This is a genomic window from Myxococcus sp. CA051A, from assembly GCF_013336705.1.
GTDB lineage: Bacteria > Myxococcota > Myxococcia > Myxococcales > Myxococcaceae > Myxococcus > Myxococcus llanfairpwllgwyngyllgogerychwyrndrobwllllantysiliogogogochensis.
On the sequence record NZ_JABUMS010000001.1, the window covers coordinates 1,034,853 to 1,092,360 of the forward strand.

Below are 57,508 nucleotides of genomic sequence, written 5' to 3' on the forward strand. Positions count from 1 at the left end.
ACGCGCCTGGTGGCCTTCATCCTCGCGGGACTGGTCCTCAACCTCACGCCAGGGCCGGACACGATGTATGTGCTGGCCCGGAGCATGGGACAGGGCCGCGCCGCGGGCTTCGTCTCCGCGCTGGGCATCTGCGTCGGGTGCCTGTTCCACATCGCGGCTGCGGCCCTGGGACTGTCGGCGCTGCTGGCGACCTCCGCCATGGCCTTCCTGGTGGTGAAGTGGGTGGGCGCGCTCTACCTCGTGTGGATGGGCGTGCGGATGCTGCGCAGCAAGCAGGGGCCCGAGGCGGTGCGGGAACTCCAGCCCGCGAGCCTGTGGCGAATCTTCCGCGACGGTGTCGTCACCAACGTGCTGAACCCGAAGGTGGCCTTGTTCTTCCTGGCCTTCCTGCCGCAGTTCGTGGACCCGTCGCGAGGCTCCCCGGGCCTGCAGTTCGTCCTGCTCGGGCTCTTGTTCGACGTGACGGGGACTCTGTGGCTCGCGTTCCTCGCGGGCGTGGCGGGCGCGTTCGGCGGCTGGCTGCGGCGCAACCCGCGCTTCGCGGCGTGGCAGCAGCGGGTGACGGGAGGCGTCTTCGTCGCGCTGGGCGCGCGGCTGGCGCTCCAGGAGCGCTCCTAGCCGTCGCGATGTCCCCGCCTTCAGCGGAAGATGGCCGCGCCGAAAAGGTACAGGGCGTAGCCGGCCCAGGGCAGGAGGATGAGCAGCGTCACGAGATTCAGGCCCGCCGCCCACACCGGGAGCCGCTCGCGCTGCTTACGCCAGGGGAGCGCCAGCAGCGAGCCACCCGCGAGGATGGGCATGGGCAGCAGGTTGATGGCGGCCACCTTGGCGCTCGCCAGCCCCCAGGCCTGCAACAGCTCGCCGTGGCGCAGCAGGGCGACGAAGCGCTCGATGCGGTCCGGCAGCCGTGAGTACTGGAATGGGACGGTGAAGCCGGTGAGGAACTGGCTCAGTCCCTCGCCGGCGCCGAGGCATGCCATGGCGACGACGACGAGCAGCGCCCAGGGCAGGATGATGGTGGCCGCGTGCAGGACCAGCGGGAGCTGGTGGAGGCGGTTGTCGGCGGGGGCTTCCGTGGGTGCGTCTTCCGGAGGCCCGTTGAAGCGCACCGTGCTGCCCAGGGGGATGAGTGGGTGCAAGGCCCACTGGATGCCGCCCAGAGACAGCGTGACGAGGTTGGGGCCGTAGCCCAGCTTCACGAGGGTGGGTCTGACGCCGAACGAGCTGGCCACGGCCGCCTGACTCAACGCCCAGAGGGCGGTGACGGCGAAGGCGAGCATCCAGAGCCAGAAGAGCAGGGCAGCACGTTCCATGGGTGTGCCCCCTGTTTATCACGCGGAACCGTCGGCCTTCACCGGGCCCCGCTCAAGGGCACGGTCTGGTGACGTCCTCCGTCCCGCGAGGCACGTCCAGGGTGATGGACTTGGAGCCGGGCCCCAGGTTGAACCACGAGATTTGATGGTGCCCGTTGCCCGTCCCGGTGGGGTTGGCGAAGGCCGCGAGCAGATGGGCCGCGCCAGAGCCGTCCACGTGGCTCAGGTCGGCCTTGCCCACGTCCGAAAGGCCCGGCGCGACGGTGGAGTCACCGCCGCGACGAAGGCGGGCCACCGGGACACCTTCGCGTGGAACCGAAGGGCGCTCCCCGCATCGACCATCAATCGTCCCGTGCTGTCTGCCATTGTCTGCTTCCTGTGCCGCGTGGCTGAAACCGACACGGTAGCGGCGCGTGCTGGGATTGAGTGGGGCCAGGACTCTCGACGAGGCCGGTCTTTTCCCAGACATGAGTGCACGGGGTTCGTCCGTCGGAGGTGACGAGCCCGGAGTGGGGTGGTGTCTGGTTTGGGGAGTGGAGGAGGGGCAGGCCAGGGATGCGCGCGGGAGGTGCCGCCCTCGGGGGAAGGCCCTAGCTTGAGAAGGAGGAGAGACGCATGCCCACTCGCAGGACTTCACGCGGGAGTGCTGCTTCAGAGCGGAGTGTGACTCGGCGTTCGACGGCGAAGCCTCGCTCGTCCGTGGCGCCCTCGGGACGGTTCACCACGCACGAGGTGGATGCGGAGCGCTGGCGCGACTTCGCGCGGCTGTTCGAGAGCCAGGGCGGGCCCAAGTACTGCTGGTGCATGGTGTGGCGGGCGGAGGGCGCGGAAGCCCGGCTCGCGGACAACGCACACCGCAAGGCGGCGATGCATCGGCGGGTGAAGCAGGGGACTCCGGTGGGGCTCCTGGGCTATCTCGGGGACGAGCCCGTGGCCTGGTGCTCCATCGCGCCTCGGGAGACGTACCGGAAGGGGCTCGGGGGGCTGGAGGCTCCGGATGAAGCGCCGGGCAGCGTGTGGTCCCTGGCGTGTTTCTTCGTCACCCGTGAAGCGCGAGGGCAGGGAGTGTCGCGGCGACTCATCAAGGCCGCCATCACCCATGCTCGCAAGCGGGGCGGCAAGGTCCTGGAGGCATACCCCGTGGACCCCGACTCACCGAGCTACCGTTTCATGGGTTTCGTGGAGACGTTCGAACAGCTCGGCTTCCAGGGCGTGGGGCGAGAGGGAAGTCGCCGCCACGTCTACCGGTACGATTTGTCCGCGTGACACGGGAGGCGGGCCCGGGAAGGGGCCCGCCCGGGAGCATCAGAACGTGGCGTCGAGCACCACGTCGTTGGCGGCGCCCACGCCCACGGCGACTTGGTAGGCGGACACGCGACGCTCGAAGAAGTTGGTGAGCTCCTGCACGTCCTGCAGGTCCATGAAGGACAGCGGGTTCTTCGTGCGGAACACCGGCGTCAACCCCAGCATCTGGAGCCGCTGGTCCGCTGTGTACTCCAGGTAGCCGCGCATCTCCTGCACCGACAGGCCCGCGACACCGCCGCTCAGAAGGTCCTGGGCGAACTGCGTCTCGCACTCCACCGCCTCGCGCAGCATCGCCTCCACGTCGCGCTCCATCTTCGCGTCGAAGAGGTCCGGCTCTTCCTTTCGAGCCACCTGGATGCACTCGTAGGCGAAGGCCATGTGCGCGCTCTCGTCGCGGAACACCCAGTTCGTCCCGGCGGCGAGCCCGTTGAGCAGGCCCTTGCTGCGCAGGAAGTAGACGTAGGCGAAGGCCGCGAAGAAGAAGAGGCCCTCGATGCAGCCCGCGAAGCAGATGAGGTTGAGCAGGAAGGCGCGACGGTCCTCCTTCGTCTTCAGCTCGTTCAGCCCGTTGACGCTGTCCATCCACTTCATGCAGAAGCGCGCCTTGCGCTGGATGGAGGGGATGTTGTCGATGGCGGCGAACGCCTTGGCGCGCTCGGCCTGGTCCGGCACGTACGTGTCCAGCAGCGTCAGGTAGAACTGGACGTGCAGCGCCTCCTCGTAGAGCTGCCGCGACAGGTACATCCGCGCCTCGGGGGCGTTGATGTGCTTGTAGAGGTTCAGCACCAGGTTGTTGCCGACGATGCTGTCGCCCGTCGCGAAGAAGGCCACCAGGCGGTGGATGAGATGTCTTTCCGCATCCGTCATCTTCGAGCGGAGGTCCACGAGGTCCGTGGAGAAGTCGACCTCTTCGACAGTCCAGGTGTTCTTGATGGCGTTCCGATACATCTCGAAGAAGACCGGGTATGCCATCGGGCGCAGCGTCAGGTTCAGTCCGGGTTCCAGCAGCATGGGCGCGATCCATACCACGCTCGCGAACCCGTCAAGGTGACTCGCGCGGCGATACGCTTTTACGTTCGCTCACGTCTCAACAGCCCGGAAAAAAAGCAAAGCGAGCACGCGTTTTCACGCGTGCTCGCCAGGACGAAAAAATCAGTGAAACAGGAGTTCTTTACTGACAGGCCTCGCACGCTTCCGGGTTTTCCAGCGAGCACGCCACGGCCTCGGCGTCCGTCACCGCGGAGGCGGACGCGACGGGGGCGGGAGCGGACTGCGCGGGGGCCGTCGCGGTGCTGTTGCCCACCGTCGCCTTGGCGATGCGCGTGGCCGGACGTGAGCGCATGTAATACGTCGTCTTCAGCCCCTTCTGCCATGCGTAGAAGTACATTGAGGAGAGCTTGCCGATGTTCGGCGTCTCCACGAAGAGGTTGAGCGACTGGCTCTGGTCGATGAAGGCGCCGCGGTCGGCCGCCATGTCGATGAGCGAACGCATGGGCAGCTCCCACGCGGTCCGGTAGATGGCGCGCAGGTTCTCCGGCAGCTCGGTCAGGTCCTGGATGCTGCCTTCCGCCATCTTGATGCGATTGCGCACGCCCTCGTTCCAGATGCCAATCGCCTGGAGGTCTCTCACCAGGTAGCGGTTCACCTGGAGGAAGTCACCCGACAGCGTCTCGCGCTTGAACAGGTTGGACACCTGCGGCTCGATGCACTCGTAGCAGCCGGCGATGGACGCAATCGTCGCGGTGGGCGCAATCGCAATCATCAGCGAGTTGCGCAGGCCGTGCTTCACGATGCGAGCGCGCAGCGCGTCCCAACGCGCCGTGTCCTCCGGCGTCACGCCCCAGCTTTCGAACTGGAGCTCGCCCTTCGCCGCCCGCGTCTCCGGGAAGGAGGGATGCGCGCCGAACTGCTCGGCCATCTCGCACGACGTGGTCAGCGCCGCGAAGTAGATCTCCTCCGAAATCTTCCGCGACAGCGCGCGGGCCTCGGGCGCGTCGAACGGCAGCCGGAGCTGGAAGAAGACATCCTGCAGGCCCATCAGGCCCAGGCCCACCGGACGCCAGCGGCGGTTGGAGTCCGCCGCCGTGGGGATGGGGTAGAAGTTGAGGTCGATGACCCGGTCCAACTGCTTCATCGCGAGCTGGGCGTTGGCGCGCAGGCGGTCGAAGTCGAACTTCCCGTCCGCCACCATGCGGCCCAGGTTCAGCGAGCCCAGGTTGCACACCGCCGTCTCACCCTGGCTCGTCACCTCCAGGATTTCGGTGCACAGGTTGGACAGGTGGATGACGTTGCCGGGCAGGCCCGTCTGGTTGCTCTTGCGGTTGCTGATGTCCTTGAAGGTCATCCAGCCGTTGCCCGTCTGCGCCAGCGTCTTCATCATCTTGGCGTAGAGGTCACGCGCCTTCACCTTGCGCATGGCCAGGCCGGCGCCTTCCGCCTCGACGTAGGCCTTCTCGAACGCGTCGCCGAACAAGTCGGTCAGGTGCGGCACCGTCTTCGGGTCGAACAGGCTCCAGTCGCCCTCCGACTCCACGCGCTTCATGAACAGGTCCGGCACCCAGTTGGCCAGGTTCAGGTTGTGGGTGCGGCGCGCATCGTCACCGGTGTTCTCGCGCAGCTCGAGGAAGTCCTCGATGTCCGCGTGCCACGTCTCCAGGTACACGCAGCACGCGCCCTTGCGCTTGCCGCCCTGGTTCACCGCGGCGACGGACGCGTCCAGCGTCTTCAGCCAGGGGACGATGCCGTTGGAGTGGCCGTTGGTGGAGCGGATGAGCGAGCCGCGCGCACGAACGCGGTGGTAGCCCACGCCGATGCCACCGGAGAACTTGGACAGCATCGCGATGTCCGAATACTTCCGGTAGATGGCGTCCAGCTCGTCCGTCGGCGAGTCCAGCAGGAAGCAGCTGGAGAGCTGCTCGTGGCGGGTGCCCGAGTTGAAGAGGGTGGGGGAGCTGGGCAGGTACTCCAGGGAGCTGAACAGCCGGTACAGCTCGATGGCCTCCTTCGCGTTGTCGCCGCTCAGGGCGCACGCGACGCGGAGGAAGAACTCCTGCGGCGTCTCCAGCACTTCGCGCGTCTGCGGGTTCTTCAGCAGATAGCGGTCATAGACGGTGCGCAGGCCGAAGTACTCGAACAGGTCATTGCGCGACGGGTCGATGGCCGCGTTGAGCTTGCGCGCGTTGGCCTGGACGAACTGGAGCAGCCGGTCCGCGATGAGGCCGTGTTTATGGCCGGCGGCGACCGACTGGCTGAAGGAGTGGATGTCCTGGTTGCTGACCTCCTTCTGGATGAAGGTGGCAAGGAGGCGCGCGGACAGGCGGGCGTACTCGGGCTCCTCGACAATGAGGGCGGCGGCGGTCTGGATGGAGAGGCTGTCCAACTCGCGCGTCGTCGCGCCGTCGTAGAGGCCGGAGATGGTCTTCGTGGCCACGCGCATGACGTCCACGCGGGACAGGCCCATGCAGCTCTTACCCACCGCGCGGACAATCTTGTTCAGGTCCACCGGCTCGGCCGTGCCGTTGCGCTTGCGCACGCGCATGGTGGTGGGGGCGAACTCGCTCTGCGTGGGCTCGGCCACGGGCGTCACGCTCGCTGTCGTCGGCCCGGGTTGGGCGTGGGTGGCGGGCGGGACATGCATGGGCGCGGGGGCGGGCTTCACGGGCGTTTCGAAGTTCACGAGCGGCTCACTCCAAACGAGGGCAATGGCGTGGCCACGAGGGCAAGCGGAGAGCTTGCCCTGGGATGGGTTCCCGGGCCACAAGAATACTGAACTTTTGGGCAGGTATCAGGCTCTCGCGGATACGCGCGAGGTGGGTCTCAAGGAGAGCCCGAGGCACAGGGGGCAAGCGTGGCTTAACAATGTACGTATGTCTGCCACAACCCCTCCTGCACCTCTGGATGGCGCCTCACCGGACGGTGGGGCGTCGTCGACCGGGCACAAGGTATTGGGGGCTCCCGTTGGTGTCAACGCGAGATCTAGTGCCTGAGTAGGTCCGTCCTTTGCAATCTATGATCGATCTCCAACGCCCCACGTCACGTTCTGCTCACAACACTGCGTGACAGAATGGACGACACTCCGTACGTGGGGGCTGGAATCGAACCTGGGAGGATGGACGAGCCGGACCCTGCTCAGGGAGTCGTGCCCGAATCCATCCCCGAATCCACCGGGGGCGTCGGCGTGGCACCCTCCGTGGGGGCCTCCGGTGAGGTCGGTGTAGGGGCAGGTGGGGGCGACTGGACGGGGGGCGCGGGAGGCGTCTCCTGAGGTCCACTCAAGGTGTGGACGGCGCGGCGGAGGGCCTCCTCGAGCTCGCGGGCGGGGGGCGAGACGGTGGAGAGCATCTGGTTAGCGCTGCGCGCGTGGCGGCTCTGGCTCTCCGCGGCGAGCTTGAGCTGGACCAGGGCGTCGCTGACCAGCCTCCGGGCATCCTCGAGCTTCTGGCGGGCCTGGAAGTAGGCCACCTCGGTCATGAGCTTCTGGAGGGTGAGGCGCTGCTCCTCGGTGACTCCGGCGAGCTTCTCCGCGCGGCGCAGGTAGTACAGGCCCTGCTCCACCTTGGGGGGCTCCTCGGAGGCGATGCGGGGACGGGCCATGGACTCCAGGAGGGGGAACAGGGCCCGGTCCAGCTCGTCACGCTCGGTGAAGCTGCGCAGGATGAGGGAGCCGACGTCCTGGCCCTCCAGGGGGATGGGGGCGTAGGCGTCCGCCAGCCGGGGGTCTCCGGGCCGGTAGGGGACGGCGCCCATGGGGGCCATGCGGCCCTTCATCACCACGAGCTGGCCGTCCACGGGGGCCAGGGTGAAGGTGCGCGAGTTGAGCTGGGACAGGAGGAAGACGACTCCGCCGCCCAGTCCGAGAATGAGGAAGAAGACGAGCAGCCTGATGAAGGTCCGCCGTGCCCGATAGCCAAAGCCCTGCTGTGCCGATCCGTTCATGTCGCCTGCTCTCCTGACGTCCGGGCGCCGGGCTGATTTCGGTCCCTGGCGCTTTCCTTGGGGCGCGGAGGCCCACGGCTATACTCCCACCCCCGAACACACCCATGCATCACACATTCCGTCGCATGGGGCCCAGTGAACTGCTGCCCCGCTACATTTTCGCCGAGAGCCTCTTCGCGCGCCGCCGCGTTCTGGAGGTCGACGCGGTGGCCTCCACCGGTGGAGAGAGCGCGCGTTTCCTGCTGGAGCGGGGAGCGCGGGCTGTCGTCGCCTGTGACGAGGACCTCAAGGCGGTCCAGGCCGCGCAGAAGGCGCACGGTGGGCCCACGCTGCGTTTCCGCGCCAACATCTACGACGACTTCGAGCCGGGAAGCTTCGATGTCGTGCTCGTGGCGGACCTGGCGCCGTACGTCCGGGCCCCGGAGCTGCTGGCGGAGCTGGCGCGGCTGGTCGCGAAGCAGGGCTTCCTGGTGGGAGGGCTGCGCAACGTCGCGGGGCTCGCGCTGCCGCAGCTCATGGAGGCGGAGGAGGGTGGCGCGCCGCCCACGTATGGGCTGCTGCTGGATGCGCTCAACGTGCACTTCCCGCACGTGGAGGTGGCCACGCAGTCGCCGGTGCTGGGCTACCAGCTCGCCTTCGAGCGTGGCGAGGGGCTCCAGGTGGACGGCTCGCTCGTGCAGAACGGCGAGGCGGCGTACTTCCTGGTCGTCGCCGGACAGGAGCCCTCGCGTTCGGTGGACCCCACGTGGGTGCAGCTGCCGCCGGAGCCGCTCGCCTTCACCCGGGGCAAGCTGGACGAAGTCGTGGCGCGCGCGAAGTCCTGGGAGGAGCGCAGCACGCGGCTGAAGGAATCGCTGACGCGGCTGCGCACGGAGCTGACGGACCGGGAGGCGGAGGTCGCCGCGCTCAAGCCCGTGTTGGAGGTGACTCGGGACGAGGTGGCGCGGCTCACCGCGCAGCTCGAGCAGGCGCGGGGCACGCCGGAATCGCAGCGCGAGCGCGACGACCTGACGGGACGGCTGCGACGGCGTGAGCTGGAGCTCCAGGTCGCGCACGAGCGGCTGGGAGATGCGGACCGCCGGTTGACGGCGCAGCGCCTGGAGGTCGAGGCCGCGCAGCGCGTGCAGGCGGAGGCCGGAGTCCAGGTGCTCGCGGGCCAGGAGACGCTCCGGCTGGAGCGTGCGCGCCGCGAGGAGCTGGCCACGTCCCTGGAGGAAGCCCGGGAACGGCTGACGCAAACCTATACCCAGGTGCGCGAGCTGCAAGATGAGTTGACCACGCTGCGCATCGACCGGGAGAAGGACCGGTTGTTGGCGGAGCGCGCCGGGGAGCAGTCCGAGGACCGGCGTCGCGCGGCGGATGCGGCCCGCGAGCGGGAGCTGCGCATCGCCGAGCAGTACTCGGCGGCCCTGGCGGCGGTGGAGCATCTGAAGGGCGGGACGACGCGCGCGGAGGAGTTCGCGCGTGAGGCCGCGGCGGCCCTGTCCCTGAAGGAAGCGGAGCTGGCGCGCGCGGCTCGCGAGCTGACGGAGGCGTCCCTGCGAGTGGCGTCGGCCGAGGGTGCTCGACGCGACGCGGAGGAACAGCTGGCGGCGCTCCAGGCCGAGGGACGCGGTCAGGAGACGGAGCTGGTCGCCGCGCGTGAGCGTGAAGCTCGGTTGCGGAGCGAACTGGAGGCGCTCACCGAAGGTGAGGCGTCCGCTCGCGCCACCGCGCGGAAGCTGGAGGAGTCACTCCACGAGGCCAGCCAGCGCATCACGGAGCTGGAGGCGGAACGTGCTCGCGTCGAAGCGGGGCTGACGGGGGCTCTGGAGACAGAGCGCTCCGGGCTCCAGTCCCGGCTGACGGCGCTCGAGGGCGTGCTCGCGTCGGAGCGTGTGCGGGCGGAGGCGCTCGCGGAGGAGGCTCGCACCGAGGCCGCCATTCGCGCGGAGACGGAGGCGCGCAAGCTCGAGTTGGAGGAGGAGCGTCAGGCGCTGGTCCGGCGCGTGGTGGAGCTGGAGGCGGAGGTCTCCACGCTGAGTCGCTCCCGTCGAGAGGAGTCGGCGCGCGCGGAGGAACTGGAACTCACGCTCCAGTCCGTGCAGTCGGACCTGGAGACGGCGCATCAGGAGCGGGACTCCACGGCGGCCCTGGCCTCTCGCGTGGGCGGAGAGCTGGACCAGGAGCGGGAGTCGCGCGCCGCTGTCGAGGATGCTCTGCGGATATCGCGGGGCAAGCTGGAGAGCGCGGCTCAGCGGCTCGTCGATGCCGAGGCCATGCTGGCGCGGACTCGCGAGGCGGTGGACGCGGAGGTGGCGCGCCGTGCCGCGCTGGAGACTTCGCTGGCGGAGGTCCAGGCCACGCTGGAGGCCGAGCGCGATGGTCGCGTGAAGTCGGGCTCCGCGCTGGAGACCCTGCGCGCGGAGCTGGAGACGGAGCAGGCGCGTCGGGAGTCCACGGAGTCGGCGCTCGCGGAGGCCCAGTCGGGACTGGCCGAGGCACGACAGGCGCTCACCCAGTCGAAGGAGGCACTGGACGCGGAGACGGAGCGACGTGCTCGCTGGGAAGCGGTGCTCGCGGACGTGCAGGTCCAGCTCCAGGAGGAACTCCAGCGACGCACGCGCGCCGAGGAGGCGCTGGCGGAGGCGCGAGGACAGCTTCATGGCGAAGGTCAGCAGCGGACCCATGTCGAAGGCACCCTGGCTGAAGCCCAGGCTCGCCTCCAGGCCGAGGCCGAGCGGCGGGGCCGCGCAGAAGCGACGCTGACGGAGGCGCAGGAGCGCTTCGAGGTTGCACTGGCCACTGCCCAGGCCCGTATCCAGGAAGAGACCGAGGCGAAGGCGCGCGTCGAAGCGACGCTGGCTGAAGCCGAGGCTCGCATCCAGCAAGAGGCCGAGGCGAAGGCTCGCGTCGAGAAGGCATTGGCGGAGGTCCAGGCTCGGAGCGCGTCTGAGGCCGAGGCGAGGGCGCGTCTCGAGTCGGCGCTGGCCGAGGCCCAGGCTCGGAGCGAGTCTGAAGCCGAGGTGAAGGCGCGTGTCGAGTCGGCATGGGCCGAGGCCCAGGCTCGGAACGAGTCGGAAGCCGAGGCGAGGGAGCGTGTCGAGTCTGCGCTGGCCGAGGCGCAAGCCCGGAGCGAGTCGGAGACCGAAGCGAGGGCGCGTCTCGAGACGGCGCTGGTCGAGGCCCAGGGACTCCTCCAGGAAGAGACCCAGGCACGGGCGCGCGTCGAGACGGCGCTGACCGAGGCTCGGAGCCGTGGTCACGAGGACGGCGAGGAGAAGGCTCGCGTCGAGACGGCGCTGGCCGAGGCCCGGACCCAGCTTCAGCGTGAGGCCGAACAGCGGTCTGTCGCCGACGCGGCAGTGGCCGAGGCCGAGGCACGCCTGTTGGCGGAGACCGAGGCGAAGGCGCGTGTCGAAGCCGCACTGAGCGAGGCTCGAGCACGCCTCGCGGAAATCGAGGCGCTGCGGACACTCGCCGATGAGGCACTGTCGGAGACCCAGCTTCGACTCCAGTCGGAATCGGAGCACCGCGCGAGGACTGACGCAGCCCTGGCGGAGGCCTGCGAGGCGCTGGCCACGGAGCGCGAGTCCTGGGGGCAGGGTGAGGTTCAGGCCCAGGCCTCGTTGGCGGAAGCACGCCAGTCCCTCGCTTCCGAGCGTGCGGCGCGTGAAGCACTGGCCGCGGAGCTGACCGACGCCCGAGCGCGAGTCTCCGACGCGGACGAGGTCGTCACCCGACTCCAGTCGGAGCTTGTCTCGGAGCGCGACGGTCGGGCTCGAGTCGAGACCTCGCTGACGGCGGAGCGAGAGGCGCTGAGTGCGGCTCGCGCGGAGCTGGAGACCGAACGTCAGGAACGCAGCGATGGCCAGGCCGGGCTCGCACGTGTTCATGAGCGATTGGAGGGAGAGCAGCGCGCGCGTGCCGAGGTCGAAGCCTCGTTGGCTCAGACCCGAGACGCGCTGGCGACGGAACAGCAGGGCGCGGAAGCGGCTCGTGCCGAGCTGGCCCGTGAGCGCGAGGCCCTGGCGCAGGTGCGTGCCGAGCTGGCGGCCCGAGAGCAGGCCCTGACAGAAGTGCGCGAGACCTCCGAGTCCCGCGAGCAGGCGCTGCGCGCCAGCGTGGAGCGACTGGAGGGAGAACGCGCCCAGGCCGAGGACTCGGCGCGGGAGCTGAAGTCGACCCTGGATGCGCGGCTGTCCGAAGCGGAGTCCATGGGGGCGAGACTGGCGTCCGTGGAGCAGTCGCTGAGCGAGGCGGAGTCGGCGAAGCGCACGGTGGACGCGACACTCTCCGAGCGGGAGTGGGCCCTGCAAGAGCTCCAGGCCCAGGCCACTCGACTCACCGAGACCGCCACGGCGCGCGAGGTGGAGTTGGGTGAGCTTCGCGAACAGCTTGGGGCGCTAGAGGCCACGGAGACCGCGCTGGAGGCCACGCGCCAGGAAGTGCTGGACCTGCGAGGCGAGCTGACCCATCTGATGGCGGCGCGGCAGGAAGTGATGCGCCTGGGGATGGAACTCCAGCGCGCCATGGCCGCGCTGCACGACCGGGGAATGCACCTCTCCCGGCTCGACGCGGAGCTGGTGGACGCACGGGAACGGCTGGTTGCCCAGCGCGAGAACGCCGAGCTGCTCATGGTGCAGCTCGAGACGGCGCGGCGCTTCGCGGGGAAGGCCACCGCGATGGAGAACTCGCTCGAAAGCGAGCGCGCTTCGCTGGAGAGCACGCGCGCCGATTTGGAGGCCGCGCGGTCGGAGCTGGCGCGAGTCACCGAGTCGGCGCGGGCCGAACAGGAGCGGTCCACGACCCTGGATGCGCGACTGACGGAGGCCACCGAAGCACTGGGACAGGCCCGGGCGGACTGGGAGGTCCGGCTCGCCGACTTCACCGCGCAGCTTGAACTTCAGCGCTCGGAGCTGGAGTCCAATCGCGCGGAGAAGTCCGAGCTGGAAGCTCGCCTCTCGGAGACCCTGTCGCAGTTGGAGGCGCAGCGGTCGGCGCTGGTCGCGCTGGAGGCCCGGCTCACCGAGTCGGACTCGCTGCTCCAGGCACACCGTGCGGACCAGTCCGCGCTGGAAGCCAGGCTCACGGAGTTCAGCACCCGGCTCGAGGCGCAGCGTGTCGAGCGTGCGGACCTGGAGTCGAAGCTCACGGAGACGGTGGCGCAGCTCGAGGCCCAGCACTCCGTGCGCACGGACCTGGAGTCGAAGCTCACCGAGAGCGTGTCGCGACTCGACGCACAGCGCGCCGAACATGCGGACCTGGAATCGAAGCTCACGGAGACGGTGGCCCTGCTGGACGCTCAGCGCACGGACAGCGCCGACCTGGAGTCGCGGCTCGCGGACTCGGTGGCCCTGCTCGACGCCGAGCGCACGGACAAGACCGAGCTGGAGTCTCGGCTCACCGACGCCGAGGCACGCCGCTCCGAGCTGGAAGCCCAGTTCTCCGACCTCCAGGCTCGCGCTCAATCCATGCGCGAGGAGCACGGCGCCAGGCTCGTCGAGGCCACCACGGACTTCGAGGCCCGGCGCACCGAACTCGAAGCCCGCCTGTCCCACCTGGAATCCTCCACGACGGAGAGCGCCACCGCGCTCCAGTCCTTGCAGGACCGCCTGACTCGCGCCGAGTCGGAGCGTGAGCGACTCCAGTCGGACCTGACCGTCGCTCGGGCCGCCCGGGTCCGGCTGGAAGGCCGCATCACCGCCCTGGAGACAGCTTCCACGGATGCGGTGCGCCTGCTCGACACCGAGCGCGCCGAGCGCACCCGCGTCTCCGAGTCGTTGGAAGAAGCCCGACGCCAGCTCGCGCAGCGTGACGGCACCACGTCCGACCGTCTCACCACGCTGCGGACCGAGCTGACGCGCCTCCAGGAGCAGGCGCAGGCCCTGACGACGGAGAAGCAGGACCTCCTGAAGGATCGCTTCGAGCGGGAGCGCCTGGAGCCGCTCGTGAAGGAGCAGCAGGCCCGACTCACCGCCCTGGAGGCCGAGCGCAACGAACTGCTCAAGGCCACCGAGGAGCTCAAGGCCGCCTCGCAGACGGACGCCGTCCTGGAGATGGCCGCGGAGATGGAGCAGCTCCAGTCGGAGGTCGACTCGCTCCAGGAGAAGCTCCAGGCCCAGGAGACGGAGCTGGGCACCCTGCGCCGTCAGGTGGCCCGCGCCGGGGCCAACCCCGTTCAGGACATCTACGAGCGCGCCAACGCGGAGCTCAACGCGGTGAAGAGCGAGCTGTCCCGGCGCACGGGCGTGGCGCTGACCCCGCCCGGTGGCACGCCCGTCCGGGCCCCCACCATCCCTCAGGCCAAGCCCCCGCGCACCGCCGTGCCCGCGCTCGACATGCCCGACCCGCCCCCTCCGACGAAGAAGGCGGACGAGCGCGAGTGACGTTCCACGGCTAGGATTGCCACCGTGGACGTTCGCGAGCGCATCTTCAAGTACCAGGGGCTGGGCAACGACTTCGTGGTCCTGGACCGTCGCCGGTCCGGCGTGGACATCGACGCGGAGACCTCGCGTTGGATGTGCGACCGCCGGCTCGGCATCGGCGCCGACGGAGTCCTCGCGCTGCTCCCCTCCGAGCACGGCCTGGCCCGGATGGTCGTCCACAACGCCGATGGCAGCATCGCGGAGATGTGCGGCAACGGCCTGCGCTGCGCGGTGAAGTACCTGGTCGACCAGTCCGGGGACAATCCGGGCCGCATCGACGTGGAGACAGGCGCCGGAGTGCTCACCTGCATGCCCGGCTACGGTGACGGCGGGGTGGTCGCGGTGGACATTTCCATGGGGCCAGCACGGCTCGTGGCCCCCAACCTTCCGTCGGGTGTCACCGGGCGTGCGTTCCTGGACACGCCGCTGCCGGGGCACCCCGAGCTTCGCGCGTCCGCGGTGAGCATGGGCAATCCCCACCTGGTCCTCCTGGACCAGCCGTTGGAGGACGCGCCTCGACTGGGGCCGGTGCTGGAGCGGCACCCCGACTTCCAGGACCGTACCAACGTCGAGTTCGTCCGGGTGGAGGAGGACGGCCTCACCGTCGTCGTGTGGGAGCGGGGCTGTGGGCTGACCCAGGCGTGTGGCACGGGAGCCTGTGCCTCGGCGGTGGCGGCGGTGCTGGCGGGGCGGTTGCCCTCGGACACCTGGCTGCGCGTCACCCTTCCGGGAGGCAACCTGCGCATCCGCGTGCCCGCCGACCTGTCCGACATCCGCCTCCGTGGACCTGTCGCCTTCGTCTTCGAGGGCGTTGTCGCGCTTGCTGGGGGCCGGTAACCTCCGACCTCCCCCTTCGCACCCGGGTCAGACAGCGCGTGGCCGGTCCCATTCTCGTCGTCGACGACGACCTGTTCTTCCGCCAGCTCGCCAGCGACATGCTGTCCCGTCATGGGCACCGCGTAGTCTCTGTGGAGAACGGCACGCTGGCGCTCGAGGAGGCGGCTCGCACGCCCTTCGACCTGGTCATCACCGACGTGGTGATGCCGGGCGTCGACGGCTTCGCACTCACCGCGCGCCTTCGCGAGAGAGACCCGGACCAGGAGGTCATCCTGGTCAGCCATCGCACCGACGTGAAGGGCTCGGAGATGGCCCTGCGCTCGGGCGCGGCGGACTGTCTGGCCAAGCCCGTGGAGGAGGCGGACCTGGTGCTCGCGGTGGACCGCGCCCTGGAGCGCGCCGCCCTGCGCCGCGAGCGCACCCAGCTGCGCGACGAGAACATCGAGTTCGCCCGCTTCCACAACCTGCACCAGCGCTGCCTGGAACTCATCTCCCAGTCTGATTTGGAGTGGCTCCAGGAGCGCATCATCTCGGAGCTGTCCGCGGTGTGCGACGCGCAGAGCGCCGCGCTGTGGGTGCTGGACGACCGGGGAGACCTGGTGCTGCGTGCGTACCGGGGGCTGCTCGACAAGCAGTTCCTCGCGGAGAAGATGAGCCCGGAAGGGCCGCTGGCGGGGCGCCTGCGGGACGCGCAGCCGTGGTTCGCGCGGGATGAGCGCTCCGCGGTGCTGTACGTGCCGCTGATGGTCTCCGGCGAAATCGTCGGCCTCGCGCAGCTGTCGGACCCGCTGGCCGGTGACTTCCGCGCCGAGCATTCGAGGGACGCCCGCGTGCTCGCGGACTTCGCCGCCGTGGGCGTGAAGAACGGCCGGCGGATGATGGCGCTCCAGCGCCTGGGCCTGAGAGACCGCGAGACGGCGGCCTACAACCTCAGCTACTTCACCGACTACGCGTCGAAGGAAATCTACAAGGCGCGGCGGTATGGGCGGACGTTCTCGCTGCTGACCTTCTCCATCGACAACCTGCCGCTGGTGCGCGTGCGCCAGGGCGCGGCGGACGCGAAGAAGGCGGTGCGCGGCATCATCCGCGCGCTGAGCAAGATCATCCGCGACTCGGACGTCATCGCGAAGGCGAGCGACCAGGAGTTCTATCTCCTGTTGCCGGAGACGGACTTCTTCGGCGCGATGATGTTCGTGCGTCGCGCGGTGGCGGCGGTGCGCGAGGAGCCTGAAGTCCAGGACGTGGAGTCCCGCCTGCCGCTGGCCCTCGTGGGCGGAGCCAGCACCTTCCCCAAGGACGGGGAGGACTTCGACGAGCTGGTGCACCGCTGCCGTCGCCGCATGGACGAGCGCCGCGCGTCGCTCCAGCGGCGGCTGATGCTGGACGGGCTGCCGTTCTGGGACGAGGTGGACCTGCTCTTGGGCACGCCCAACAGTCCCAGACTGCCCGTGGACGAGCGCGCCGAGCCGAGCCGCCGGGGCAAGGTCGCGGATGTCCTCTTCGACGAACTCCAGGCGGAAATCGCGCGCGAGCTCACCCGAGACCCGGGCACGCGCGGCCTCCTGTACGTGGGCGGGCCGGAGATTCGCGCGGACCTGCCCATCGCGGCCGGGCTGGAGTCGGCGCCGCCGGACCTGTCCTCTCGCATCTACCTGCTGGGGCGCCGGGTGGACCTCGAGTCGCATCCCGCGCTGACGCCCGTGTTCCTGGAGGGCGACGAGCGCGTGTCCCGGCATGAGTTCATCCTCTGGCTGTCGGAGAGCGCGGCCTACGCGCTCATCCAGCGGCGGGGGCGGGGCGCGACGTGGGGCTTCCACACCTCGGACACCGCCGTGGTGGACGGGCTCATCTCCAAGCTGCAGGCCGAATACGACCTGCAGCCCTACTGACACGAAGCGGAGCGACCCATGGCCCAGGTCCGGAAGATCCTCATCGCCGACCCCGACCTTGAGTCCGTGCGCGCGCTGTCCCGCGAGCTGCGCACCAAGGGCTATCAGGTTCACTACGCGCCGGATGGCTCCCGGGCGCTGGAGGTGGCGGTGCTGCGCCACCCGGACCTCACGCTGTTCGATGAGAACTGCCGGCTGCTGGAGGCGCGCACCTTCATCCAGATTCTGCGCACCAACCCGCGCACCGAGGACATCCCGGTGGTGCTCACCACGTCGAGCTTCGACGGGGACCGGTATCGCGGCCTGCGGGATGGCTACCTGCGCAAGCCCTTCAACCTGGACGAAGTGCTCAGCCGCATCGAGCACATCTTCCGGCGCAACGAGGCGGCCAAGGACCTCAAGGTCGAGCAGCAGGAAATCGAAGGCTCCCTCAGCCAGCTCAGCATCCCGGACCTGATGCAGTTGCTCGGGATGAACCGGCGCAGCGGGAAGCTCTCGCTGGAGCGGGGCAACGAGCGCGGCGAAATCCACGTGGTGGAGGGCCGCCCGGTGAATTCGAAGCTGGGGCGGGTGGAAGGTGAGAAGGCGCTGTTCCGCCTGCTGGCCTGGGGCGATGGGACCTTCACGTTCTCCCCAGGCGCCAGCGCGGCGAAGGCTCGCATCAACCGCGCCATGGACGACGCGCTGCTGGAAGGCATGCGCCAGTCGGACGAGGTGAATCGCCTGATGCCGGGCCTGCCGCCGCGCCACACGCGGCTGATGCTGGCGCCGGACGTGGAGCTGCAACAGGACCAGCACCCGGTGACGGCGCAGGTGGTGGACCTGCTGCGCCAGCCGCGCGCGCTGGGCGAGGTGCTGGACCTGGCGCCCGCCACGGACCTGGAAGTGCTGGGGGTGCTGTCCACCCTGATGCAGCGGGGCGTGGCGAGGCCGGCGGACGTACACGGCATGGACGCGAACGCCAACGAGCTGCTGGGCGCCGCGGAGGTGCATGCCCTGCGAGGCCGCATCCTCCGGACGAAGGCTCCGTCGAGGGTGGCGACCGCCAAGATTTTCGTCTGCGGCAGCGGCTCGTCGGCGGCGCGGCGGGTGATGGCCCGCGTGCCGGGCCTGGAGGCCTTGTCGGCGGAGCCCACGGCCGTGAAGAGCGGCTTCGGGACACTGGGGCGACTGGTGCTCAGCGAGGTGCTGCGGCTGGACTTCTGCACGCTGCCTCCGGCCGAGGCGGCACGGCCCCTGTGGCGCCCCTTCAGCGCGGGCGCGGTGGGCGCGTTGCTGCTGGACGTGTCGGAGCCGGCGGTGGGACTGGCGCACTATCTGGCGTGGGAGGCGCGGATGCCGATTGTCGTCGTGGGCGCGGAGGTGCCCGCGGCGCTCCAGGGCGCCCCCGCCGGGGCACTGAGCGTGGTGGACGACCTGGGCGAGGCGCTGAGGTCGCTGCTCGTGCAGGCCCTCAACCCCGCGCCCATGCTGCCCGGCGTGCCCCAGGTGCAGCGGGCCAGCGCCTTTGTCGCGTAGTCGCTGCTAGGCGGCGGGCGCGGCGGGCCTGGCCTCGATGCCGAGCGCCTCGTTCGCGAAGCGGTACATCCGGGCCCGGAGTTGGTCCAGCGCCGCGAGGGTGTTTCGGCCGCCGCGGTTGGCCTCGTCCTCCAGCTTGTCCTTGCAGCGCAGGTCGACGCAGAGGCTGATGCCCACGCGGCGCTTGCTGTTCACGTCGGTGGTGAGCAGGTCCACCGCGTGCGACGAGCCGTAGTTGTGGCACCACTCGCACATGCGGGCGACATCGAGACCTCCTCCGGTATCGCGCCGGAAGATGATGCCGATGGGCTGGTGGCTGCCGGGCGCGGAGAAGACCAGGTACACGCGCGCGCCGGACGTCTCCGTCCAGGCCAGGTAGTCACGAACGAACAAGGGGAAGATGAGACCCGGCGGCATTTCCATGACGCGGCGGTCTCTCGGACGAAAGGACTGGATGAGGTCCCGGTCGGTTTCGAATCGGAACACGGCTGCTCCTTGGAGAACGTCTCGACCTAACAGCCAGCGGCCCCCGATTCTACCCAAACCCACCAGGAAGCCAGGCCCCTCGTCCCCTGGTTGCCAGGGGAGAAGGGGCCCCATCCCACGCGACTGTGCATGCCATTGCACACGGCGAGTCGCGTCATCTGGGTCCATTCGCACGTCGTTTCAACGGCTGACCCGCGCGTGACATGGCGATGGGAGAACCATGGCGCTTCATCCGGCGCAGGGCCGGACACACCCCACCTCGTAGGAGCCCCTCTCAATGGAACGAGTCGCACCGCCGTCGAGCAAGGAGCTCATTGCCCGGACACGTCCCTTCGCCGTGCAGGATGTGGCGCGTTCGGGTTGGAACCTGGCGGCCACCTATGCCGCGCTCGCCGCGGCCGTGACGCTGGCGGTGGCCGCGCCCTGGTGGCCCCTGCGCGTCGTGGGCGGCGTGCTGGAGGCGCTCGTCCTCATCCGCGCGTTCATCCTCTTCCATGACGCCATGCACGGGGCGCTGCTGCCCTCGTCGCGCTGGGCGAAGGTCCTCTTCCAGGTGCAGGGCATCCTGACGCTCACGCCCGCGCGCATCTGGAACGACACGCACAACCACCACCACGCGAACACGGCGCGCATCGCCGCGGACTCCGCGGGCACGTTCGCGACGTGGACCACCGAGCAGTGGCGCAAGGCGTCCGGCTGGCAGCGGCTGGGCTATGCGGTGGAGCGCCACCCGGTGACCATCCTGTTCGGCTACGTCACCGCGTTCCTCATCAGCCTGTGCCTGGTGCCCTTCGTGAAGGACCCGAAGCGCTACTGGACCTCCGGGCTCGCGCTCGGCGTACACGTGGCCCTGTCCGTGGCGCTCTGGGTCTTCTTCGGCCCCGCCGTGTACCTGTTCGCCTTCGTGGGCCCGCTGCTCCTCGCCTACGCGCTGGGCACGTACCTGTTCTATTCGCAGCACAACTTCGACGAGGTCCGCATCCTACCGGAGGGGCAGTGGACCCACGCGGATGCCGCGCTGGAGGCCTCCAGCTACCTGCGCTGCGGCAAGGTGATGGCGTGGTTCACCGGCAACATCGGCTACCACCACGTGCACCACCTGAACCCGCGCATCCCGTTCTATCGACTCCCGGAGGCGATGGCCGCCATCCCCGAGCTGCAGAACCCCCACGTCACGACGCTGAGCCCGCGCGACATCGTCCATTGCCTGCGGCTGAACCTGTGGGAGCCGTCACTCGGGCGGATGGTGCGCTACCGCGACGCCAACGTCCGCGCCTGGGCGGCGCGGGCCGACGTGCCTCCCCGGAGCGCGGTCTCCTCCGAGGGGCACGCGGTGTCGTGACGGCTCAGTTGTTGAGCATGGGCTGACCCTGGTGCGCCACCAGCAGGTCATGCATGTCGTTGGCGTGCTCCTCTTCCTTGGCGAGGATGTCCTCGAGGAGCCGCCGCGTGGTGGGGTCCTTGTCCGAGAAGTAGCGAATCAGGTCGCGGTACGTCTCGATGGCGATGCGCTCCGCGACCAGATTCTCTCGAATCATGTCCACCAGGTTCTGCCCCTCGACGTACTGACTGGAGCTGCGTGACAGCAGGCCGTCGGGGTTGAAGTCCGGGCGCCCCCCGAGCTGGTTGATGCGCTCGGCGAGCCGCAGCGCGTGCTCCTGCTCCTCGCGCGCGTGCTCCCCGAACTCCTCCTTCACCGCCTCGCTGTGGATGCCCATCGCGGACACGTAGTGGTACGTGTAGCGCAGCACGCAGACGATTTCCGTGGCGAGCGCGTCGTTGAGCAGCTTGAGCGTCGTGTTCACATCGCCCTCGTAGTTCTCGGTGAGGGCGCCTTCCTCCAGGTGCTCACGGGCTCGACGGCGGATCTCCTGGAGGTCGCTGACGAAGGGCTGCGTCTCGGGCATGTCCTGGTCTCCTTTCGGCGAATGCGTGACAGGAAGCTGGGACCTCGGGGGCGGGGTCGACCACCCTCGCTCATGACGTCCCGGGCCTGCCCGTCCCGCCCCCCGGAAGGAGCTTTCTGTTCGCCGTGGCGCGGCGTGCCCGCTACCGCGCCGCCGAGTGTGGCCCCGCGATGGGAGGCTGCCCCGTGGGCGGTGCTATCGGGCCCGTGTGGGGCACGGGGGCTCCGGTGGCGCTCGCCACCTCGTCGGGCTCGGGGCCCACGTTCCACTGGCCCGTCCGCCCTGTCACCCGCGCGCCCACCGGCTGGGTCTTCGCCACCAGCGCGGCCTCCTGGTCCGGTGGAACCAGGTAGCGGCTGACATCGGGTTGCACCAGGTCGCTCGTGGCGACGAAGGTCCAGGGGCGGCGGACGTTCATGCCTGGCAGGGGCATGGGCTGCCAACCGGCGAGGCCCTCCCCCCAGCGCCAGTCCACCCAGGAAGGGGCCCACTCGTCGTCGGGCCACCAGACCCAGCCCTCCGAGGGAGCGACGAACCACCTGCCGTAATGGAAGGGCGCCCAGCCCCAGTCCCAGTCGCTCTGGAACGTCCAACCCCAGTCGCTGAACACCCACTGGCCGGAGGTGGCGTAGGGCACGAAGTCCAGGCCCACGAGCTTCGCGTCGGGGCGCCACACCCAGCCCACCTCGGGGAGCTGGAGCCACTCGCCATGCGGCGCCATCACATCGCGGAAGATGGAGATGTTGCTGCCCAGCGTCGTGGACGTCGACTTCAACTGGGGACCGAACTCCTCGGGCCCCATCGCGCAGCCGAGCCCCGCCAGCAGCGCGCCCGCGCTCACGCCACCCAGGCGCAGCCAGCGCCAGGTTTCATTCCAGGTGCGCATCGTCGGCCCTCCGTGATGGATATCCGTCACGCCTCAGGATGTGCCTTCTCCTTGAACGCAGAGACCCTCGGGGGCGATGCCTGGAATGCTCGGCTGCCCAGCGCGCGCCGGCCCCCTGGTTGACTTCCTGTCACCCGGGCGAGGCAGACTGCCCTCCGTGCGCGTGAACAAGCTCCTCCTCTCCGTCGTGCTGCTGACCCCAGCGGTGGCCCTGGCGGGCATGCCCAGCTTCTTGTTCACGGAGATCGCCGAGCAGCGCTTGGAGGCCATCTCCTTCTTCATCGCCGTCTTCCTGCTCGTGTCGCTGGGCGTCTGGGGCTTGTGGAACTGGCTGCGACGGGATGTGCCCCGGTTGCCGAGGCTGAGCTACAGGGCCTCGCTCGCGCTGGTGTTCCTGGTCGGGCTGGGCCTTCAGCTCGTCCTGTCGATGATTGCCGGTGGCCGCGAGCTGATGACCCCGGGCGCCTGGGAGAAGAAGGGCGCGACCTACCAGGTCATCCCCGCGCCACCCCCCTCGGACGCGGACCTGCTGGTCCAGGCGCGGCGTCAGCGTCTGGATGAGCTGCGCGTGGCGCTGTGGGCCTATGCCGCCGAACATGGGCGCGACTTTCCGAAGAGCGACCTGGGCACCGAGCTTCCCGCGGCGCGCTGGAAGGTGCTTGGGGACTCCGGCCTGCACTTCATCTACATCGGAGGGCAGAAGGCGGACGCGCCCGCGACGCCCCTGGCGTACGAGCCGGGCATCTTCGGCCGTGAGCGCTGGGTGCTCTTCACCGACGGCGACCTTCGGCGCCTCCCCGTCGAGGACATCCATCGCTCGTTCGTGGCGGAGGGCGCGCCGTGAAGTCGAAAAAGGGCGTGACCTTCCTGGGCGTCATCTTCGTGATGATGATCTTCCTGTGCATGGGGCAGGTCTGGGTCATGAAGGTGCCCTTTCTGCTCGCCTTCGGCTGGCTGTCCTTCCTCCAGCAGGTGTTGCCGGAGGTGACGTTCCGCTGGGGCGCCATCGCCGAGTTCCTGCTCGTGGCGGCGGTGCTCGCCGCGGGCTCGCATCTGTTCCTCCGGTGGTTGTGGCGTCAGCTCCACGCCGAGGCGCCAGAGGCCTCCGTGTGGCGCCCGCGCTGGAGCGTGTCGCTGCTGCTGCTCGGGGTGTTGCTCTTCGCCGCGACGATGGCCTCGGTGGGAATCGGACATCACGTGGGCTGGCTGATGTCGGGGCGCGCGCGCCTGGTGCGCAGCTCGTGGCCAGGGATTGAACCGGAGGGCACGCGGACCGCGCGCTGGCTCTGTGAAGAGGCCCGGGACCAGCTCAAGGCGGGGACACCGGACGGGCAGCTCACCCGGAAGCTGCTCGCAGACCCCTCTCTTCGCCCCATCGTGGAAGCGCAGTACGTGGTTCCGCACGTGAGCCCCGAGGGAAAGCCGGTCATCGTGGTGTTCGCGCGGGACCCACTCGTTCGCGAGCGGGATGGCGGCGTGCGCTGTGGTCCGGCATCGTTTGGCGTCGAGTCGCTCGATGCGAAGGTCCTGGCGCAGTGGCTCGCCGAACCACGCGCCGTCGCGAGCCCTACTCCCTGACGCTCGAAGTGCTTCAAGTGAAGCCGCGCGCGGAGGCCTCGTCGCGGGGGTGCTAGGCTCGCACTCCCCGTGCGGGCCTTGAAATGAAGCCCGACGGGTCACCTGGAGGAGCCGCTCATGTCTTCGCGTCGCTTGTCGCATCCCTGGAGCCTTGCCGTGGTGCTCGCCTTCGCGCTGGCCGCGCCGCCCGCGCTGGCGGAGTTGGTCGAGGAGGAGCTGGTCTCTCGCGAGGGCTCCAGCTCACAGGCTTCGTTGCTCACCTGTGGGCCGGCTCGGTGTGGCGGAGACTGGAACTGCGAGGCGAACTGCCCCGAGGCGGCGACCGCCGTCTGCGTCGACTTCTACTGCGTGTACACGTACCCGGATCCAGGCGGTGGTGGCGGTGGCGGTGGCCCGGGCTCGCAGTGCACGGGTTACCGCTGCGGCGGCGACTGGAACTGCGTCTGCGAGGGGCTGCAAGGCACCTGCGGCGCGAATGGCATGTGCGTTTTCTGAGTGGAAGCCCGGCGGTGAGCACTTGGCAGTCCGCGCGTCGTGACTAGTTTCCCGCGCACAAATGCGACGCCGGGGCGAAAGCCCGGGCGTCGTCACGCGAGGAGCTGACGGTGCAGGCGAAGATGCTGCTGGCCCTGGTGGTGGGTTCCCTGACGTTCGGAGTGGGCTGCCACCGCAACACCCGTGAGAGCGCGAAGGATGATGCGGAGCGCGCCGCGGACAAGACCGAGGACACCGCCGAGAAGGTGGGCGACAAGGTCGAGGACGCCGCCGAGGAGGCGGGCGACAAGATTGAAGACGCCACCGACAAGTAGCTCGGAGGTGTAGGCCCCTGGCCTTCCCGGACGCCGCACCGCGTTGGTTCAGCAGTCGCGTTTCGGGAAGGCCGTGGGTTGCCGTCAGCGTGGGGACTGGCTGAATAATCAGCCCCATGGGAACGCTCACGCTCAGCGCCTCCGCGCACCTGTGGGAGCAGTTTCTCGTCGGCGCGCTCGACGAGGACGTGGCCTCGGTTCCAGAGGCACCGCCGATACTCTCCCGCTGGCAACGCTCACGCGCGCTCGGCGCTCCGAGCACGGGCCTGCCCGACGAGGGGCCCAGTGTCGCCGGCGTCGCGCTCATCGAGCGGCGAGCCCGCCTGGAGCCGGTGTGGCACGAGGTCCGTGACATCCTGGACGTGCTCGCCGCCGCGCCCATGCCGTCAGGGCGGGTGGCGCTGCTCGCGGACCGGGAGGGCGTCATCCTCGCGACGCGCAGCTCGGGGGGCGACTTCAGGGACCACGCCGACTACGTGCGACTGGTGGCCGGGGCCTGTTGGGACGAGGTGTCGCGAGGCACCAATGCGATTGGCACCGCGCTGGTGGAGTCCTCGGCCGTGGCGGTGGTGGGGCCCGCGCACTATGCGCAGCGGCACCATGGGCTGGTCTGTTACGCCGCGCCGGTGAGAGACCCGTTCGGCGAAGTCGTCGGCGTGCTGGACGTCACCGGGCCCGCGAGTGGCGCGGACCCGCTGGTGCTGGTGGCGGTGGCGAGCATCGCTCACTCGGCGGAGGCGCGACTGCGCGAGGTGGCGTGGGCGCGTGTGGCGGCGGCCGCGCGAGGGGAAGTGGATGCCCACCTGTCGCGCGAGGACGGCCCGGTGCTGCTCATCGAGCCGCCGGGTCGCGTGCGGCGTCTCAATGGCGCGGCGCGCTCGCTGCTCGGCCTGGAGTCATCCCCGGGGGACGTGTCGCCGACTCGGATGCTCGGCTTGTCCTGGCGGGCGTTGAAGGACGCGGCGTTGAGAGGCCACGCGCTGGAGGCGCGTCATCAGGCCTCGGGTGCGACGTGGCGGGTCCACGCGGAAGCGGTGGGGGAGGGGGACTCGGCGCTCGCGGTGCTGGTGCGGCTGGAGCCTCGTGCGACGCGCGTCACGGCGCGGATGCCGCCCGAGGTGGCCGAGAGCGGGCCCGATGGAGGGGCCTGGGCCGCGCTGAAGGGGAGTGACCCGGAGCACCGCGCGACGCTGCGAGAGGCCGCGCGCTTCGCTCCCACGACGCTGCCGGTGTTGCTGCTCTCGGAGACGGGTACGGGCAAGGAGTTGCTCGCGCGCGCGGTGCATGCCGCGAGCGCGGTGGCCTCCGGACCCTTCGTCGCCGTCAACTGTGGCGCGCTCTCCGCTTCGTTGCTGGAGAGCGAGCTGTTCGGTCATGCGCCGGGAGCCTTCACGGGGGCTCGCGCGGGTGGGGCCGAAGGCAAGCTGGCGGCTGCGGATGGAGGCACGCTCTTCCTCGATGAGCTCGCGGAGATGCCCGCGGCGCTGCAGGTGACGCTGTTGCGTGTGCTGGAGGATGGCGGGTACTCGCGTGTCGGCGAGTCGCGCGTGCGGCACTCGCGCTTCCGACTCATCGGCGCCACGTGTCGGGACCTCGAAGCGGCCGTGAGCGCGGGCACCTTCCGGAGCGACCTCTACTATCGCCTCCAAGGCGCGGTCCTTCGCTTGCCGCCGCTGCGCGAGCGGGTGGACCTGCCGGAGCTGGCCCGGTCGTTGTTGAGTGGGCTGTCCGTCGAAGGAGGCCATCCCGCGAGCACGCTGTCCGCAGAGGCGCTGGCTCGTCTGCGGGCACACGCCTGGCCGGGCAACGTGCGGGAGCTGAAGACGGTGCTCCGCATGGCCCTGGTCCGAGCAGGAGGAGCGCCCGTGGTGAACGCGGCCGCGCTTCCGCCCGAGCTGGGGCGAGCACCCGCGCACGTGCCACCCGTGTCCCCGCCACCCGTCGAGCCCGTGGCCTCCCCGGGCCTCAGGGAGCTGGAGGCCCACGCGATTCTCGACGCGCTGTCTCGCAGTGGTGGGAACGTGGCCCGCGCGGCGCGGCTGCTGGGGATTGCTCGCAGCACGCTGTACCGGATGGTGGAGCGCTTCGGGTTGGTGCTCCCTCCGCGCTCGTGATGCGAGCTTTCCCGTAGGCGCGCCGTGGGTCCGCGAGGGGACGGTGGCTCGTCCTCATCGGAACATTCCATCCGTGCGGTGGCACACCCGCGCGCGACACTGTCGCGAGGTGCTCCACGCGGAGCGGACAGAGGTGTCGCATCGCGGGACACGACGCGCCGCGACGTCGGTGGTGCGGGGCGTGGCATGCGCGCTGCTCTGGGGGGCACGGCTTCCACCCGCAGCCCCACCCGCAAGGAGAGCGTTCATGATCTACGCCGCCCCCAATCAGCCTGGCTCGAAGGTGAAGTTCAAGGCCCGCTATCAGAACTTCATCGGCGGTCGCTGGGTCGAGCCGAAGCGCGGGCAGTACTTCGAGAACATCTCGCCCGTGACGGGGCAGGTCTTCTGCGAGATTCCTCGCTCCACCGCGGAGGACATCGACCTGGCGCTGGATGCGGCGCACGCGGCGCGCGTCTCGTGGGGCCGCACGTCACCCACCGCGCGCTCGAACATCCTGCTGAAGATCGCCGACCGCATGGAGCAGAATCTGGAGATGCTCGCGGTGGCGGAGGCCTGGGACAACGGCAAGCCGGTCCGCGAGACGCTCGCGGCGGACCTGCCGCTGGCCATCGACCACTTCCGCTATTTCGCCGGCTGCATCCGCGCGCAGGAAGGCACGGTGGGCGAGTTGGACCACGACACCGTCGCGTATCACTTCCACGAGCCCCTGGGCGTGGTGGGGCAGATCATCCCGTGGAACTTCCCCATCCTGATGGCGGTGTGGAAGGTGGCGCCGGCTCTGGCGGCGGGCAACTGCGTGGTGCTCAAGCCCGCGGAGCAGACGCCCGCGAGCATCCTCGTCCTGGCCGAACTCATCCAGGACCTGCTGCCCGAAGGTGTCCTCAACATCGTCAACGGCTTTGGCGTCGAGGCGGGCAAGCCGCTGGCGAGCAGCCCTCGCGTGGCGAAGATCGCCTTCACCGGTGAGACGACGACGGGCCGGCTCATCCTCCAGTACGCGAGTGAGAACCTCATCCCGGTGACGCTGGAATTGGGCGGCAAGAGCCCGAACATCTTCTTCGACGACGTCATGGCGCACGACGACGACTTCCTGGACAAGGCGATGGAGGGCTTCTCCATGTTCGCGCTGAACCAGGGTGAGGTCTGCACGTGTCCGTCGCGCGCGCTGGTGGGCGAGGGCATCTACGGCCAGTTCATCGAGCGGGCGCTGGAGCGCGTGAAGAAGGTCAGCCCGGGCAACCCGCTGGACACGGAGACGAAGCTGGGCGCGCAGGCGTCGAATGATCAGCTCGAGAAGATTCTCGGCTACATCGACATCGGCAAGAAGGAGGGCGCCAAGGTCCTCATGGGCGGCGAGCGCGTGAGTCTGCCGGGCGACCTCAAGGGCGGCTACTACGTGGCGCCCACGGTGTTCCAGGGCCACAACAAGATGCGCGTGTTCCAGGAGGAGATCTTCGGACCGGTGGTGAGCGTCACCACGTTCAAGGACTTCGACGACGCGATGCGCATCGCCAACGACACGCTGTATGGCCTGGGCGCCGGCGTGTGGACGCGTGACACGAACACCGCGTACCGCGCGGGCCGCACCATCGAGGCGGGCCGCGTGTGGACCAACTGCTACCACCTGTACCCGGCGCACGCGGCGTTCGGCGGCTACAAGCAGTCGGGCATCGGCCGCGAGACGCACCGGAAGATGCTGGACCACTACCAGCAGACGAAGAACCTGCTCGTCAGCTACAGCCCGAAGGCGATGGGGTTCTTCTGATGAGTGACACCCGTGCCGGGCCCGGCGCGGGTGGGCAGACGGAGCAGGAGGTGGCCCGGGTGGCGGTGACGCCCGAGGCCGCCGCCGTCATCCGCTCCCTGCGTGCCGCGAATGGTCCGCTGATGTTCCACCAGTCCGGCGGCTGCTGCGATGGCAGTGCCCCCATGTGTTATCCGGCGGGGGAGTTCCGTGTCGGTCAGCGGGATGTCTTCCTGGGCGACGTCGAGGGCTGCCCCGTCTACATCGGCGGCGCGCAGTTCGAGGTCTGGCAGCACACGCACCTGACGCTGGACGTGGTGCCTGGAAGGGGCGCGGGCTTCAGCCTGGAGTCGCCCCTGGGCGTGCGCTTCCTCACGCGCAGCCGTGTCTTCACGGATGAGGAATACGAGCGCATGAAAACCCAGCCACCGCCAAGGCGGGGACCACCGGAGTGAGCAAGGGTCCCGGGCTCGAAGTCGGGCCCGGGTCGCCCGCCACCCGACCGTAACTCTTCATGTTACGGCACGGCCAATGACAATCATCCCCTCAAATCAGACCCATGCGGTGTCATGAATACACCATTTACACTGCGTGAGAGTACTTATACAGAGTGCAGGCCCCAACACAGGGGCAACTCGAAATGAGGGGGAAGTCATGAAGCTGTTCAATACGTTTGGAGTTGTGGGAGTGGTGTCTCTGATGGCCGTTGGGTGCGGCGGGGAATACACGCCGGAAGAGGCCGCTCAGAGCCCGGAGATGGGTGAGGCGACGCAGGCCGTGGAGAGCGCGTTCATCGCTGGCGGTCAGACGCGTGACTTCTCGACCTGGCTGTTCGGTGTGACGCCGTTCTATGTCCGGAACATGTCCGCCACCCGCTCCACGCGCTTCAACGCGTACTGTGGCGCCAACAACATCTCCATCCTGCTGGCGCCGAATCAGGTCTATCCCACGAGCCTGAACTGCGCCTGGCCCGGCGCGCGCCTGTATGTCCAGAACCAGGGCCTCAGCCCGACCCTCGACCAGATCTACGTCGAGACGCACTGAGTCGCGGCAAAAGCGCGCTCTTTGAGGTCGTGCTTGGGGGAGTCTCCGCGAGGGGGCTCTCCGAGACGGCCCGCACGAAGCTGCTCCGCTGGGGCAAGTAGCCCCGAGGTGCGCGAGCGTCTCCGGGCCCGATACAGGGCCCGGAGACAGTCGTGCCCGGGGGAACCTCAGGAGGACTTGTACGCGTCCGCGATGCGCAGCAGGTCCACGATGGTGAAGTCGCCGCCCGTGCCGTAGGTGGGCTTCCAGCCCTTGTTGTGCAGGAAGGACTGGGGGTCGTTGATGAGCACGCTGAAGAACGTCTCGCCCACGATGCGACCGCCCACGGGCCCGAGGAAGCGGCCCTGGTTGGCGAGCTTCGCCTCCTTGAGGATGTAGTACCAGAGCGGCGCCAGCGTGCTCCCCCAGTTCGTCGGCAAGCCCAACTGGGAATTGGAGTACTGGGTCGTCCCCAGCGCCTTGGCGACCGTTTGTCCCGCCGGCAGGGTGAACTCATTCTGGCGCAGCAGGTTGCGGCCCGGCAGCGACAGGTAGAGCGGATCCGGCTTGCCCTGATACTGGGGATTGTCGAAGCCGGGGATGAGGGCCTGGGGCAGCTGAAGCAGCTCCGACGCCACCAGCGTGTCGAACAGCTTGGCGCCCTGGGGCGTGACGCGGGAGTCGGTGTCGAAGAAGTACTTCCAGTCCACGCGCTTCTCCGGGCTCAGGAACGTCCCGGGCTGGTGCAGGTCGAAAATCTGCGCGCCCTTGTAGTTGTCATTGACCTGGTAGAACTCGCGAATCGTCGCGTGGCCCATGCGGTAGGCGGCCGCAGAGAACTCGATGGGAATCGCCTGGAGGTTGGGCGGGAAGTACTGCGGGCCCTGACTCACCAGCTTCCCATACAGCTCATCCCCGACGAAGCGGCGCACGAAGTCGTGGTAGACAATCCACTGGTAATGCCAGCGCACGCGCTGCGACGCCTCGGTGAAGAGCGCCCCTCCGGAGAACTGGCTCGACAGGTCCTTGACCACCTGATTGTGGAACTTGATGACGGCCAGGTGGAGCTGGTCGACGAACATGTTGTCGTCATTGCGCGGGTCTCCGATGATGGCCGTGCCCTGTGAGTTGCGGAGCACGTCGCCGTCCGGATTGTCGGGCCGGCCGAACAGCAGCGTGGCGCCGTCCTTCTGGTCGAAGAGGAAGGCGTCCTGCACGGGCCCCCGGCCATAGATGTTGCCCAGGTCCAGGGTGGGGGTGATGGCATCCCGCGTCTGGTTGGGTTGGGTGTCCCGGCCATTGATGTTCGAATAGACGTCGAACGTCAGGTCGTGGTCCAGGAACTGGCCCAGGAACGTGTAGCCCGCGGGGATGGTGGGGTTGTCCTGGGGGAGGCCCCGGCCCTGGTTGGCCACATCCATGGGGCCTCCAGGCAGGGTGAGCGCCCGGAGGTCCTCCACGTTGAAGAGGGAAGGGCCCAGGTCCGGGAACATGCGGAAGAAGTCGGAGACGACGGGGCCGTTGTCTCCGCTCAGCGACTGCGCGGACTTGTTGGAGACGGCCGTGCCCACACCGCCGTGGGGGCGCACCAGGTTGCCGGAGGGCGTCTTGGACAGCATCGCGTTTCCCGCACCCCGGTGGAATGGACAGCCGCTCCCAGGCAGCGCGGTGTGGCCCGAGGGCCGGTTCTTGTCACTCATGATGGGTCTCCTCGTGAATGGGAAGCGCGGCCTATGACGTGATGGTGATGTACGGGTCCCACGAGTAGGTGCCCACCTTGTTGCCCTGGTTGTCCGTCACCTGGAGATAGAGCTGGTAGGTCACCCGCCCGCCGGGGAGCGTGGCGGTGGGCAGCATCGCGGTGGACTGGAAGAAGAAGTCCACGTAGGGCTGCACGTTGAAGCCGCTGCTCTGCCCGCCCGACACCTCGGGGACTGGCACCTTGATGTGGGACACCAGAGGCTGGGGCTGGGTGATGCACTGCGCGTTTCCGGAGACATTCATCTTGTAGAGCAGGGCGCTGTAGCGCGTGTTGAGCGTCAGCGACGCCAGCCGCCACCGGAGGTTGTCGTTGGTCTTCGCGGCGACCGTCAGCTCGGATATCGCCTCCGCCCCCACGGCCGAGTCCCGCCGGACGAGCATGTACACACAGTCCGCGATGGCCACCCCGGGGTTGTCGAGCGACGCGTTGGGGCCGTACTTGCCGATGACCTTGTCCACGTCCACCACGGTGAGCACATCGATGAAGCCGTTATCCTGTCCCATATCGCATCCAATCCTTTCGGAAGAAGAAGCCAGACACCATCGGCGAGCCCGCCGATGACTTCATGAGGTGATGGAGATCTGCGGATCCCACGAGAAGTAGCTCAGGATGTTCCCGTCGTTGTTCGCCAGGACGAACGAGAACTGGTACGAGACATTGGGCGGCGAGGGGTTCACCGCCGTCGCCTGGAAATAGGCGTCCGTATAGGTCTGCGTCTGGTTGATGGTCACCTGGAAGCCATTCACCGACGGGAGGGGCACCGTCACCGTGGGCTCGATGAGGCCGGGCTGGGTGATGAGCCCCACGCCCCGGAGGATGTTGCACTGGCTGAGCGCGACGCTGAAGCGCGTGTTCCCGGTCAGCGAGGTGATGCGCCAGCGGATGTTGTTGTTGGTGTTGAGGGTGATGACCAGGTCATCCGTCGCCTGTCCGGAGAGCACCTCGTCCTGGCGGACGAACATGTAGATGTAGGGCGTGCTCTCGCCCAGGGACACGGGCCTGTTGGCGTCCGTGCTGAACTTCCCCTGGTAGGCCTGGTAGATGCTCTCCGCATCCACGACGACGAGGACGTTGGCTGTATTTTCAGTATCCGGCATGGACCACTCCTGATTGAGGCGGGGTGAGAGGGCTCAGCGGGGCCGCAGGATTCCGGGGCGCTGGATGGAGAAGGGCTGGATGTTGAACTGGGTGACGCCCGTCAGCGCGAGCTCTGCGAGAATCTTCCCGAGCAGCGGCGTGAACTTGAACGCCTGCCCCGTGTCACCGGTGAACAGGAGGATGTCCGGATGGCCGGGCAGGGCATCCAGGACGAAGTTCAAGTCGGGGGTCATCGTGTAGAGGCAGCCCACGGGGTCCTGTGCCAGGGATTGAAGGCCCTGGAAGTGCGCGCGCATGAATCTGTTGAGCAGCTCCACCATCCGAGGGTCCGCCTGGGGCGGCGAGGTGGGCGGCAGCGGGGACTTCTGGAAGGTGAAGTCCGTGCCCACCTTGAGGCGCCCGGGCGTCAGGAGCGGGGGCAGGCCGTAGTAGGTCGTCTGGTCATCGCCAGGGAACTGGGGCGCGCCGAAGTAGAACCAGAGTGGGTAGTTGTACTGGGATTGGGCCACCGTGAAGTAGGCATACGTCATGGTCCAGACCTCCAGCTCCAGCTGGAGGTTCAGGCTGTCGAGCACCGGGTTGGTCCAGGCGGAGGGCACCAGGATGAGCTTCTTGCCGGTGTAGTCCCCTTGCGCGGTGGAGACGGTGACCTGTCCCGGCGCGTCCTGGATGCGGCTGACCGTCCGGCGGGGAATCATGGTGACGCCCTGCTTGCGACAGAGCTGGGCGAGGGCCTGAAGGGCCCGGTCCGCCGCGATGACGCCGGCCTGGGGCTGCACCAGTCCGACGACGTCGTCACTCAGCCCCTTGAGCGCGGGGTAGCGGTCCGGGAAGTCCGCCGCGGTGAGGCGGGTGAAGGGCAGGCCCTGCTCCTCGAGGACGGCCTGGGAGTCCTTGAGGTCGCCCTCGGGTGTGTTCACCCCGCTGGGCGGGCCGAAGAACAGCAGGGACGTGTCGTTGAGGATGCCATCCAGGCCGCTGTCGTCCTCCAGCTCCCGCCAGAGCGGATAGGCGGACTGCGCCAGCAGGGACAGGTGCGGATTGGAGTACATCACCCGGAAGAAGCGGGACTCTCCCTTGGAGGAGAAGAAGTCGTTGTCGAAGTCGAACTGGTCCAACAGGAGGACCTTCTTGCCGGCTTTCGAGCACCAGTAGGCGGCGGACAGGCCAATGGCGCCCGCGCCCACGACCACCACGTCATAGGAGTCCATGTTTGCGTTGCTTTCGTTCTGGAGGGAAGAAGGTGTCTGGCTTTACCAACCGAGGTAATATTGGCTGTCCAGCCAGGAGGGCCACGCGAGCCCGAAGTGCGCCTGGAGCATCTTCTCCGCCTCGCAGAAGGCGCCTTCCACCCAGCCCTGCTGGTCCGAGTACGCCTCGCCGCAGATGTGCAGGCGCTCCGCGGGGTCCGGGCGGCGCATGAAGGGCATCACCTCGCGCACGCTCACCCCGGCCTGCCACGCATGGTAGCCGCCGCCGTAGGGGTCCTCCGTCCAGTTACGGAAGTAGGAGACATACGGGTCAGGGACGGGGTTCTCCGGGCCGTGCAGCTCCCGGAGCTGGTGGACGGCCTCCTGGACCATCACCGCCGGGGCCTGGAGGGACTCCACCTGGGCCAGGGACTCCGGGGACGCCAGTCGCGTGGCCCGGGGCTTGAAACGCTTCAGGTTCCGCTGAGGAGAGGCCATCAGCGCGGACCAGAAGGGGGTGGTCCGCATGTCGTTGTAGCTGGCCAGCAGGATGGAGTGGCTGTTCGAGGGGTCGGTGCCGAAGTAGTAGCACTGTCGCATCGGCAGGTCGGTGATGGATTCGCCCGCCAGGGCGTTGAACTCCGCGTGCCACCAGGGAGACTCGAAGCCCATCAGGAGCTTGAACGACGGCTCGGAGATGACCGAGTCGAGGTTCTTCCGGACCTGCTCGCTCACCTCCGGGGTGGCGAAGAAGCGGTCTACCTCCAGCAGCTCCAGGGCGCGGCGGGGCATGGCGAGGACGACGGCCTTGGCGTACACCGTCCAGCTCTTGCCGCTCTGGGCATTGGCCACGGTGAGGATGTACTTGTAAGGGCTGCCGCCCGGCGCCGGGTCGATTCGCCGCAGGCCATTCTGTCCCCAGAGATGGGCGCGCTTGCCGCTGGGGTCCTGCGCCAGGAAGCGCCGCGCGAGGACATTGCCGACCTGGTCATAGCCGCCCGCCAGCGTCTGGTACTTCACCTCCGCGTTGGAGAAGTCGCCCACGAGGTAGGGGAAGGCCTCCGCGGCGTTCCAGTTGATGGTGTTGGAGTAGTACCCGCCGGCGACGGACAGGAACTCGTAGGCCTCCTGGCCCACCTGGTCCTTGATGAGGTTCCAGAAGCCCAGGTCGTTGACCTTCAGGCCGTCGTACGGACCCGTATTGTGATAGGTCAGGTTGGGTTTGACGTCATCCCATTCGCGGGCCGTCAGGGTGAAGGCATAGTCATAGGGCGCCGTGAAGGTGGCCTTGCCTGGATAGCGCTCCCGGAACCACGGGTCCGCCATGAGCACGTCGTAGATGATTTTGTTGAAGAGCTGGTCCGAGGTGAAGCCCACCACCGCGTCGGGTAGGAAGTAGCGCGTCTTGTACGTGCGGCGGTCGGCCTGGGCGTTCTCCCATTCGTTGGCCTTGAAGCGCTGCCCGCGCAGATAGCGGTAGTGATTGCCGTCGTCGCCCAGGGGGAAGTCGATAGGAGTCACCTCCTGCTCGAAGACCTTCGTGATGAGCGAGTTCACAATCTCATGCGATTGCAGATAGCGCATGCCGCCAATCTCCGCTGCCAGGGAGATGCCAGGGAGGAAGACGGATTCGATGCGTCCACCCAGGCGCTCGCTCAGCTCGAAGATGTGGACCGTCTCGGGGCGGGTGCCCTCGGGGGCCAGGTCTCCCACGAGCAGTCTCCAGCCCGCATAGAGGCCGGAGACTCCGGCGCCGATGATGGCCACGTCGAGCTGGAGCCCGTCGTCCATTCCGGTGTCCATCGCTGGTGGGTTGACTCGCGACATGTCTGCCTCATGAGGGGAGAGGGGATTCGCCTTGCGTCGGCCCGGTTCGCTGCAATTGGTGCACCAAGGTCCTTCCCGGTCCTGGGTGTCTGTCTTCAAGGACATGCGGGGCAGGGGATGTGGCCTTGACGCGTCAGGCGAATGGATTTGGGAGGTCCCGGGGCGTCGTCGCTGGGGAATCGCTGACGTGTCAGGCTTCGGGCGGACGCGTCAGCGCCCGCGGACCGTGGCGGCGTCGGCGGGGGAGCGACTGGGGGAGCGGCGACCGGACGGGCCGGTCCTTCACCCATGTCGCTTTTCGATGAAGCTCGAATTTCGTCATATTATAGTCATCATATGGTGGGCAGGGGCTCTCGGGAGCCCGCCTGTCCGTCCATTTGACGTTCCTCAATGGGGCCGCCCGGAGCTTTCCGTCCGCCTCGTCACGCCGGAGTCGAGTCATGCAGGTCAAGAATGCTGTCGCCCTGGTCACTGGTGCCAATCGCGGGTTGGGGCTCGCCTTCGCGAAGGCCTTGTTGGAGCGGGGGGCTCGCAAGGTGTACGCGGCGGCTCGTGAGCCCTCGAGTGTGACGATTCCAGGCGTGGTGCCGGTCCGCCTGGACGTCACCCGCCCCGAGCAGTTGGAGGCGCTGGTCCGCGAGGCGGGTGACGTGACGCTGCTCATCAACAACGCGGGCATCCTGAAGGGCACGAGCCTCTTGGGGGCGGACGCGCTGTCCGCCGCGCGCGCTGAACTGGAGACGAACTACCTGGGCCCCCTGGCGACGAGCAGCGCGTTCGCGCCGGTGCTGGCGAAGAACGGCGGGGGTGCCATCATCAATGTGCTCTCGGTGCTCAGCTGGATGGCCTTCCCGGGCTCGGCCAGCTACAGCGCCTCGAAGGCCGCTGCCTGGGCGCTGACCAACGGTCTGCGCAAGGAGCTGGGCGCCCAGAAGACGCAGGTGATGGCCCTGCACGTCGGCTACATGGACACCGACATGGCGGAGAAAGTCACGGCGCCGAAGACGAGCACCGCCGAGGTGGTGCGCCTGACGCTGGATGCGCTCGAGGCGGGCCAGGACGAGGTGCTCGCCGATGAGGTGAGCCGCAACGTCAAGCAGGGGTTGTCCGCAGGCGTCTACCTCCAGCGCTCGTGAGCGAGCTGGCGGAGAGCCGCGGAGCTTTCTCCGAGCCCGCCACCGCGCGCGCCGTGTCCAGACCGATGGAGTGAGAGCGGGCCCACGCGCGGGGCGAAGTGTCATGCGCTGTGCGGGGAAGGCTATGGTGTCTCCAGGCTCGAACGTGAGCCTGGAGACTTCGCATGCCGCAGTGTCGCCTGGCGTGGAGCGTGGTGATGGTCGTCCTGATGGGGGCGACTTCGGCCTGGGCAGACGAGCCTCCCGTTGAAGCGCTGGTGCCACCGCCGCGCACGGGGTGGCGCGTCCAGGGCCTGCCGCTGCTCAACTTCAACAGCGACGAGGGGTTCGGCTACGGCGCGAGGCTCCTGCTGGTGGATGCGGGAGATGGCACGTACCGGCCTTATCGATACTCCCTCATCGCGCAGTTCTTCCAGACGACGCGGGGGGTGGCCACCCATCGGCTGATGATGGATTCGCCGCGCTTCTTCGACTCGGACTGGCGGTTGGGGTTGGACCTGAGCTTCATCAACGAGCGGTTCTCGCCCTACTTCGGCCAGGGCGCCGCCGCCGGATACGAGCCGGACTTCGCCCGGTGTGACGACCGGGAGCAGCTGGAGGACGCGCGGGATGTGTGCGCGGGCAATCCCTCATTCCGGGGCCTGCGCTACTACAGCTTCGAGCAGCGCACGCTGCCGAGCGTCGTGTTCAACGCGCGGCGCACCCTGAGAGGGCCGCTGCAGGTGTCCGTGGGCTATCGCTTCCGCCTGACGCGGATTCGCTCGCGCTACAGCGCGAAGGACCTGGGGCAGTCGCGGGACTCGCGGCTCGAGGAGGATGCTCGGGCGGGGCTGTTGACGGGGCTGGAGGCTGGAGGAGGGGAGGGGACGTTCCGGACCGCGGAGGTGACGGCGGGGCTTTTGTGGGACTCGCGTGACAACGAGCCCGCGCCCGTGCGCGGCATGTTCCACGAACTGGCGGCGCGCGGCGCGGTGGGGGCGACGGGCAGCTCGTTCAGCTACTGGGGCTCCACGGCGAACCTGCGCTTCTACCACCCCCTGGGACATGAGCGATTGGTGGCCGCGTTGCGCCTGATGGCCGACGTGCTTGGAGGGGATGTGCCCTTCTTCCTGCTCAGCGGCTTTGGCGGAGTGGAGTGGCGCGATGGCTGGGGCGGCGTGGGCGGCCTGTTCACCGCGCGAGGGCTGCTGAAGAACCGCCTGCAGGGCGAGGTGAAGACGGTGGGCAACGGCGAGCTGCGCTGGCGCTTCCTCGACGTGCGGCCGTGGGAGCAGCCGTTGGAGTTCACGCTGGTGGCCTTCTTCGATGCGGGACAGGTGTGGACGGACCTTCGCTTTCGGGACAAGGGGTTGTTCCGGTACGCAGGAGGTGGGGGCCTGCGAGTGGCCTGGGACAACACCTTCATCGTCCGAGCGGACTACGGCGTGAGTCCTCGGGATGGCACGTCCGCCTTCTATCTCGACTTCAACCACATGTTTTGAGTGGCCGATGTCATCCGGTGGCATTGACGCCCGCGGAGGGTGCCAGCTAGCGTGACGCCACGATGATGCTCTTGAACGCGAGCTTCCTGACGACCGCCACCGGCCGCTGTTGCCGTGGCGCGTGTTGTTAGTCGAGCTGCTTCGAGCGTCCTTCGTTCCACCGGTTCGTTTCCGCTGAGCCCCGGGCCTGGTGCCTTGGGTTCGTTGCCCCGGTGGTGTTCCGCGTCCCGGTGATGAGGCCCTGGCCTCGTCTCGCGTGCGTGGCCTCGCGTCCCTCCGCCGGAGTCTTGCGCATGCCCATCACCCGCTTCGCGCCGCATGACGATTTCCTGCGTGTCTACTTCGCTGGGGATGGTGTTCCCCGGCACGCGGACTTCCACTGGTTCTGGCTGCGGCACAACTCGGAGCTGGACCGTCATCCGCTCACGCGCGAGCGCATCGTCTGTTCCTCGGAGCTGCCGCTGGAGCTGCGGCCTCGCGGGGTGCGGGTCTCGGAGGATGCCTCTGGCCTCGATATCGACTGGGGGGACCGTGCCGATGGGCAGGTGAGTCGGTACGCGGCGGACTGGCTGCTCGCGAATGCCTATGCGGCAGACCGTGTCGCCGTGCCTCCGCCGCCCTCGGACAGTGTGTTGCTCACGGTGGAGGCTTCCCAGGTGCGCGAGCCGCTCGTGCCGTTCGCCTTGAAGCGACTCCAGGAGTCCGGGGCGGTCATCGTGCGGGGCTTCGAGGCGGACACGGAGGCGCTCATCGACCTCTTCGGTGGTGCCGGGCTCTCTGTCATCGAGACGCACTTCGGCCGCATCGAGGATTTGCGCACCGACAACACGACGAATCGGAACACGGACCAGCTTGGCTATACGGACAGCGCGGTGCAGTTGCACACGGACCAACCCTTCCTGGACCGACCGCCGCGCTACCAGCTCCTGCATTGCCAGCGGCCCGCCGAGACGGGTGGGGAGAACAGTGTCGTGGATGGGCTCGCGGCGGCGCGCTACCTGGCGGACCAGGACGCGTCTGCCTTCGAGCTTCTGCGCACGGTGCCGGTGACGTTCCATCGCAAGCAGGCAGCGTTCGAGCGGGTGCTGGTGTCACCCGTGCTCGACTTCGATGCGCCTGAGGGCTTTCGCATCCGGTACAGCTACTTCACGCTCGCGCCGCACCGGGTGCCGTTCGCCCGGATGGAGGCGTGGTACCGCGCCTACAACCGCTTCGCGACGCTGGTCCGGGACGAGCGCCACCAGTTCCGTTTCCGACTCGGGGCGGGTGACTTCCTCCTCTATGACAACTGGCGAATGCTCCACGCTCGCACCTCGTTCACGGGTGCCCGCTGGGTTCGCGGTGTGTACTTCGATGCGCGTTGAACCCCGGAGAACACCATGCCCGCTTCGCCTCGACTGGCCCCCCAGGGAATGAGTCACCAGGACGTCCTCGACCAGATGCGCGAGCTGCGCGCCGATGATTCGCGCTGGAAGGAAGGGAAGACGTGGAGCCTCGTCTACCACGCGGGGGATGACATCCGCCGGCTGCTCGCGGACGCCTACACGGAGTTCATGTCCGAGAATGGCCTCAGTCCGTTGGCGTTCCCCAGCCTCGCGCGTTTCGAGTCAGAGGTGGTGGCCACGGGCGCGGAGTTGTTTCACGGAGACACCGCCGCGGGGACGCTGACGTCGGGAGGAACGGAGTCCATCCTGATGGCGGTGAAGACGGCCCGGGATTTCGCTCGGGAGGAGCGGGGAATCATGGCGCCGGAGATGGTGCTGCCCGCGTCCGTGCATCCGGCCTTTCAGAAGGCCGCGCACTACTTTGGCGTGAAGCCCGTCAATGTGCCGCTGGGGCCGGACTTTCGCGCGGACGTGGCGGCGACTCGGGCCGCGTTGACGGCGAACACGGTGCTCGTGGTCGGCTCCGCGCCGGCCTATCCCCACGGACTGGTGGACCCGATTGTCGAACTGGCGGCGCTCGCACGGGAGCACGGTGTCCTCTTTCACGTGGATGCGTGTCTCGGGGGCTTCCTGTTGCCGTTCGCGCGGAAGCTGGGGCACGACGTGCCCGAATTCGACTTCGCGGTGCCTGGCGTTACGAGCCTGTCGGCGGACCTGCACAAGTATGGTTATGCGGCGAAGGGGGCGTCGCTCGTGCTGTACCGCACGCCGGAGCTGCGTCGGTATCAGTTCTTCACGTACGCGGACTGGTGTGGCGGCATCTATGCGTCGCCGTCGATGGCGGGGACCCGGCCGGGAGGCGCCATCGCGGCGGCCTGGGCAGTCCTGAAGTATCTGGGGGAGGAGGGATATCTGCGGCTCGCTGGGACAGTGCTCGATACGGCGAGGGCATTGCGCGAGGGAATCACAGCCATTCCAGGCTTGAAGCTGGTGGGCGAGCCCCGGCTGAGTGTCTTTGCCTTCGCGTCTGATACGTTGGATGTGTATGCGTTGGGGGATGCGATGGAGGCGCGAGGGTGGAAGTTGGACCGGCAGATGGGGCCGCCGGCGCTGCACCTGATGGTGACGCCCGCGCACGAGAAGGTGGTGGAGCCGTTCCTCGCGGACTTGCGAGCGTGTTCCGCGAGTCTGGAGCGCGGAGAGCCTGCGCCCGAGGGAAGCGCCGCGATGTACGGGATGCTGGGCGCCATCCCAGACCGCCGCGAGGCCGCGGACTTCATCCGCCAGTTCATGGACTCCATCTACGGATGAGCGCGCTCATCCCGATTCACGCGGTGGTGTTGCGCCGGTTCGGCTGGGGCGAGCACGTCTTCATGCCTGTGGGGTCTCTTCGATGAGCGCGCTCATCCAGCGTCGCACGCTGGCCTCATCCTGGTTCGGGCTCGTGGGTGCCCTCCTATGAGCGCGCTCATCCAGGTCCTTGTGGTGGTGGGGCTCCCCGGGCTTGTGCTGCTGGGGACACGAGTCTTCAAGGCCGTGGCATGGGTAGGGCCCGTGGTGATGTGCTACGCGGCGGGCGTCCTCCTGGGGAACGCACCGGGGTTGTCGCTCCAGACGGGCGTGAGCCTCTCGGTGAGCGAGGCGGCAGTGCCGCTGGCGATTCCCCTCCTGTTGTTCTCCACGGATGTGCCGCGCTGGACGAGGCTGGCCCGCACGACGTTGCTCTCTTTTGCCCTCGCCTGTGTGTCCGCCCTCGTGAGTGCCACCGTGGTGGGACTCGCCTTCTCAGGGCGGATGGACGAGTGGTGGAAGATGGCCGGCATGTTGGTGGGTGTGTACGTCGGCGGTACCGCCAACATGAACGCCGTGGGCGTGGCGCTCCAGGTGCGAGAGGAGACCTTCGTGCTCCTCAACACGGCGGACATTGTCGCGGGAGCGGCCTACCTGCTCGTGCTGATGACGGTGGCACAGCGCATCGCGCTGGCCTTTCTTCCTCCGTTCCCGAATCCGACGGGCTGGGATGGCTCAACCGCGGAGGAGGGGACGCGACAGGAGGGCTTCTCCTGGCGGTTCGCACGAGGTCTGGCTTTGTCGTTGCTGCTGGCCGTCGCCATCTGCGGTGTGTCCGCTGGAGTGAGCCTGGGGCTCGCGGGTCGACTGGAGGCGACGGTGGTGCTGCTGCTCATCACCACACTGTCTCTGGCGGCGTCCTTCATCCCGGCAGTCCGCTCCCTTCCTGGGAGCTACGCGCTGGGGGACTACGCACTGCTCGTCTTCTGCGTGGTGGTGGGGACGTTGGCGGATGCGAGTCAATTAGGGAGCGCGGGACTGTCTGTCTTCGTCTTCTGCGCCAGCGTGATGGTGTTGGCCATCGTCCTGCATTTCGGTCTGGCGGCGCTGTTCCGCATCGACGCCGACACGGTGCTGATTACCTCCACGGCCACCATCTTCGGCCCGGCCTTCATCGCCCCCGTGGCCCGAGCGCTGCGCAATCGCGAGCTGATGGTCTCTGGCATCACCACGGGGCTGATGGGCTTCGCGCTGGGGACGTACCTGGGGCTCGCCCTGTCCTGGCTCCTGCGGCCGTAGTGTCAGTCCCTGAGCCAGAACAGCTTGTTGCCGATCCTCAACGCACGTTGCAGAAGCTCCTGGAAGGTCCTGGCGATCTGTCGAACGTGCAGCGGATAGGTTTCGTGGAACGCATCCAGCAGTGGATAAGGTCCGTCGGGCTGTGCCACGTCGACGAGCACAAAGTCGCTGTCCTGGCAGTAGAGGAGGGTGTACCAGGTCGCCGCTCCCATGGAGTCGTCGTCTTCCCCTCGCATGCGAACACGTGCCCGCTCTATTTCAGAGAGCGAGAGGATTCGGTACTTCGCATCAGGCCTGCGACGGAAAAGCGTGGCACCGTCACAGTGGAGGTAGAACGCGCGCAAGTCCGCGTCCAATCTCCACCCGAGTCGTGCCTCGGCTTCGGCGATTTGTGCCGAGGTCGCCGGAGGGTTGGGGTAGTGGTCGCGCGACAGTGCTTCGAGCAGTGTCTGCATCTGCTTGGTCCACGTAGGGCCTGGTTGGCCCACGAAGTGGCATCACACCTCGGTGCCACCCCGTCAGGCCGCCTCTTCCCGAATCTCCAACGCCTCCCGGACTCCCGGGAGCGCGGAGAGCAGCTCCAGCTCCGCCCTCTGGAGCACGGAGACCCGCTTGCCGGAGATGCGCTCCATCGTCAGCTCGATGCGGTGGTCCCCCGCCGCATTGACGCGCCGGAAGATGCGGGCCCGCCGGCCCTCCGCCCGACAGGCGAGGATGTCCTTCTGGAGGCTGCGCAGGCGTCGGAACACCTTCAGCGCCATCCGCCCCTCGGGGGTGTCGAAGGTGTGGAAGTGCCGATTACGCGACAGTGGCTTGCTGGGGTCATGGAGCCTCTCCACGAGGCGCCGAACGAATGGGTCCATCGACGAGGGAGGATAACATCCGGTACCCTCCCGCTCAGCGATGCCCTGGCGAATTCGAACCCTTCCCTGGACCCTGGCGCTCCTCCTCCCGCTTGCTTGCAAGGAACCGGAGGTGGCCGCAGTCCAGAACCGTGCCCAACAGGCCCAAGCCGCCCTGGGGGAAGCCCGCGCCCAGCTCGCCAACGGGCAGCCCGGCCCCGCCCTCGTGGCCCTCAAGAAGGCCGCCACCGCCGCCCCCGACAGCGCGGAGCCCTATCTGCTGATGGCCGATGCCCACCTCATGAACAACAACATGGGCGCGGCCATCATGTCCCTCAAGCAGGCCGAGGCCCTCATCCCCGGCACGGACCCCTCCATCCAGAAGCAGCTCTCCGAGCTGTACCTGGGCAACGGCAACACCCAGGAGGCCCTCACCATCCTCTCCACCCTGCGCGACTCCGGCCTGCTCACGGAGTCGGACGTGCTCGGCCTGGCCCGGCTCCAGGCCCGCGAAGGCCAGATTGAAGCCTCCTTCGCCACGCTGGAGAGCGTCCTGCGCGACAGCCCGGACGACCCGGAGGCCAAGGCCATGGAGGCGGAGGTGCTCCTCATGAAGGGCGACGAGCTGCTCGCCGCCAACCTCATGGACAAGCTGCTCCAGCAGAACCCCGCGCACACCACCGCGCGCCTCCTGCGGGCCCGCTACTTCCTCGTCAGCGGCGTGCCGCAGATGGCCGAAGCCGACCTCCAGGCCGTCGAAGGCAAGGACGCCAATCGCGGGGACGTCGTCATGCTGCGCGCCCGCGCCTTGCTGGCCCAGGGCCGCGCGACGGACGCCGAGGCCGTCCTCAAGCCCCTGGTCGACGCCGAACCCCAGAACGCCGAGGCCCTCGCCTGGATGGCGGAGACGGTGCTCGCCCAGGGCCGCCGCGCGGATTCACTCGCCCTGGTGGACCGTGCCCTCCAGTTCCGGCCCCGCCTCGCCCGCGCCCTCTACGTGCGCGGCCGTGCCCAGGAAGAAGCCAAGGATTTGAAGGGCGCCGAGGAGAGCTACCGCTTCGCCCTCAGCGCCGAGCCCCGCTTCGCGCCCGTGCACACCCGACTGTGGCGCCTGTTCCTCCAGTCGGAGCGCAAGGTGGACGCGTACTCGTCCCTGGAGCGCCTGCTGGCGTTGGGCGAGGCCTCCCAGGAGGAGAAGGTCGCCCTGGCGAAGCTCTCGGCTCAGCTCCAGACGCAGATGGCTCGGGGCATGAAGCTCATCGACGAGGCCCTCACGCGCGAGCCCGACAACGTGGAGTACCAGGAGGTGAAGAAGGCGCTCCTGGCCGTCGCTCCCAAGCCGAAGAAGAAGTCCACCGGCCCCGTCATCATCCGTGGCGGGCGCCGCTGACCAGCAACGGCGCGGCGGGCGCTCCGGGCAGTCCCGGCGCCTCCGCCACCACGCGCTCCAGGGCCTTGAGCCCCTTGCGCTGACCCACCGCGACGGCGATGAGGTTGTCCCGGTGGAAGTAGCGCCGGGCGACTTCACGCACGCGCGCGGCGGACTGTGAGTCCACCAGGTCCGCCCGGTGCTCGAAGGTCTCCGGGGCGCGGAACAGCTCCGTGCCGCCGAACCACCCGGCCAGCTCCCCCGGGGAGTCCTGGGAGAACTCCAGCAGCATGCGGTGGCGGCGCTTGGCCCGAGCCAGCTCCTCCTCGCCAATCTCCTCGTCGCACAGCGCGCCCAGCACGCGGAACGACTCGGCCACCACCTGCGCGGCCTTCTCCGGCGCGCTGGCTGCCTCAATCTCGAACAGGCCCGAGTCGTGGTAGCCGTCCAGCGACGCGTGGACGGAGTACGCCAGTCCGCGCTTCTCCACGATTTCGAAGGGCAGCCGGGAGGACAGGCCGTCATCCAGCACGCGCCGGATGATTTGCAGCGCGGCGTAGTCGTCGTGCTGCTCGGGCACGGTGCGGAAGTTGAGGCGGAACTCCGTCTGCGACTCGTCGTGAGAGACGAAGTGCAGGCGGGGACCGGGCGCGGCCGTCGGCGGGGGCGCCTCCGTGCTGGCCGGGCCTCGCGGCAGGTGCGCGAAGGCGCGCTCGGTCAACTCCAGCACCTCCTCGCGGCGCACGCGGCCCGCGGCCGTGACGACCAGGTTGCCGGTGACGTAGTGCTGCGCGAAGTGCTCCAGCACCTGGTTGTGCGCGAGCGCGGAGACGGACTCACGCGTGCCCGCGATTTTCAGGGCCAGCGGGTGGTCGGGGAAGAGCAGGCGCTTGGACAGGTTGTCCAGGTCGATGTCGCGACCCTTCTCGTCCACCTCGTCCAGCATCTCCTCCAGGATGATCTGCCGCTCCACTTCCATGTCCGTGAGACGCGGACGGGTGAGCATGTCCCCGAGGATGTCCATGCCCACGCGCATGTGCGCGGGGTGCAGCGGCGTGTAGTAGTACCCGTGGTCCCGGGTGGTGACGCCGTTGAGGTTGCCGCCCACTTCCTCCACGGCGGCGTTCATCTTCACCGTGTCCGGCCAGCCCGCACTGCCCCGGAAGAACAGGTGCTCCAGGTAGTGGCTGACGCCGTTGTTGGCGAGCGTCTCGTGGCGGCTGCCCGTGCGGACGTAGATGGCGAGCAGGGCGGTGTGGAGGTGGGGCGTCTCGACGGTGACGACGCGCAGCCCGGAGGGCAGCACGTCCCGATACGATGTGAAGCTCATGCGCGTGGAAGCCTTAACACGAAGGCCGTGCCCTGGCCGGGAATACTCTGGCAGGAGAGCGAGCCCCCGTGGGCCTGGAGGATCTGCTGACTCACCGCGAGCCCCAGCCCCGTGCCCCCCTCCTTGGTGGTGAAGAATGGCTCGAAGAGGTGACGGCGCACCTCCTCCGTCATCCCCTGACCTGTATCCCGCACCGTCACCTCCACGTCCTGCTCCAGGGGGCGGGTGGCGATGGTGAGCTGGCCTCCGTAGGGCATCGCCTCGCGGCTGTTGCGCAGGAGGTTGAGGAAGACCTGGCGCAGCTGCCCTTCGTCGGCGAGCACGGGAGGCGTCGTCGGGGAGAACTCGCGCACCACCTCCACGCCCGCGCGCATCAGCTCCTCGCGGGAGAAGTCCAGCACGCCGTCCAGCACCGCCGTCACGTCGCGCGGGTCCAGGTCCGGCCGCTGGGGCCGCGCCATGCGCAGGTAGTGCTCGGTGACGTCCGCCAGCCGGTCCACCTCGCGGGTGACGGCGGAGAGCAAATCCTTCACCTCGTTGGCCTCGTCGGGCGCGGGGAACGTCGCGCGCTCCACCGCGTCCCCGAGCAGCTCCACGTTGAGTCCGATGGACGACAGGGGATTGCGCACCTCGTGAACAATCTGCGCGGAGATGCGGCCCACGGCGGCGAGCTGCTCGGCGCGCATCAGCGCCTCCGCCTGCGCCTTGATTTGCGCCTCGCGGGCCTGGAGCGAGCGGGCCATCTGGTCGAACGCTCGCGCGAGCACCGCCACCTCGTCGTGGCCGCGCACGCCCAACTGCGCGCTGTAGTCACCCTTGCCGATGCGGGACACGCCCTCGATGAGCGTGCGCACCGGGCGCAGCGTGCGCGCCGACCACGCGGTGGCGCCCAGACCCAGGAGGATGGCCGCGACGGAGAGGCTGATGATGGCGAGGCCCGTCTGGCGCTCGCGCTCCTCCGCGCCGTCCACGCGCTCGCGGATGCGGTTGGACAGGGACAGCCGGAGCAGCCGCAGCTCACGGCCGATGGCGTCCTCCATGGTGAGCACGTCGGCGGTGGCGCGGTCCACCTGGGCCTTGTCCGGCGCCTGCGTGGAGAACGCGTCGAACACGCTCTCCGCGGCGCGGCCATATTCGCGGTAGCGCGAGTCCAGCTCGAGGAGGCGCGCCTCCAGTTCCTCGATGAAGGGCACCTCGCTCGCCGGGGCCATGTCCCGAAGCTGGGTGGCCCGCTCGCGCGTGGTGGCCAGCCGCTGGGAGATGAAGGCCGTGGGCACGTAGACGCGGGCCAGGCGGATGATGGCGCGCCGTATCTCCGCGCTGTCCTCCTCCAGCATGCGCGCGGTGTGCCGCTGCTGGTTGGCGTGGTTCATCTCCATCTCCGCCGCGTCCTGGGAGAGCTGGAGATAGCCCTGGCTCAGCAGCCGGATTTCCAGCCGATTGCGGTGCAGCTCCGCGACGCTGAAGAGGGACACCAGGCCGAAGGTGACGAGCACCACCGCGTAGCCCAGGAAGATGCGGGTGGCGAGGGAGAGCTTCATGCGCGCGAGGACCGTGCAGCGGCCGGAGCACCATCGCTACGCGGCCCGCGCCCGGGGTGCAAGCAACGCTGTCCTCCCGCCAGCCCCCCGGCGGGGCGACCGGCCGTCCTGGCCTCCTGACTCATGGCCCCAGAGGATAGCCCGGGGGACCGCGTCCCGCCCGGGGACATTCGTGCAAGTGGGTTGCAATCGGCGTGGAGGCTCCCGCGTAGGGAGACGGGTGGTGAACCCCCTCGCTCGTCCACCAAGGAATCACGCCATGTCCCCCTCGGCCCGTGCCCCGCTGGGCGCCCTGCTGGCGCTGCTCGCGTTGCCCTCATACGTCCTGGGCGCGGAGCCCGCGAAGGCTCCCGTCGAGCCCGCGAAGGTCGAGGCCCCCGCTGACGCCGCGACGAAGCTCCTGGGCATCTGGGCCGGAGAGCCCGTCTTCGGGCCCGAACTCCAGGGTGAGCTGACGGTGTTCCGCGAAGGGGACACGTGGCGCGCGCGCATCGCTGGGTACGAGGCACCGGGGCGCCTGGAGAAGAACGCGCTGACGGTGACGATGCCGGGAGGGCTGGGGACGTTCCGGGGCGTGGTGGGCACCGACGGCAAGTTCATCCGGGGCCACTGGGTGCAGCCGCGCGTCGTGGTGGGCGGCGTTCAGTACGCCACGCCCGTGGAGCTGCGCGCGCTCCAGAAGGGCGTGTGGCGGGGACAGGTGACGCCGTGGGCGGACCGCTTCACGCTGTACCTCGTCGTGTACGCGCGGCCGGACGGCACCATCGCCGCGTACCTGAGAGACCCGGAGAAGGGCTTCGGCAAGCAGTTCGCGTTCAACGTCTCCATGCAGGGCAACGCGGTGAAGCTGGTGGACCCGCGCGGTCCGACGACATTCGAGGGCACCTTCGACCCGCGCTTCGGTCGGCTGACGGTGCCCATCCTCTTCCTGGGCCCCATCAACTTCACGAAGAAGGAGCGCGACCAGGCCGTGGGCCTCTACCCGCGCACGCCCGCGTCCGGGCCCTACACCTACCGCCAACCTGTCGCGGAGCAGGATGGCTGGGCGACGGCGTCGCTCTCCGACGTGGGCATGGACCCCGCCCCCATCCGCGCGCTGATGCAGCGCATCCTCGATACCGAGCCGGGCCCTTCGGCGGGGCCGCTCATCCAGGGCGTGCTCATCGCTCGCAAGGGCAAGCTCGTCGTCGAGGAGTACTTCCACGGCTTCGACAAGGAGCGCCTGCATGACCTGCGCTCCGCGGCCAAGACGCTGGCCCCGGTGCTGGTGGGCACGGCGATGGAGCAGGGCGCGAAGCTTTCACCCGAGACGCCGGTCTACTCGCTGTTCCCTTCGTACAAGAGCGCCGCGCCCGCGGACCCGCGCAAGGCCCAGCTCACGCTGGAGCACCTGATGACGATGACGTCGGGACTGGACTGCGACGAGAACAACGACGAGTCCCCGGGCAACGAGAACGCCCTCCAGGAGCAGGAGGGGGACTGGTACACGTACACGCTCGACCTGCCCATGGGCCGGGCGCCCGGAGAGCCGCAGGCGGTGTACTGCTCGGCGGGGATGAACCTGGTGGGCGGCATGGTGCGCAACGCGACGGGCACGTGGCTGCCCGAGCACTTCGCGCGCACCGTGGCCGAGCCCCTCCAGTTCCGCCGCTACGCGATGAACCTGATGCCGGATGGAGAGGCGTACCTGGGCGGCGGCCTCTACGCGCGTCCCCGTGACGCGCTGAAGCTGGGGCAGCTCTACCTGGCGGGCGGCGTGTGGAACGGCAGGCGCGTGGTCAGCAAGCGCTGGGTCGAGCGCTCCATCACCCGCCACTCCGTGATGAGCCCGGACCGGACCTACGGGTACGCGTGGTGGCGTCACGAACTGCGCGTGGGCGAGCGCGTCTACGCGGAATATGAAGCAGGCGGCAACGGCGGGCAGTACGTCATGGTCATCCCCGAGCTGGAGCTGACGGTGATGTTCACCGGCGGCAACTACGGCCAGTTCAACCTCTGGAAGACCTTCCGGGAGGAGCTGCTGCCCCGCTACATCCTCGCGGCGGTGCGTCGGTAGGCAGGGGTGGGAGCCCGGGCCGTGTCTTGGCTCGACGCCCGGACACAAACGTGGGTAGAAGGCCGGTCCAATGGAGCCCGTCTCGACGAAGAAAGCCTCGCTGGTGACCGAGATCTCGAAGGAGTTCACCTTCGAGGCCGCGCACCGCCTTCCCAACGTCCCCCCTGGCCACAAGTGCTCGCGCGTCCACGGGCACAGCTACCGCATTGAAATCACCGTGCGGGGGCCGGTGGACCCGCACTTCGGCTGGATTGTCGACTTCGCGGAGCTCAACGCCGCGTGGCAGCCGCTGCACGCGCTGCTGGACCACCGGCTGCTCAACGACGTGCCCGGCCTGGAGAACCCCACCAGCGAGCTGCTGGCCGCGTGGGTGTTCGAGCGGCTGAGCTTCGCCACCGCGCGCGTGGTGAAGCTGCGCGTGTCGGAGACGTGCACCTCGCAGTGCACCGTCTATCCGGCCGAGGGCTAACGCCCTCAGGTCTCCACCTGGCCCAGGTTGGCGTGGAGCACCGCGCCATTCACCGTGGGCGTGGTGGCGCAGAAGTAGAGCACGTGGGCGATCTCCTCCGGGGTGATGAGGCGCCCGAAGGTCGACTTGGCGGCGATGGTGGCGGTGCGAGCCGCGTCGTCGCCCAGGTGCTCGCGCAGCATCTCCGTGTCGGTGAAGCCCGGGCACACGCAGGCGGTGTGGATGCGCGTGCCTGCCAGGTCCTGGCAGGTGGAGCGCATCAGCCCGACGAGCGCGTGCTTCGACGTCACGTAGGAGGCATTGCCCCGCACGGCCTTCTCCGAGAGCGTGGAGCCCACGTAGAGGATGGAGGAGCCGTCGCCCAGGTAGGGCCGCGTCAGCCGGTTGAGCACGGCGGGCGCGACGACGTTGACCTCCAGCACCCGGCGAAGCTGCGCCGCCGTCAGCGTCAGCGCGTCGTCGTGGTCATAGATGGCCGCGTTGTGCACCAGGCTGACGCGCCCCTTCGCCTGTCCCACGGCGTCGCGCAGCGCGGCCTCCACGCGGGGCTCCCAGTCGCCGGAGCCCAGGTCCACGCTCAGGTCCACGACGCCCGGCACGTGGCTCGGCTGGCGCGCCAGGTTCAGCACGCCCCAGCCCTCCTTGCGAAAGCGCGCGGCCAGGGCCTGCCCGATGCCCCGACTGGCGCCCGTGACGATGGCCCAGTCGTTCGTCACGGCGCCACCCACTCCCAGGAGGACGACTGCCCCGGACCGGAAGCGCACTTCACCACCAGCCGGGTGACGCCGTCCTTTCGCAGGGCGGTGCCGTCGCCCACCAGTTCCTCACCGAAGACGCGCGCCAGCTCCTCGAGCGTCACGTTCTCCACCGGGAGCACGGTGATGTCGCGCGCGAGGAAGCGCAGCTCCTCGCCGTTGAAGCGCGCCAGGACATTGCCCTTCGCGTCCCGCTCGAGCTTCAGGTGCGGGGAGTGCTCCGGGAGGAAGAACGTCTCGTTCCAGGCGCGGCAGCGGGCGATGATGGTCTGCTTCAGGGGGCCGTAGTCGGACAGCATCCCGTTGTCGGCGACCTCGCCCGTCAGCGCGACGTAGACGGTGAAGTTGTGGCCGTGCAGGTTCTCGCGGTGCGTCGCGGAGAAGATGGTGAAGTGCCCGGCCGAGAACTTCATCTCTTCCTTGTAGAGCTCCAGGGTCGTCGTACGTGGCATGGGCGGCCATGGGGTTAGCACCAAGCCCCATCCACCTCAACGGGCCTGCCGAGCCTCCGGGCGGGAAGTGTCACGCCGCGGGACGTCCTGGCCCCGTCCCTGGGAAATGCGCGATTCTGGAGCGCCCATGCTCCTGCCCCTGCTCACCCTGGGTGTGCTCCTGTCCGCCCGGCCACCGGCGGACGAGAAGGTCTTCGCCCCGTGCCCCGAAGCCTCGCCCGAGTGGACGGCCGCGCGCGAGCGCCTGCTGGCGCTGGATGCACGACTGGAAACCCTTCCGGACGGGGGTGACCGGAAGGCAGGCGCCAAAGCCCTGCGCGAGCTGCTCACGTCGCGCTGCTTCGCGATGAGCCGCGAGGAGCGCGAGCCGGTGCCCGAGGACGTGTCACCGCTGGCCCTGAAGGCCTGGTGGAAGCAGGGTGGACGGACCTGGGTGGAGTCCTATCTGGAGCTGGGCAAGCCCGGCGCGCGCACGGTGGTGCTGCCGCCCGAGGCGCGCGAGACGCTGACGCGGGACTCCGTGAAGCCGGACCACCGGCTCGCCTCGCTGCTGTGCGCCGCGTCGGACACCGCCTGCGCGAAGGAGATGGAGGGCCCGTACACCCGGGTGGACGCGGCCTTCCTCCGCGCGCTCGACCGACCGGACGAGTCCTCCGTCGCCGAAGCGGAAGCGGAGTCTCGCAAGGGGTGCGAGGAGGATGCTCGCACCCGGCCCCAGCGCTGGCGCTACACGGCGTGGCGTGGCTGCGAGGGGGGCTGGACGTCCTTCGACAAGGTGCTCCCCGTGGTGCGCATGCGGATGCCGAAGGACGGATGGCTGGTGTTGAGAGGCCGCCGGGGGCACCACGGCTTCTGTGACGAGGTGCGCGCCTACCACCTGGGGACGGGGGCGGCCTGGGTGTCGCAGAGCTGCAGCGACCTGGCGTTGTACGACGACGCGAAGCGAATCGGTCAGGTGGATGTGAAGACCACGAACGCGAACCGGCTCGCGCGAGTGAGGGTGGGCACGCTCTCCGTCGATTCGCTGCGGGAGCTGACGTGGGTGCTGCTGCTCGCCGATGAGGCCATCACCGTCGACCGTGCTCGCCCGCTCACACGCACGGTGCCGGCGGGCTACCCCATCGAATGGCGGGAGCGGCCCTCCGGAATCACCACGCGGGGAGGAGGGGGTGGAGGCAGCTTCTGGGGCAACACCGGCCAGACGACGCTGCGGTGGACGTGGTTTCCCCCCGAGAAGGCCGAACCCCTGTCCGGCGAGCTGACGTGGCCCGAGTCCGCCGACCCGGCCGATGACCACGCGGACCGCCTGCTCGTCGACGCCGAGAAGTCCTTCAAGGAAGGCTGCCCGTCACGACCCGCGCCCGTGGACCTGCTCGACTTCACGCGCCCGGCCAGCGTCAACAAGCGCGACGCACCCGAAGGTGTCACCTCCCAACAGGACGACCTCGTCACCGCGCTGCGCGACTGGCGGCCATCCCCGGGCTGCGCCGTCACCGGCAAGTGACGTCCCACCTCGGGGCCGGCCGCTTCAAATTGCGTTGCGCGTCAGGCCTCGGGGTAATTAGTAAGAGGCAATGTTGCAAATTACCTCCGCGGTGAGGCGTGCCCCGCCTCGAGCGTCCCGTCCCCCGGTGCGCTGTTGTCGCTCCATGTCTCGCTAGCACCTCACGGGCCCTGACGCGGGGGCCGAGCCTGTCTCCAGGCTCGGTGCGCCGCGCTCCCGCGCCCGTCCCAGACACCCACACACCCTGTCTCCCGGCGGTGCCACACCGACCGGCCGGGTGACGTTCGCGCAGTCGTTCCTCGTCCTGTTTTTCACGGGCCGCCGGAGGTGCACACGCATGCGTGCGAGCGCCACCGGTGTGTCCCGACCCCTGAATGGAAGTTGGAGTCAGCCATGAATTGGAAACGTGCAGCGGTGGGAGGGGCTCTGGCCCTCCCGCTGGTGGTGGGCGGTCTTGTCCTCGCGCGCGACGAGGGTTCGGACGCGCAAGGTGGAGCAGGCCCGGCGAAGCCGGCGGCGGCTCCTGTCGTCGCGGCGGAGGTCGTCACCCGACAGGTGGCGGACAGCGCCGAATTCACCGGCACCCTCGCGGCGGTGCAGAGCGTGGAGCTGCGGCCTCGCGTCGGTGGCTATATCGATGCGGTGCGCTTCCAGGAGGGGGGCCTCGTCACCGCGGGACAGGTGTTGTTCCAGCTCGACGCGCGCACCTTCGAGGCGGCGAACGCCCGGGCCCAGGCGGACCTGCGTCAGGCCGAGGAGCGGCGCACGTTGACGGAGAAGAAGTTCGAGCGCGGTGAGAAGCTCGTGGCCGAGCAGGCCATCTCCCGGGGCGACTTCGATGTGTTGATGGCGGAGCGCGCGGAGGCCCGCGCCCGGGTCGAGTCCGCGAAGGCGGCGGCTCGCTCGGCGGAGATCGACCTGCATGACACCCGCGTGCGTGCGCCCGTGAGTGGTCGGGTGGGGCGGGCGCTGGTGACGGCGGGCAACCTGGTCAGCGGCGGCAGCGCCAACGCCACGTTGCTCACCACCATCGTCTCGGTGGAGCCGTTCTACGTCTACTTCGACGTGGACGAGGCGACGTACCTGCGCTTCGCGGGCACGGCCTCGGGGGCGCGCGGCAAGGACGGCCGCGTCAACGCGGTGCCTGTGCGTGTGGCGCTGACGGGTGAAGAGGGCTTCCCGCGTGAGGCCCGGTTGGACTTCCTGGACAATCAGGTGGCGGCGGTGACGGGCACGGCGCGAGCGCGCGCGGTGTTGCCCAACCCGGATGGGAAGCTGACGGCGGGCCTGTTCGCCCGGGTGCGGCTGGAGACGGGCACGGCGCGGCCCACCATCCTCATCCAGGACCAGGCGGTGGGGACGGACCAGAAGGGACGCTACGTGCTCGTCGTCCGTCCGGACCAGATGCTGGAGCAGCGGCGCGTGGAGCTGGGGACCACCGAGGGCGGACTGCGCGTGGTGCGCGAGGGCCTGTCGGCGGGTGAGCGCGTGGTGCTCAAGGGCATGGCGCGGCCGGGCATGACGGTGGCGCCGACGATGGTGGCCATGGCCGGCTCCGAGCACGCCGAGGGGGCGCGGCCGTGAAGTTCGCGCATTTCTTCGTGGACCGGCCCATCTTCGCGGCCGTGTTGTCCGTGCTGCTGCTGATTGGCGGTGGCCTGTCCCTGATACAGCTTCCGTTGAGCGAGTACCCCGCCGTGTCACCGCCCACGGTGGTGGTGCGCGCGGCCTATCCGGGCGCGGACCCGGGCGTCATCGCGGAGACGGTGGCCGCGCCGTTGGAGCAGGAGATCAACGGCGTGGAGGGCATGCTCTACATGTCCTCGCAGGCGACGAGCGATGGCCGGGTGGCCGTCACCATCACCTTCGCCATGGGCGTGAATCCGGACACCGCGCAGGTGCAGGTGCAGAACCGGGTGGCCCGCGCGATTCCCCGCCTGCCCGCGGAGGTGCAGCGGCTGGGCGTGCTCACCGAGAAGTCGAGTCCGGACCTGCTGATGGTGGTGCACCTGGTGTCGCCGGACGAGTCGCTGGAGCCGCTCTATCTCTCCAACTACGCGGTGCTCCAGGTGCGCGACGTCCTCCAGCGCGTCCCGGGCGTGGGGGGTGTCAGTGTGCTGGGCGCGGGCGAGTACAGCATGCGCGTCTGGTTGGACCCCCAGTTGCTCGCCGCGCGCGGGCTCACCGCGAGCGACGTGGTGGGCGCCATCCGAGAGCAGAACGTGCAGGTGGCGGCGGGTGTCATCGGCCAGCAGCCGGATGAGCGCTCCGCCTTCCAGCTCACCGTCACCACCCAGGGACGCCTCACGGACGAGGAGCAGTTCCGCGACATCGTCGTGAAGGTGGGCGAGAGCGGACAGGTGACGCACCTGCGCGACGTGGCCCGGGTGGAGCTGGGCGCCAACTCCTATTCCGTGCGCGCCCGGTTGGATGGGAAGTCGGCGGTGGCCATCGGCATCAACCAGGCCTCGGGCTCCAACGCGCTGGACGTGTCCGCGGGCATCCGCGCGCGGATGGACGAGCTGAGCCAGGCGTTCCCCAAGGGCATGGAGTACCGCATCGCGTATGACCCGACGCTCTTCGTGCGCACGTCCATCCGCAACGTGGTGACGACGCTGCTGGAGGCGGTGGTGCTGGTGGTGCTGGTGGTGTTGCTGTTCCTCCAGACGTGGCGCGCCTCCATCATCCCGCTGGCGGCGGTGCCCGTGTCGCTGGTGGGCACGGCGGCGGTGATGCACATGTTGGGTTTCTCGCTCAACACGCTGTCCCTCTTCGGACTCGTGCTCTCCATCGGCATCGTCGTCGACGACGCCATCGTCGTGGTGGAGAACGTGGAGCGGCACATCGCCCAGGGCGTCAATCCCAAGGAGGCGGCCCGTCGGGCGATGACCGAAGTGACGGGCCCCATCATCGCGATTACCTCCGTGCTGTCGGCGGTGTTCGTCCCCACGGCGTTCCTTGGCGGACTCACGGGCCAGTTCTATCGGCAGTTCGCGCTGACCATCGCCATCTCCACCATCCTCTCGGCCTTCAACTCGCTGACGCTCAGCCCGGCGCTCGCCGGGGTGCTGCTGCGCGGGCACCACGGGCCCAAGGATGGCCTCACGCGCTTCATGGACAAGGCGTTTGGCGGCTGGCTCTTCGGGCCCTTCAACCGCTTCTTCGACAAGGCCTCCGCTGGCTACGTGTCGCTGGTGAAGCGGGTGGTGCGCGTCAGCGCGCTGGCGCTCGTCGTATACGGAGGACTGTTGCTCCTGACGTGGGTGGGCTTCGCCAAGGTGCCGGCGGGCTTCGTGCCCATGCAGGACAAGTACTACCTGGTGGGGCTGGCGCAGCTTCCTCCCGCGTCCTCGCTGGAGCGGACGGACGACGTGGCGAAGCGGATGTCGGCGCTGATGCTGGCGGAGAAGGGCGTGGCGAGCGTCGTGGCCTTCTCCGGCATCACCATCAACGGCTTCGTCAACTCCCCCAACTCGGCCGTCGTCTTCGCGGTTCTCGACGACTTCGAGCAGCGCAAGACGAAGGACTTGTCGGCGAACGCCATCGCGGGCCGGCTCCAGGCAAAGCTGGGCGGCATCCAGGAAGGCTTCGCGGCCATCTTCCCTCCGCCCCCGGTTCCGGGAATGGGTTCCATGGCGGGCTTCAAGCTCCAGGTGGAGGACCGCGCGGGGCTGGGGCCGGAGGCGCTCTACGCCGCCACGCAGGCGCTGGTGCAGAAAGCTTCGGCCGAGCCCCAGTTGATGGGCCTGATGTCGGGCTTTGAAATCAACGTGCCTCAGCTCCAGGCGGACGTGGACCGGGTGAAGGCGAAGCAGCAGGGCGTGCCGCTGGGCTCGGTGTTCGAGACGCTCCAGATTCACCTGGGCTCGCTGTATGTGAACGACTTCAACCGCTTCGGGCGCACCTACCAGGTGAACGTCCAGGCGGACGCGAAGCACCGCATGGAGCCGGAGGACATCGGCCGACTCCAGGTTCGAAACCCCCAGGGCGGCATGGTGCCGCTGGCGTCACTGGTGACGGTGAAGCCCTCGTTCGGTCCGGACCAGGTGCTGCGCTACAACGGATATCCCTCCGCGGATATCAACGGCGCGGCGGCGCCCGGGGTGAGCACGGGACAGGCGGTGGCGGCGATGGAGCGCGTGGCGGCCGAGACACTTCCGGCCGGCATGAGCTTCGAGTGGACCGACCTGACGTACCAGGAGAAGCTCGCTGGCAAGGAAGGCCTGTTCGTCTTCCCGCTCGCCATCCTGCTGGCCTTCCTCATCCTGGCGGCGCAGTACAACAGTTGGTCGCTGCCGCTGGCGGTGTTGCTCACGGTGCCGCTGGCGTTGCTCAGCGCGATTGCCGGGGTGTGGTTCGTGGGTGGGGACAACAACATCTTCACGCAGATTGGGCTCGTGGTGCTCGTGGGCCTGGCGGCGAAGAACGCCATCCTCATCGTCGAGTTCGCGAGGGCGCAGGAAGACGAGGGCGTGGGCGTGGTGCAGGCGGCGCTCGAGGCGTGCCGGCTGCGGCTGCGGCCCATCCTGATGACCTCCATCGCCTTCATCATGGGCGTGGTGCCGCTGGCGCTGGCCACGGGCGCGGGCGCGGAGATGCGCCAGGCGATGGGCGTGGCGGTGTTCGCGGGCATGCTCGGCGTGACGCTGTTCGGGCTGGTGCTGACGCCCATCTTCTACATCGTCATCCGGAAGTTCGCGCTGCGAGGGGCGGAGCGAGAGGCTCCCGTGATTCCGGCGGGAGCGACGGGCGCCGAAGGGCACTGAGCGCCGCGTCATCCGACGGATGACACCAGGTTGTCGAAGAGGGCTGCCTCCACCGAGGGGCGGCCCTCTTTGCTTTTGGGAGGAGACGCGCGGCTCGAACAATCGCGACACGGCGGGGGGCCAGCGTGACGCGTCAGGTGCACTCCCGGGGCGGGGCCTGACACGTCAACCGCTCACTTCAGTCCAGACTCCTCGCGCGGCTTCCCTCGCCGCAGTCCCTTCGCGCACGTGGTCTTCGGCTTGCACAAGGCGTCTCGAACTTGAAATCCGAGGGGTCGATGCGCTTCGTGCTGGGAGTCGTTGTCGCGGTGGGGCTGGTGGGCTGTGGTGGTCCGGACGTGCAGGGTGTCGATGCGGTGGAGAGCATCGGCCAGGAGATTGTCGGAGGGGTGGAGGCACGCCAGGGGAGCCACCCCTGGAACGTCAGCATGCAGCAGCACGGGAGCCACTTCTGTGGCGCCTCGATCATCCGGGTCAGCGCGACGAAGAATGAGTCGGACATCGTCGTCACGGCCGCGCACTGCGTCTACGACGGCACGTCTGGACTGACGGTCTCCGCGGGCGTGCACGACCTTGGGAGGCCCGGGGCGGGTGCCCAGACGGTTCGAGGAGTGAGGACCGTCTACCATCCGGCCTACGACCCGGACACGACGATGAACGACATCGCCGTCGTCAAGCTCGAGAAGCCTCTCAAGTTCTCCGCCACGGTCCAGCCCATCCTGCTCCCGCTCGCGGGAGAGACCGTCCCGGACAATGTCGAGGCGACGGTGGCGGGGTGGGGCCTCACGCGCGAGGGCGGATATGACACGTCCCCTGTGCTGATGCAGGTGGGGGTCCCCACCATCGCGCATCGGCAGGTGGCGGCGTCCTACCGTTCCCAGGGTATCCACATCGACCCATACGCGATGCTCGGGGCCGGTTACAGCCAGGGGGGCAAGGACGCCTGTCAGGGCGACAGCGGGGGACCGCTCTTCGTTCTCGGAGCGCAGGGCAAACCCGTGCTTCAGGGCGTCGTGAGCTTTGGCGTGGGCTGCGCGAGGCCCGGCCTGCCCGGCATCTATGCCCGGGTCTCCAACTACATCCCGTGGATCAATACCCAGGTTCGCCTCCTGAGCGTCACGGCGAGGCCGTAGTCCGCCCGGGCGCGCGGCGTTCGGGCCCGTGGCTCCCTGGGGGACTGCTCAGCCGCCTGGGCCGTGGCT

The 57,508-nt window shown here is 68.8% G+C and carries 46 protein-coding genes (1 of these 46 running past the window's edge); 27 read left to right on the plus strand and 19 right to left on the minus strand.

Annotated features, from left to right (window positions below; translation table 11 throughout):
- On the plus strand, positions 1-618 hold the 3' portion of the coding sequence (locus tag HUA74_RS04230) for a LysE family translocator (RefSeq protein WP_246137725.1). 39 nt of this gene lie to the left of the window's left edge; the window shows 618 of its 657 coding nt (coding positions 40-657); its start codon lies beyond the left edge, outside the window; it ends in the stop codon at positions 616-618.
- 20 nt (positions 619-638) lie between these two features.
- Here the strand turns inward: HUA74_RS04230 and HUA74_RS04235 are convergent, their stop codons facing one another.
- Together HUA74_RS04235 and HUA74_RS04240 are read right to left on the minus strand one after the other, a co-directional pair.
- Positions 639-1,313 carry a site-2 protease family protein gene (locus tag HUA74_RS04235; RefSeq protein WP_174453484.1) on the minus strand — a complete coding sequence of 225 codons (675 nt, stop codon included), beginning with the start codon at positions 1,311-1,313 and terminating at the stop codon, positions 639-641.
- Between the two features lie 52 nt (positions 1,314-1,365).
- Complete coding sequence (locus tag HUA74_RS04240) at positions 1,366-1,608, minus strand: hypothetical protein (protein ID WP_174453485.1); 243 nt, start codon at positions 1,606-1,608, stop codon at positions 1,366-1,368.
- 368 nt (positions 1,609-1,976) lie between these two features.
- On the opposite strand from HUA74_RS04240, the gene HUA74_RS04245 reads away from it, so the two are divergent.
- Positions 1,977-2,579, plus strand: coding sequence for a GNAT family N-acetyltransferase (locus HUA74_RS04245; RefSeq protein WP_217439725.1), 603 nt, complete (start codon positions 1,977-1,979; stop codon positions 2,577-2,579).
- 39 nt (positions 2,580-2,618) lie between these two features.
- On the opposite strand, the gene HUA74_RS04250 is transcribed toward HUA74_RS04245, so the two are convergent.
- The 3 genes from HUA74_RS04250 to HUA74_RS04260 all read right to left on the minus strand — a co-directional run bounded on the left by HUA74_RS04250 (position 2,619) and on the right by HUA74_RS04260 (position 7,553).
- Entirely contained in the window at positions 2,619-3,629 is a 1,011-nt protein-coding gene (locus tag HUA74_RS04250; protein ID WP_141647995.1) for a ribonucleotide-diphosphate reductase subunit beta, read from the minus strand.
- Between the two features lie 160 nt (positions 3,630-3,789).
- On the minus strand, positions 3,790-6,294 hold the full coding sequence (locus HUA74_RS04255; RefSeq protein ID WP_174453487.1) for a ribonucleoside-diphosphate reductase subunit alpha: 2,505 nt from the start codon (positions 6,292-6,294) through the stop codon (positions 3,790-3,792).
- Between the two features lie 452 nt (positions 6,295-6,746).
- Positions 6,747-7,553, minus strand: coding sequence for an IF-2 protein (locus HUA74_RS04260; RefSeq protein ID WP_174453488.1), 807 nt, complete (start codon positions 7,551-7,553; stop codon positions 6,747-6,749).
- A gap of 104 nt (positions 7,554-7,657) precedes the next feature.
- Between HUA74_RS04260 and HUA74_RS04265 the strand changes: the two genes are divergently transcribed.
- The 4 genes from HUA74_RS04265 to HUA74_RS04280 are packed head-to-tail and all read left to right on the plus strand — an operon-like array spanning position 7,658 to position 18,204.
- A complete protein-coding gene (locus HUA74_RS04265; RefSeq protein WP_174453489.1) occupies positions 7,658-13,921 on the plus strand; it encodes a methyltransferase domain-containing protein in 6,264 nt (2,087 codons plus the stop codon).
- Positions 13,922-13,945: 24 nt separating this feature from the next.
- Entirely contained in the window at positions 13,946-14,797 is an 852-nt protein-coding gene (gene dapF, locus HUA74_RS04270; RefSeq protein ID WP_174453490.1) for a diaminopimelate epimerase, read from the plus strand.
- 38 nt (positions 14,798-14,835) lie between these two features.
- On the plus strand, positions 14,836-16,686 hold the full coding sequence (locus HUA74_RS46775) for a response regulator (protein ID WP_141645815.1): 1,851 nt from the start codon (positions 14,836-14,838) through the stop codon (positions 16,684-16,686).
- Positions 16,687-16,704: 18 nt separating this feature from the next.
- Positions 16,705-18,204: a DUF4388 domain-containing protein gene (locus HUA74_RS04280; RefSeq protein ID WP_174453491.1), complete on the plus strand. Its 1,500-nt coding sequence runs from the start codon at positions 16,705-16,707 to the stop codon at positions 18,202-18,204.
- A 6-nt stretch (positions 18,205-18,210) separates the two neighbouring features.
- Here HUA74_RS04280 and HUA74_RS04285 read toward each other — a convergent pair whose 3' ends face one another.
- Positions 18,211-18,690 carry an FBP domain-containing protein gene (locus HUA74_RS04285; RefSeq protein WP_174453492.1) on the minus strand — a complete coding sequence of 160 codons (480 nt, stop codon included), beginning with the start codon at positions 18,688-18,690 and terminating at the stop codon, positions 18,211-18,213.
- Positions 18,691-18,967: 277 nt separating this feature from the next.
- Here HUA74_RS04285 and HUA74_RS04290 point away from each other — a divergent pair, with 277 nt between their 5' ends.
- On the plus strand, positions 18,968-20,032 hold the full coding sequence (locus HUA74_RS04290; RefSeq protein ID WP_141645812.1) for a fatty acid desaturase: 1,065 nt from the start codon (positions 18,968-18,970) through the stop codon (positions 20,030-20,032).
- A gap of 4 nt (positions 20,033-20,036) precedes the next feature.
- Here HUA74_RS04290 and HUA74_RS04295 read toward each other — a convergent pair whose 3' ends face one another.
- Entirely contained in the window at positions 20,037-20,597 is a 561-nt protein-coding gene (locus HUA74_RS04295) for a bacterioferritin (protein WP_174453493.1), read from the minus strand.
- A 142-nt stretch (positions 20,598-20,739) separates the two neighbouring features.
- Positions 20,740-21,483, minus strand: a complete 744-nt coding sequence (locus HUA74_RS04300; RefSeq protein WP_141645810.1) for a DUF6600 domain-containing protein — start codon at positions 21,481-21,483, stop codon at positions 20,740-20,742.
- A gap of 163 nt (positions 21,484-21,646) precedes the next feature.
- Here HUA74_RS04300 and HUA74_RS04305 point away from each other — a divergent pair, with 163 nt between their 5' ends.
- From HUA74_RS04305 to HUA74_RS04340, 8 genes are all read left to right on the plus strand, one after another.
- Positions 21,647-22,327, plus strand: a complete 681-nt coding sequence (locus tag HUA74_RS04305; protein ID WP_174453494.1) for a hypothetical protein — start codon at positions 21,647-21,649, stop codon at positions 22,325-22,327.
- Entirely contained in the window at positions 22,324-23,061 is a 738-nt protein-coding gene (locus HUA74_RS04310) for a hypothetical protein (RefSeq protein WP_174453495.1), read from the plus strand. The genes HUA74_RS04305 and HUA74_RS04310 overlap by 4 nt, the downstream gene beginning before the upstream one ends.
- Before the next feature lie 117 nt (positions 23,062-23,178).
- Positions 23,179-23,556: a hypothetical protein gene (locus HUA74_RS04315; RefSeq protein ID WP_174453496.1), complete on the plus strand. Its 378-nt coding sequence runs from the start codon at positions 23,179-23,181 to the stop codon at positions 23,554-23,556.
- 110 nt (positions 23,557-23,666) lie between these two features.
- On the plus strand, positions 23,667-23,870 hold the full coding sequence (locus HUA74_RS04320; protein WP_141645806.1) for a YtxH domain-containing protein: 204 nt from the start codon (positions 23,667-23,669) through the stop codon (positions 23,868-23,870).
- 116 nt (positions 23,871-23,986) lie between these two features.
- Positions 23,987-25,984 carry a sigma-54-dependent Fis family transcriptional regulator gene (locus HUA74_RS04325; protein ID WP_174453497.1) on the plus strand — a complete coding sequence of 666 codons (1,998 nt, stop codon included), beginning with the start codon at positions 23,987-23,989 and terminating at the stop codon, positions 25,982-25,984.
- A gap of 247 nt (positions 25,985-26,231) precedes the next feature.
- The gene (gene adh / locus HUA74_RS04330) at positions 26,232-27,752 is read left to right on the plus strand and encodes an aldehyde dehydrogenase (RefSeq protein ID WP_141645804.1); all 1,521 of its coding nucleotides are present in this window, start codon (positions 26,232-26,234) and stop codon (positions 27,750-27,752) included.
- Positions 27,752-28,186: a DUF779 domain-containing protein gene (locus HUA74_RS04335; RefSeq protein WP_141645803.1), complete on the plus strand. Its 435-nt coding sequence runs from the start codon at positions 27,752-27,754 to the stop codon at positions 28,184-28,186. The genes adh and HUA74_RS04335 overlap by 1 nt, the downstream gene beginning before the upstream one ends.
- Before the next feature lie 244 nt (positions 28,187-28,430).
- Positions 28,431-28,775 (plus strand): hypothetical protein, encoded by a 345-nt coding sequence (locus HUA74_RS04340; RefSeq protein ID WP_254624879.1) that lies wholly within the window; start codon positions 28,431-28,433, stop codon positions 28,773-28,775.
- Positions 28,776-28,942: 167 nt separating this feature from the next.
- Here HUA74_RS04340 and HUA74_RS04345 read toward each other — a convergent pair whose 3' ends face one another.
- Genes HUA74_RS04345 through HUA74_RS04365 form a run of 5 tightly spaced genes read right to left on the minus strand, consistent with a single transcriptional unit; the run spans position 28,943 to position 34,631 of the window.
- Positions 28,943-30,454 (minus strand): peroxidase family protein, encoded by a 1,512-nt coding sequence (locus HUA74_RS04345; protein WP_174453499.1) that lies wholly within the window; start codon positions 30,452-30,454, stop codon positions 28,943-28,945.
- A 31-nt stretch (positions 30,455-30,485) separates the two neighbouring features.
- Entirely contained in the window at positions 30,486-31,019 is a 534-nt protein-coding gene (locus tag HUA74_RS04350) for an AidA/PixA family protein (RefSeq protein WP_141645800.1), read from the minus strand.
- Between the two features lie 60 nt (positions 31,020-31,079).
- Entirely contained in the window at positions 31,080-31,613 is a 534-nt protein-coding gene (locus HUA74_RS04355; protein WP_174453500.1) for an AidA/PixA family protein, read from the minus strand.
- Positions 31,614-31,646: 33 nt separating this feature from the next.
- A complete protein-coding gene (locus HUA74_RS04360) occupies positions 31,647-32,825 on the minus strand; it encodes an FAD-dependent oxidoreductase (protein WP_174453501.1) in 1,179 nt (392 codons plus the stop codon).
- 42 nt (positions 32,826-32,867) lie between these two features.
- Positions 32,868-34,631 (minus strand): FAD-dependent oxidoreductase, encoded by a 1,764-nt coding sequence (locus tag HUA74_RS04365; protein WP_174453502.1) that lies wholly within the window; start codon positions 34,629-34,631, stop codon positions 32,868-32,870.
- A gap of 440 nt (positions 34,632-35,071) precedes the next feature.
- On the opposite strand from HUA74_RS04365, the gene HUA74_RS04370 reads away from it, so the two are divergent.
- The 5 genes from HUA74_RS04370 to HUA74_RS04390 all read left to right on the plus strand — a co-directional run bounded on the left by HUA74_RS04370 (position 35,072) and on the right by HUA74_RS04390 (position 41,222).
- Complete coding sequence (locus HUA74_RS04370) at positions 35,072-35,767, plus strand: SDR family oxidoreductase (RefSeq protein WP_174453503.1); 696 nt, start codon at positions 35,072-35,074, stop codon at positions 35,765-35,767.
- A 164-nt stretch (positions 35,768-35,931) separates the two neighbouring features.
- Entirely contained in the window at positions 35,932-37,248 is a 1,317-nt protein-coding gene (locus tag HUA74_RS04375; protein ID WP_174453504.1) for a BamA/TamA family outer membrane protein, read from the plus strand.
- Positions 37,249-37,541: 293 nt separating this feature from the next.
- Positions 37,542-38,612 carry a TauD/TfdA family dioxygenase gene (locus HUA74_RS04380; RefSeq protein WP_174453505.1) on the plus strand — a complete coding sequence of 357 codons (1,071 nt, stop codon included), beginning with the start codon at positions 37,542-37,544 and terminating at the stop codon, positions 38,610-38,612.
- A gap of 15 nt (positions 38,613-38,627) precedes the next feature.
- On the plus strand, positions 38,628-39,944 hold the full coding sequence (locus HUA74_RS04385; protein ID WP_174453506.1) for an aspartate aminotransferase family protein: 1,317 nt from the start codon (positions 38,628-38,630) through the stop codon (positions 39,942-39,944).
- Between the two features lie 147 nt (positions 39,945-40,091).
- Positions 40,092-41,222 carry a DUF819 family protein gene (locus HUA74_RS04390; RefSeq protein WP_174453507.1) on the plus strand — a complete coding sequence of 377 codons (1,131 nt, stop codon included), beginning with the start codon at positions 40,092-40,094 and terminating at the stop codon, positions 41,220-41,222.
- A gap of 2 nt (positions 41,223-41,224) precedes the next feature.
- On the opposite strand, the gene HUA74_RS04395 is transcribed toward HUA74_RS04390, so the two are convergent.
- Together HUA74_RS04395 and HUA74_RS04400 are read right to left on the minus strand one after the other, a co-directional pair.
- Positions 41,225-41,677, minus strand: a complete 453-nt coding sequence (locus HUA74_RS04395; protein ID WP_174453508.1) for an SMI1/KNR4 family protein — start codon at positions 41,675-41,677, stop codon at positions 41,225-41,227.
- Positions 41,678-41,740: 63 nt separating this feature from the next.
- Positions 41,741-41,983, minus strand: a complete 243-nt coding sequence (locus tag HUA74_RS04400; RefSeq protein ID WP_254624880.1) for a hypothetical protein — start codon at positions 41,981-41,983, stop codon at positions 41,741-41,743.
- Positions 41,984-42,197: 214 nt separating this feature from the next.
- On the opposite strand from HUA74_RS04400, the gene HUA74_RS04405 reads away from it, so the two are divergent.
- Positions 42,198-43,454 carry a tetratricopeptide repeat protein gene (locus HUA74_RS04405; RefSeq protein WP_371817190.1) on the plus strand — a complete coding sequence of 419 codons (1,257 nt, stop codon included), beginning with the start codon at positions 42,198-42,200 and terminating at the stop codon, positions 43,452-43,454.
- Here HUA74_RS04405 and HUA74_RS04410 read toward each other — a convergent pair.
- On the minus strand, positions 43,432-44,763 hold the full coding sequence (locus HUA74_RS04410; RefSeq protein ID WP_141644188.1) for a pitrilysin family protein: 1,332 nt from the start codon (positions 44,761-44,763) through the stop codon (positions 43,432-43,434). The genes HUA74_RS04405 and HUA74_RS04410 overlap by 23 nt on opposite strands.
- Positions 44,760-46,304: a HAMP domain-containing sensor histidine kinase gene (locus tag HUA74_RS04415; protein ID WP_141644189.1), complete on the minus strand. Its 1,545-nt coding sequence runs from the start codon at positions 46,302-46,304 to the stop codon at positions 44,760-44,762. Before HUA74_RS04415 ends, HUA74_RS04410 begins: the two co-directional genes overlap by 4 nt.
- 259 nt (positions 46,305-46,563) lie before the next feature.
- Here HUA74_RS04415 and HUA74_RS04420 point away from each other — a divergent pair, with 259 nt between their 5' ends.
- Positions 46,564-48,360, plus strand: a complete 1,797-nt coding sequence (locus HUA74_RS04420) for a serine hydrolase (protein WP_174453510.1) — start codon at positions 46,564-46,566, stop codon at positions 48,358-48,360.
- Between the two features lie 100 nt (positions 48,361-48,460).
- A complete protein-coding gene (gene queD / locus HUA74_RS04425) occupies positions 48,461-48,829 on the plus strand; it encodes a 6-carboxytetrahydropterin synthase QueD (RefSeq protein WP_275902352.1) in 369 nt (122 codons plus the stop codon).
- Positions 48,830-48,834: 5 nt separating this feature from the next.
- Here the strand turns inward: queD and HUA74_RS04430 are convergent, their stop codons facing one another.
- Both HUA74_RS04430 and HUA74_RS04435 read right to left on the minus strand, forming a co-directional pair.
- Positions 48,835-49,545: an SDR family oxidoreductase gene (locus tag HUA74_RS04430; protein ID WP_174453511.1), complete on the minus strand. Its 711-nt coding sequence runs from the start codon at positions 49,543-49,545 to the stop codon at positions 48,835-48,837.
- The gene (locus HUA74_RS04435) at positions 49,542-50,036 is read right to left on the minus strand and encodes a 6-carboxytetrahydropterin synthase (protein ID WP_174453512.1); all 495 of its coding nucleotides are present in this window, start codon (positions 50,034-50,036) and stop codon (positions 49,542-49,544) included. The genes HUA74_RS04430 and HUA74_RS04435 overlap by 4 nt, the downstream gene beginning before the upstream one ends.
- Before the next feature lie 127 nt (positions 50,037-50,163).
- On the opposite strand from HUA74_RS04435, the gene HUA74_RS04440 reads away from it, so the two are divergent.
- The 4 genes from HUA74_RS04440 to HUA74_RS04455 all read left to right on the plus strand — a co-directional run bounded on the left by HUA74_RS04440 (position 50,164) and on the right by HUA74_RS04455 (position 57,439).
- Entirely contained in the window at positions 50,164-51,540 is a 1,377-nt protein-coding gene (locus HUA74_RS04440) for a hypothetical protein (RefSeq protein WP_174453513.1), read from the plus strand.
- Positions 51,541-51,933: 393 nt separating this feature from the next.
- Positions 51,934-53,124, plus strand: coding sequence for an efflux RND transporter periplasmic adaptor subunit (locus HUA74_RS04445; protein WP_174453514.1), 1,191 nt, complete (start codon positions 51,934-51,936; stop codon positions 53,122-53,124).
- Positions 53,121-56,306 carry an efflux RND transporter permease subunit gene (locus tag HUA74_RS04450; RefSeq protein WP_141644196.1) on the plus strand — a complete coding sequence of 1,062 codons (3,186 nt, stop codon included), beginning with the start codon at positions 53,121-53,123 and terminating at the stop codon, positions 56,304-56,306. The genes HUA74_RS04445 and HUA74_RS04450 overlap by 4 nt, the downstream gene beginning before the upstream one ends.
- A gap of 278 nt (positions 56,307-56,584) precedes the next feature.
- Positions 56,585-57,439, plus strand: coding sequence for a serine protease (locus tag HUA74_RS04455; RefSeq protein WP_174453515.1), 855 nt, complete (start codon positions 56,585-56,587; stop codon positions 57,437-57,439).
- Positions 57,440-57,508: the final 69 nt, after the last annotated feature.

What these genes read in the sequence shown, in the direction of transcription:
- HUA74_RS04325 (WP_174453497.1), top strand. Translation starts at nt 23,987, where the DNA reads ATGGGAACGCTCACGCTCAGCGCCTCCGCGCACCTGTGGGAGCAGTTT.
- HUA74_RS04360 (WP_174453501.1), bottom strand. Translation starts at nt 32,825, where the DNA reads ATGGACTCCTATGACGTGGTGGTCGTGGGCGCGGGCGCCATTGGCCTG.
- HUA74_RS04445 (WP_174453514.1), top strand. Translation starts at nt 51,934, where the DNA reads ATGAATTGGAAACGTGCAGCGGTGGGAGGGGCTCTGGCCCTCCCGCTG.
- HUA74_RS04455 (WP_174453515.1), top strand. Translation starts at nt 56,585, where the DNA reads ATGCGCTTCGTGCTGGGAGTCGTTGTCGCGGTGGGGCTGGTGGGCTGT.
- HUA74_RS04365 (WP_174453502.1), bottom strand. Translation starts at nt 34,631, where the DNA reads ATGTCGCGAGTCAACCCACCAGCGATGGACACCGGAATGGACGACGGG.
- HUA74_RS04370 (WP_174453503.1), top strand. Translation starts at nt 35,072, where the DNA reads ATGCAGGTCAAGAATGCTGTCGCCCTGGTCACTGGTGCCAATCGCGGG.
- HUA74_RS04385 (WP_174453506.1), top strand. Translation starts at nt 38,628, where the DNA reads ATGCCCGCTTCGCCTCGACTGGCCCCCCAGGGAATGAGTCACCAGGAC.
- HUA74_RS04415 (WP_141644189.1), bottom strand. Translation starts at nt 46,304, where the DNA reads ATGAAGCTCTCCCTCGCCACCCGCATCTTCCTGGGCTACGCGGTGGTG.
- HUA74_RS04295 (WP_174453493.1), bottom strand. Translation starts at nt 20,597, where the DNA reads ATGCCCGAGACGCAGCCCTTCGTCAGCGACCTCCAGGAGATCCGCCGT.
- HUA74_RS04335 (WP_141645803.1), top strand. Translation starts at nt 27,752, where the DNA reads ATGAGTGACACCCGTGCCGGGCCCGGCGCGGGTGGGCAGACGGAGCAG.
- HUA74_RS04250 (WP_141647995.1), bottom strand. Translation starts at nt 3,629, where the DNA reads ATGCTGCTGGAACCCGGACTGAACCTGACGCTGCGCCCGATGGCATAC.
- HUA74_RS04345 (WP_174453499.1), bottom strand. Translation starts at nt 30,454, where the DNA reads ATGAGTGACAAGAACCGGCCCTCGGGCCACACCGCGCTGCCTGGGAGC.
- HUA74_RS04355 (WP_174453500.1), bottom strand. Translation starts at nt 31,613, where the DNA reads ATGCCGGATACTGAAAATACAGCCAACGTCCTCGTCGTCGTGGATGCG.
- HUA74_RS04290 (WP_141645812.1), top strand. Translation starts at nt 18,968, where the DNA reads ATGGAACGAGTCGCACCGCCGTCGAGCAAGGAGCTCATTGCCCGGACA.
- HUA74_RS04420 (WP_174453510.1), top strand. Translation starts at nt 46,564, where the DNA reads ATGTCCCCCTCGGCCCGTGCCCCGCTGGGCGCCCTGCTGGCGCTGCTC.
- HUA74_RS04265 (WP_174453489.1), top strand. Translation starts at nt 7,658, where the DNA reads ATGCATCACACATTCCGTCGCATGGGGCCCAGTGAACTGCTGCCCCGC.
- HUA74_RS04400 (WP_254624880.1), bottom strand. Translation starts at nt 41,983, where the DNA reads ATGGCGCTGAAGGTGTTCCGACGCCTGCGCAGCCTCCAGAAGGACATC.
- HUA74_RS04280 (WP_174453491.1), top strand. Translation starts at nt 16,705, where the DNA reads ATGGCCCAGGTCCGGAAGATCCTCATCGCCGACCCCGACCTTGAGTCC.
- HUA74_RS04350 (WP_141645800.1), bottom strand. Translation starts at nt 31,019, where the DNA reads ATGGGACAGGATAACGGCTTCATCGATGTGCTCACCGTGGTGGACGTG.
- HUA74_RS04235 (WP_174453484.1), bottom strand. Translation starts at nt 1,313, where the DNA reads ATGGAACGTGCTGCCCTGCTCTTCTGGCTCTGGATGCTCGCCTTCGCC.
- HUA74_RS04300 (WP_141645810.1), bottom strand. Translation starts at nt 21,483, where the DNA reads ATGCGCACCTGGAATGAAACCTGGCGCTGGCTGCGCCTGGGTGGCGTG.
- HUA74_RS04395 (WP_174453508.1), bottom strand. Translation starts at nt 41,677, where the DNA reads ATGCAGACACTGCTCGAAGCACTGTCGCGCGACCACTACCCCAACCCT.
- HUA74_RS04375 (WP_174453504.1), top strand. Translation starts at nt 35,932, where the DNA reads ATGCCGCAGTGTCGCCTGGCGTGGAGCGTGGTGATGGTCGTCCTGATG.
- HUA74_RS04440 (WP_174453513.1), top strand. Translation starts at nt 50,164, where the DNA reads ATGCTCCTGCCCCTGCTCACCCTGGGTGTGCTCCTGTCCGCCCGGCCA.
- HUA74_RS04260 (WP_174453488.1), bottom strand. Translation starts at nt 7,553, where the DNA reads ATGAACGGATCGGCACAGCAGGGCTTTGGCTATCGGGCACGGCGGACC.
- HUA74_RS04435 (WP_174453512.1), bottom strand. Translation starts at nt 50,036, where the DNA reads ATGCCACGTACGACGACCCTGGAGCTCTACAAGGAAGAGATGAAGTTC.
- HUA74_RS04390 (WP_174453507.1), top strand. Translation starts at nt 40,092, where the DNA reads ATGAGCGCGCTCATCCAGGTCCTTGTGGTGGTGGGGCTCCCCGGGCTT.
- HUA74_RS04410 (WP_141644188.1), bottom strand. Translation starts at nt 44,763, where the DNA reads ATGAGCTTCACATCGTATCGGGACGTGCTGCCCTCCGGGCTGCGCGTC.
- HUA74_RS04340 (WP_254624879.1), top strand. Translation starts at nt 28,431, where the DNA reads ATGGCCGTTGGGTGCGGCGGGGAATACACGCCGGAAGAGGCCGCTCAG.
- adh (WP_141645804.1), top strand. Translation starts at nt 26,232, where the DNA reads ATGATCTACGCCGCCCCCAATCAGCCTGGCTCGAAGGTGAAGTTCAAG.
- HUA74_RS04315 (WP_174453496.1), top strand. Translation starts at nt 23,179, where the DNA reads ATGTCTTCGCGTCGCTTGTCGCATCCCTGGAGCCTTGCCGTGGTGCTC.
- HUA74_RS04380 (WP_174453505.1), top strand. Translation starts at nt 37,542, where the DNA reads ATGCCCATCACCCGCTTCGCGCCGCATGACGATTTCCTGCGTGTCTAC.